The organism is Roseomonas sp. KE2513, assembly GCF_016107305.1.
In the GTDB taxonomy this organism is placed as follows: Bacteria; Pseudomonadota; Alphaproteobacteria; order Acetobacterales; family Acetobacteraceae; genus Roseomonas.
This window is the reverse complement of sequence record NZ_RCVR01000002.1, coordinates 113,354-168,473: the sequence shown is the minus strand read 5'-3', so window position 1 is coordinate 168,473 and position 55,120 is coordinate 113,354. Positions and strand designations below refer to the sequence as shown.

The 55,120-nt window shown below is 70.8% G+C and carries 55 protein-coding genes, 1 pseudogene and 1 riboswitch (2 of these 57 cut by a window edge); of the genes and pseudogenes, 33 read left to right on the top strand and 23 right to left on the bottom strand.

Going from position 1 to position 55,120, the window contains the following annotated elements; genetic code table 11:
- The 9 genes and pseudogenes from D9599_RS02980 to D9599_RS02940 form a co-directional block, all read right to left on the bottom strand.
- On the bottom strand, positions 1-439 hold the 5' portion of the coding sequence (locus tag D9599_RS02980; protein ID WP_198379740.1) for a hypothetical protein. It extends 995 nt beyond the left edge of the window; 439 of the gene's 1,434 nt are visible here — the first part of the coding sequence; it begins with the start codon at positions 437-439; the stop codon falls past the left edge of the window.
- Positions 436-891, bottom strand: coding sequence for a molybdenum cofactor biosynthesis protein MoaE (locus D9599_RS02975; protein ID WP_198379739.1), 456 nt, complete (start codon positions 889-891; stop codon positions 436-438). The genes D9599_RS02980 and D9599_RS02975 overlap by 4 nt, the downstream gene beginning before the upstream one ends.
- Positions 888-1,139 carry a molybdopterin converting factor subunit 1 gene (gene moaD, locus D9599_RS02970; RefSeq protein WP_198379738.1) on the bottom strand — a complete coding sequence of 84 codons (252 nt, stop codon included), beginning with the start codon at positions 1,137-1,139 and terminating at the stop codon, positions 888-890. The genes D9599_RS02975 and moaD overlap by 4 nt, the downstream gene beginning before the upstream one ends.
- Positions 1,139-1,840: a hypothetical protein gene (locus D9599_RS02965; protein ID WP_198379737.1), complete on the bottom strand. Its 702-nt coding sequence runs from the start codon at positions 1,838-1,840 to the stop codon at positions 1,139-1,141. Before D9599_RS02965 ends, moaD begins: the two co-directional genes overlap by 1 nt.
- Positions 1,841-1,971: 131 nt before the next feature.
- Positions 1,972-2,592: a CDP-diacylglycerol--glycerol-3-phosphate 3-phosphatidyltransferase gene (gene pgsA / locus D9599_RS02960; protein WP_198379736.1), complete on the bottom strand. Its 621-nt coding sequence runs from the start codon at positions 2,590-2,592 to the stop codon at positions 1,972-1,974.
- Between the two features lie 216 nt (positions 2,593-2,808).
- Positions 2,809-4,914: pseudogene (uvrC, locus tag D9599_RS02955) on the bottom strand (excinuclease ABC subunit UvrC); the annotation flags it as partial.
- Positions 4,915-5,239: 325 nt separating this feature from the next.
- Complete coding sequence (gene folB, locus D9599_RS02950) at positions 5,240-5,635, bottom strand: dihydroneopterin aldolase (protein WP_198379734.1); 396 nt, start codon at positions 5,633-5,635, stop codon at positions 5,240-5,242.
- Positions 5,632-6,408 (bottom strand): SDR family oxidoreductase, encoded by a 777-nt coding sequence (locus D9599_RS02945; RefSeq protein ID WP_198379733.1) that lies wholly within the window; start codon positions 6,406-6,408, stop codon positions 5,632-5,634. Before D9599_RS02945 ends, folB begins: the two co-directional genes overlap by 4 nt.
- Before the next feature lie 49 nt (positions 6,409-6,457).
- Positions 6,458-6,937, bottom strand: coding sequence for a nucleoside deaminase (locus tag D9599_RS02940; protein ID WP_198379732.1), 480 nt, complete (start codon positions 6,935-6,937; stop codon positions 6,458-6,460).
- A gap of 73 nt (positions 6,938-7,010) precedes the next feature.
- Here D9599_RS02940 and D9599_RS02935 point away from each other — a divergent pair, with 73 nt between their 5' ends.
- The 15 genes from D9599_RS02935 (at position 7,011) to pth (ending at position 23,169) form a co-directional block, all read left to right on the top strand.
- Positions 7,011-7,766, top strand: coding sequence for an SDR family NAD(P)-dependent oxidoreductase (locus D9599_RS02935; protein ID WP_198379731.1), 756 nt, complete (start codon positions 7,011-7,013; stop codon positions 7,764-7,766).
- Positions 7,763-8,458: an SDR family NAD(P)-dependent oxidoreductase gene (locus D9599_RS02930; protein WP_198379730.1), complete on the top strand. Its 696-nt coding sequence runs from the start codon at positions 7,763-7,765 to the stop codon at positions 8,456-8,458. The genes D9599_RS02935 and D9599_RS02930 overlap by 4 nt, the downstream gene beginning before the upstream one ends.
- A gap of 36 nt (positions 8,459-8,494) precedes the next feature.
- Positions 8,495-8,626: riboswitch (TPP riboswitch) on the top strand.
- Positions 8,627-8,714: 88 nt separating this feature from the next.
- Positions 8,715-10,550 carry a phosphomethylpyrimidine synthase ThiC gene (gene thiC / locus D9599_RS02925; RefSeq protein WP_198379729.1) on the top strand — a complete coding sequence of 612 codons (1,836 nt, stop codon included), beginning with the start codon at positions 8,715-8,717 and terminating at the stop codon, positions 10,548-10,550.
- 79 nt (positions 10,551-10,629) lie between these two features.
- The gene (locus D9599_RS02920) at positions 10,630-11,598 is read left to right on the top strand and encodes a tripartite tricarboxylate transporter substrate binding protein (RefSeq protein WP_198379728.1); all 969 of its coding nucleotides are present in this window, start codon (positions 10,630-10,632) and stop codon (positions 11,596-11,598) included.
- A gap of 144 nt (positions 11,599-11,742) precedes the next feature.
- Positions 11,743-12,933 (top strand): cell division protein ZapE, encoded by a 1,191-nt coding sequence (gene zapE / locus D9599_RS02915; protein WP_198379727.1) that lies wholly within the window; start codon positions 11,743-11,745, stop codon positions 12,931-12,933.
- A gap of 92 nt (positions 12,934-13,025) precedes the next feature.
- A complete protein-coding gene (locus D9599_RS02910; protein WP_198379726.1) occupies positions 13,026-13,643 on the top strand; it encodes a hypothetical protein in 618 nt (205 codons plus the stop codon).
- Between the two features lie 153 nt (positions 13,644-13,796).
- Positions 13,797-14,750, top strand: coding sequence for a malate dehydrogenase (gene mdh / locus D9599_RS02905; RefSeq protein WP_043832274.1), 954 nt, complete (start codon positions 13,797-13,799; stop codon positions 14,748-14,750).
- A 55-nt stretch (positions 14,751-14,805) separates the two neighbouring features.
- On the top strand, positions 14,806-15,999 hold the full coding sequence (gene sucC / locus D9599_RS02900) for an ADP-forming succinate--CoA ligase subunit beta (protein ID WP_198379725.1): 1,194 nt from the start codon (positions 14,806-14,808) through the stop codon (positions 15,997-15,999).
- 4 nt (positions 16,000-16,003) lie between these two features.
- Positions 16,004-16,894 (top strand): succinate--CoA ligase subunit alpha, encoded by an 891-nt coding sequence (sucD, locus tag D9599_RS02895; protein ID WP_198379724.1) that lies wholly within the window; start codon positions 16,004-16,006, stop codon positions 16,892-16,894.
- 306 nt (positions 16,895-17,200) lie between these two features.
- Positions 17,201-17,764, top strand: coding sequence for an alkyl hydroperoxide reductase subunit C (gene ahpC / locus D9599_RS02890; RefSeq protein ID WP_198379723.1), 564 nt, complete (start codon positions 17,201-17,203; stop codon positions 17,762-17,764).
- 102 nt (positions 17,765-17,866) lie between these two features.
- Entirely contained in the window at positions 17,867-19,453 is a 1,587-nt protein-coding gene (gene ahpF / locus D9599_RS02885) for an alkyl hydroperoxide reductase subunit F (RefSeq protein WP_198379722.1), read from the top strand.
- A 49-nt stretch (positions 19,454-19,502) separates the two neighbouring features.
- A complete protein-coding gene (locus D9599_RS02880) occupies positions 19,503-20,438 on the top strand; it encodes a LysR substrate-binding domain-containing protein (RefSeq protein ID WP_198379721.1) in 936 nt (311 codons plus the stop codon).
- 136 nt (positions 20,439-20,574) lie between these two features.
- Complete coding sequence (locus tag D9599_RS02875; RefSeq protein ID WP_198379720.1) at positions 20,575-21,660, top strand: branched-chain amino acid aminotransferase; 1,086 nt, start codon at positions 20,575-20,577, stop codon at positions 21,658-21,660.
- A gap of 160 nt (positions 21,661-21,820) precedes the next feature.
- The gene (locus D9599_RS02870) at positions 21,821-22,501 is read left to right on the top strand and encodes a 50S ribosomal protein L25/general stress protein Ctc (RefSeq protein WP_198379719.1); all 681 of its coding nucleotides are present in this window, start codon (positions 21,821-21,823) and stop codon (positions 22,499-22,501) included.
- A 95-nt stretch (positions 22,502-22,596) separates the two neighbouring features.
- Complete coding sequence (gene pth / locus D9599_RS02865) at positions 22,597-23,169, top strand: aminoacyl-tRNA hydrolase (RefSeq protein WP_198379718.1); 573 nt, start codon at positions 22,597-22,599, stop codon at positions 23,167-23,169.
- 3 nt (positions 23,170-23,172) lie between these two features.
- Here pth and D9599_RS02860 read toward each other — a convergent pair whose 3' ends face one another.
- Complete coding sequence (locus tag D9599_RS02860) at positions 23,173-24,396, bottom strand: acyltransferase (protein ID WP_198379717.1); 1,224 nt, start codon at positions 24,394-24,396, stop codon at positions 23,173-23,175.
- Positions 24,397-24,556: 160 nt separating this feature from the next.
- On the opposite strand from D9599_RS02860, the gene ychF reads away from it, so the two are divergent.
- The gene (ychF, locus tag D9599_RS02855) at positions 24,557-25,651 is read left to right on the top strand and encodes a redox-regulated ATPase YchF (RefSeq protein ID WP_198379896.1); all 1,095 of its coding nucleotides are present in this window, start codon (positions 24,557-24,559) and stop codon (positions 25,649-25,651) included.
- 355 nt (positions 25,652-26,006) lie between these two features.
- On the opposite strand, the gene D9599_RS02850 is transcribed toward ychF, so the two are convergent.
- The 5 genes from D9599_RS02850 to D9599_RS02830 form a co-directional block, all read right to left on the bottom strand.
- Positions 26,007-26,195, bottom strand: a complete 189-nt coding sequence (locus D9599_RS02850) for a hypothetical protein (RefSeq protein ID WP_198379716.1) — start codon at positions 26,193-26,195, stop codon at positions 26,007-26,009.
- Positions 26,196-26,277: 82 nt separating this feature from the next.
- The gene (gene cysE, locus D9599_RS02845) at positions 26,278-27,102 is read right to left on the bottom strand and encodes a serine O-acetyltransferase (RefSeq protein ID WP_198379715.1); all 825 of its coding nucleotides are present in this window, start codon (positions 27,100-27,102) and stop codon (positions 26,278-26,280) included.
- A gap of 103 nt (positions 27,103-27,205) precedes the next feature.
- On the bottom strand, positions 27,206-28,687 hold the full coding sequence (locus D9599_RS02840) for an ATP-binding protein (RefSeq protein WP_198379714.1): 1,482 nt from the start codon (positions 28,685-28,687) through the stop codon (positions 27,206-27,208).
- A gap of 40 nt (positions 28,688-28,727) precedes the next feature.
- Positions 28,728-29,420: a response regulator gene (locus D9599_RS02835; RefSeq protein ID WP_198379713.1), complete on the bottom strand. Its 693-nt coding sequence runs from the start codon at positions 29,418-29,420 to the stop codon at positions 28,728-28,730.
- On the bottom strand, positions 29,417-30,073 hold the full coding sequence (locus tag D9599_RS02830) for a MarR family transcriptional regulator (RefSeq protein WP_198379712.1): 657 nt from the start codon (positions 30,071-30,073) through the stop codon (positions 29,417-29,419). The genes D9599_RS02835 and D9599_RS02830 overlap by 4 nt, the downstream gene beginning before the upstream one ends.
- Before the next feature lie 120 nt (positions 30,074-30,193).
- Here D9599_RS02830 and D9599_RS02825 point away from each other — a divergent pair, with 120 nt between their 5' ends.
- The 11 genes from D9599_RS02825 to D9599_RS02775 all read left to right on the top strand — a co-directional run bounded on the left by D9599_RS02825 (position 30,194) and on the right by D9599_RS02775 (position 43,031).
- A complete protein-coding gene (locus D9599_RS02825; RefSeq protein WP_198379711.1) occupies positions 30,194-31,090 on the top strand; it encodes a branched-chain amino acid aminotransferase in 897 nt (298 codons plus the stop codon).
- A 328-nt stretch (positions 31,091-31,418) separates the two neighbouring features.
- Entirely contained in the window at positions 31,419-34,310 is a 2,892-nt protein-coding gene (locus D9599_RS02820) for a 2-oxoglutarate dehydrogenase E1 component (protein WP_198379710.1), read from the top strand.
- Between the two features lie 25 nt (positions 34,311-34,335).
- A complete protein-coding gene (gene odhB, locus D9599_RS02815; RefSeq protein ID WP_198379709.1) occupies positions 34,336-35,565 on the top strand; it encodes a 2-oxoglutarate dehydrogenase complex dihydrolipoyllysine-residue succinyltransferase in 1,230 nt (409 codons plus the stop codon).
- 170 nt (positions 35,566-35,735) lie between these two features.
- Positions 35,736-36,884 (top strand): ABC transporter substrate-binding protein, encoded by a 1,149-nt coding sequence (locus D9599_RS02810; RefSeq protein WP_198379708.1) that lies wholly within the window; start codon positions 35,736-35,738, stop codon positions 36,882-36,884.
- Positions 36,885-36,891: 7 nt separating this feature from the next.
- Complete coding sequence (locus D9599_RS02805; RefSeq protein WP_198379707.1) at positions 36,892-38,010, top strand: iron ABC transporter permease; 1,119 nt, start codon at positions 36,892-36,894, stop codon at positions 38,008-38,010.
- Complete coding sequence (locus D9599_RS02800; RefSeq protein ID WP_198379706.1) at positions 38,007-38,795, top strand: ABC transporter ATP-binding protein; 789 nt, start codon at positions 38,007-38,009, stop codon at positions 38,793-38,795. Before D9599_RS02805 ends, D9599_RS02800 begins: the two co-directional genes overlap by 4 nt.
- Before the next feature lie 130 nt (positions 38,796-38,925).
- Complete coding sequence (lpdA, locus tag D9599_RS02795) at positions 38,926-40,317, top strand: dihydrolipoyl dehydrogenase (RefSeq protein ID WP_198379705.1); 1,392 nt, start codon at positions 38,926-38,928, stop codon at positions 40,315-40,317.
- Positions 40,318-40,370: 53 nt separating this feature from the next.
- Complete coding sequence (locus D9599_RS02790; RefSeq protein WP_198379704.1) at positions 40,371-40,673, top strand: PGPGW domain-containing protein; 303 nt, start codon at positions 40,371-40,373, stop codon at positions 40,671-40,673.
- Position 40,674: 1 nt separating this feature from the next.
- Positions 40,675-41,130 (top strand): GreA/GreB family elongation factor, encoded by a 456-nt coding sequence (locus D9599_RS02785; protein WP_198379703.1) that lies wholly within the window; start codon positions 40,675-40,677, stop codon positions 41,128-41,130.
- 55 nt (positions 41,131-41,185) lie between these two features.
- Complete coding sequence (locus tag D9599_RS02780) at positions 41,186-41,668, top strand: helix-turn-helix domain-containing protein (protein ID WP_198379702.1); 483 nt, start codon at positions 41,186-41,188, stop codon at positions 41,666-41,668.
- A complete protein-coding gene (locus tag D9599_RS02775; protein ID WP_198379701.1) occupies positions 41,661-43,031 on the top strand; it encodes an MATE family efflux transporter in 1,371 nt (456 codons plus the stop codon). The genes D9599_RS02780 and D9599_RS02775 overlap by 8 nt, the downstream gene beginning before the upstream one ends.
- Here the strand turns inward: D9599_RS02775 and D9599_RS02770 are convergent.
- The 5 genes from D9599_RS02770 to D9599_RS02755 all read right to left on the bottom strand — a co-directional run bounded on the left by D9599_RS02770 (position 43,021) and on the right by D9599_RS02755 (position 47,292).
- Entirely contained in the window at positions 43,021-43,992 is a 972-nt protein-coding gene (locus D9599_RS02770; protein WP_198379700.1) for a tripartite tricarboxylate transporter substrate binding protein, read from the bottom strand. The genes D9599_RS02775 and D9599_RS02770 overlap by 11 nt on opposite strands.
- 180 nt (positions 43,993-44,172) lie before the next feature.
- Entirely contained in the window at positions 44,173-44,646 is a 474-nt protein-coding gene (locus tag D9599_RS02765; RefSeq protein ID WP_232480070.1) for a GFA family protein, read from the bottom strand.
- A gap of 117 nt (positions 44,647-44,763) precedes the next feature.
- Positions 44,764-45,660 (bottom strand): tyrosine recombinase XerC, encoded by an 897-nt coding sequence (locus D9599_RS02760; protein WP_309228520.1) that lies wholly within the window; start codon positions 45,658-45,660, stop codon positions 44,764-44,766.
- On the bottom strand, positions 45,657-46,304 hold the full coding sequence (locus D9599_RS31110; RefSeq protein WP_232480069.1) for a hypothetical protein: 648 nt from the start codon (positions 46,302-46,304) through the stop codon (positions 45,657-45,659). Before D9599_RS31110 ends, D9599_RS02760 begins: the two co-directional genes overlap by 4 nt.
- Before the next feature lie 37 nt (positions 46,305-46,341).
- Positions 46,342-47,292 carry a LysR family transcriptional regulator gene (locus tag D9599_RS02755; protein WP_198379697.1) on the bottom strand — a complete coding sequence of 317 codons (951 nt, stop codon included), beginning with the start codon at positions 47,290-47,292 and terminating at the stop codon, positions 46,342-46,344.
- Between the two features lie 82 nt (positions 47,293-47,374).
- Between D9599_RS02755 and D9599_RS02750 the strand changes: the two genes are divergently transcribed.
- The 5 genes from D9599_RS02750 (at position 47,375) to D9599_RS02730 (ending at position 51,587) form a co-directional block, all read left to right on the top strand.
- Positions 47,375-48,187 carry a dihydroorotate dehydrogenase electron transfer subunit gene (locus tag D9599_RS02750; protein ID WP_309228519.1) on the top strand — a complete coding sequence of 271 codons (813 nt, stop codon included), beginning with the start codon at positions 47,375-47,377 and terminating at the stop codon, positions 48,185-48,187.
- Between the two features lie 11 nt (positions 48,188-48,198).
- On the top strand, positions 48,199-49,146 hold the full coding sequence (locus D9599_RS02745) for a dihydroorotate dehydrogenase (protein ID WP_198379695.1): 948 nt from the start codon (positions 48,199-48,201) through the stop codon (positions 49,144-49,146).
- Positions 49,143-50,414, top strand: a complete 1,272-nt coding sequence (locus tag D9599_RS02740) for a Zn-dependent hydrolase (protein ID WP_198379694.1) — start codon at positions 49,143-49,145, stop codon at positions 50,412-50,414. The genes D9599_RS02745 and D9599_RS02740 overlap by 4 nt, the downstream gene beginning before the upstream one ends.
- Positions 50,411-51,082 carry an orotate phosphoribosyltransferase gene (locus tag D9599_RS02735; protein ID WP_198379693.1) on the top strand — a complete coding sequence of 224 codons (672 nt, stop codon included), beginning with the start codon at positions 50,411-50,413 and terminating at the stop codon, positions 51,080-51,082. The genes D9599_RS02740 and D9599_RS02735 overlap by 4 nt, the downstream gene beginning before the upstream one ends.
- Positions 51,083-51,164: 82 nt before the next feature.
- Positions 51,165-51,587 (top strand): cupin domain-containing protein, encoded by a 423-nt coding sequence (locus D9599_RS02730; protein WP_198379692.1) that lies wholly within the window; start codon positions 51,165-51,167, stop codon positions 51,585-51,587.
- A 25-nt stretch (positions 51,588-51,612) separates the two neighbouring features.
- On the opposite strand, the gene fsa is transcribed toward D9599_RS02730, so the two are convergent.
- Entirely contained in the window at positions 51,613-52,269 is a 657-nt protein-coding gene (gene fsa, locus D9599_RS02725) for a fructose-6-phosphate aldolase (RefSeq protein WP_198379691.1), read from the bottom strand.
- A gap of 60 nt (positions 52,270-52,329) precedes the next feature.
- Here fsa and D9599_RS02720 point away from each other — a divergent pair, with 60 nt between their 5' ends.
- Complete coding sequence (locus D9599_RS02720; protein WP_198379690.1) at positions 52,330-54,657, top strand: primosomal protein N'; 2,328 nt, start codon at positions 52,330-52,332, stop codon at positions 54,655-54,657.
- Positions 54,658-54,721: 64 nt separating this feature from the next.
- Here D9599_RS02720 and D9599_RS02715 read toward each other — a convergent pair whose 3' ends face one another.
- Positions 54,722-54,982: a hypothetical protein gene (locus tag D9599_RS02715; protein WP_198379689.1), complete on the bottom strand. Its 261-nt coding sequence runs from the start codon at positions 54,980-54,982 to the stop codon at positions 54,722-54,724.
- 17 nt (positions 54,983-54,999) lie between these two features.
- On the bottom strand, positions 55,000-55,120 hold the end of the coding sequence (locus D9599_RS02710; protein ID WP_198379688.1) for a hypothetical protein. Its footprint extends 122 nt past the window's final position; 121 of the gene's 243 nt are visible here — the last part of the coding sequence; its start codon lies beyond the right edge, outside the window — the gene reads right to left on this strand; it ends in the stop codon at positions 55,000-55,002.

The window sequence follows — 55,120 nt, the reverse complement described above, 5'->3', positions numbered from 1 at the left end:
CCGAGAGCCAGGCGGTCTCCCCGCGCGAGAGCGCCGCCCGCCCGAAGCTGAGCAGCAGGGCGGAGAGCACCACCACCGGCGTCATCACGTCCGGCATGACGGTGGCCGCGGTGAAAGGCGCCGCCGTCAGCGCAGCGAGGACGGCGCAGAGCAGCAGGTGCCGCCCCGGCGAGGCCCCGCCACCGAAGGCGCGCACGAGCAGCCAGAGGAGATGAGACAGCACCAGCCCCTGAGCGATCGGCACCGGCGAGAGGCTCCGGTGCAGGTGCAGCGGCAGGATGAGCGGCCCGTAGATCCAGGGCTTGTCCCAGATCATCAGCGGCCCGAGCGTCTGGTGGAGGAAGGCGCCGCTGTCGCTGAACACGAGCGGGTAGCCGTTGAGGAAGGCTGGCCAGACGAGCATCAGCCCGCCGAAGAGAGTCGCGCCGAGGCTTCTCACCCCCAGCCCTTGGCGCGCGCCTCGTCCTCCTGCCGGGAGGCCACCCAGCGCTCGGCGCCGTCGGCGAATTCCTCGCGCTTCCAGAAGGGGGCGCCGGTTTTCAGCCAGTCGATGAGGAAGGCGCAGGCCTCCAGCGCCGCCGTCCGATGGCGGCTGGCGGTGAGCACCAGCACGATGCCCTCGCCCGGCAGGATGCGGCCGACGCGGTGGATCACGGTGCAGCCCGTCAGTGGCCAGCGCGCCGCCGCCTGGGCCGCGATCCCCGCGATGGCGCGCTCGGTCATGCCCGGATAATGCTCGAGGATCAGGGCCTGGAGCCCGTCATCGGCGCGGCAGAGGCCGACGAAGCTCGCGATCCCCCCGACATCCGTGCGCCCGGCCGAGAGCGCCGCCGTCGCCCGCGCGAGGTCGAAGCCGGCCTCCTGCACGCGAATGGTGGGCTCCACGGTCATCCCCCCGTCACCGGTGGGAAGAACGCCACCTCGTCGCCGTCGGAAACTGGGTGGTCGGGGCCGCAGAACTCCTGGTTCACGGCGCAGCGCACCTGCGCCGGGTCCGCGAAGGCGGAGGCGTGCCCGGCGGACCGGGCGGCGAGCCAGCGCATCAGCCCGCCGACATCGGTGACCTCGGCCGGGGGAGAGACCTCCTCCTCCCCGATGCCGGCCCGCTGGCGCAGCCAGGCGAAGTAGAGGACGCGCATCAGGGCGTCGGTACCACCTGCACGCCGCCCGTGGGCCCGAACAGGGTGGTGGAGCCTGGCTGCTGGATGGCCGTGCCGCTGCTGCCGCCCGGCTGCGTGTAGGTGGTGATCCCACCGGTGGGGCCGGTGATGATGGCGGGCGGGCCGCCCGGCACCGGCACGATGCGGTTTCCGCCCACCCGGGAGGGCGGGGTCGGCGGCTCGCCGCGCGGCACGCCTTCGCGCGGGACGGGCACCGGGTCGAGCGGTGGCAGCGCCTCGGCCGAGCTGCCGCGGCGGCGCGTGCCGGGCGCCGGGGCGCGCGGGTTGGGCGCGGCCTCTGGCGGGGCGCCGTTGCCGGGCTGCTCGCTCTGCAGACGGGGTGGCGGCGGCGGCGCCCCGCGCTCGCGCGCCCGCTCCAGCACGGGGGAGGGCTGCTGGCCCTGGTCCGAGACAGCGTCGGGGTTCTGCAACGTGGCGCGCGGGGCCTCCTGCGCCGGCCAGACGTCGCCGCCCTCGGCGAGCAGTGGCGGCACGTTCTCCGGTGCGCCCATCACGCGGCGCACTGTCAGGCTGTCCGGCGCGCCGATCGGGTCGGTGCGGCCGAAGGGCGCCCAGTCGATCTCCGGTGCGCAGGCGGCCAGCACGAGCGCGGGCAGGAGCGCGAGCGGCAGGCCGGCGCGGCGGAAGGGCCCAGCGGCCGTCGGGCGGTGGCGATGCATGCTAGATCCTCTTCCGATCCGCCCGTCGTGCCGGGTCGTCCTGATTCGCAACGAGTATAGTGCAGGCCAGGTTAGTAGAGCTTGCCGCGCAGGATGCGCGCCACGGCGCCTCCCCGCCACCTGCCCGAATGTTACCGAGTGGTTCCACCGGGCCGCGCGCCTCCGGTGGCCTGGGCCAGGTCCTCGGCGGCCGCGTGGCGCATGCCGGCGGTCATGTAGTCCCACCCCGTCCAGAGCGTGAGCCCGGCCGCGACCCAGAGTCCCGCCTCGCCCAGCCAGGAGACCGGCAGGAACCCGAGGCCAATTGCCGAGGCACCGCTGTCTCCCGCCACGATGGTGCCGATGGAGCCCATCTGGAAGCCGGTCTTCCACTTCGCCAGCCGCGTGACCGGCAGCCCGACCCGCAGCCCCGCGAGGTATTCCCGGAGGCCCGAGACAAGGATCTCGCGCAGCATGATGACGATGGCGGGCAGGAGGCCCAGCAGGGAGAGGCGGCCGAGGCCCGCCAGCAGCATCAGCGCCGCGCCCACCAGCAGCTTGTCCGCGATGGGGTCCAGCATGCGGCCGAAGGCGCTGAAGGTCTTTCTCTCCCTCGCGATCTTGCCGTCGAAATAGTCCGTCACCGCCGCCGCCGAGAAAACGGCGCAGGAGAGGATGTCGCCGAGCGGGGTGCCCAGGAACATCAATGCCACCAGAAGCGGGATGGCCGCGATGCGGGACAGCGTCAGCAGGTTCGGCAGGTCGGTGGGCATACGCGACTCCTTGCCGGCACCCCTAGCCCAGAAAGGCGCCGCGGGGAACGCGGGGCGGGCTCATCCTTCCGCCTCATGCCCTAGCGCGTCCGATGACAGGGGAGGGGGCGCCTCCGCCCCTTCCTCCGCCGCGGCCGCTTCGGGCGCCTCGGCGAGGACCGCCACGGACGCAGCCTTCCTCGCCCGCCCGCGCGGCTTCTGCGCCTCCACTGGGCCAGTGGTGCCGGGGTGGAAGTGCTCGTAGATCCGCTTCGCCACGGCTGGGCCGATCCCCGGGCTGTTTTGCAGATCTTCCAACGCCGCGTTCCGGACGCCCCGCGCCGAGCCGAAATGGTTCAGCAGCGCCCGTTTGATGGCCGTGCCGACGCCCGGTATCTCGTCCAACTCGCTTTTTACGAGGGACTTCGACCGGCCGGCGCGGTGGGTGGTGATGGCGAAGCGGTGCGCCTCGTCTCTCAGGCGCTGGAGGTAGTAGAGGACGGGGTCACGCGGAGGGAGCTGGATGGGCTCCGCCCCCGTGCGGTGGAACCATTCCCGTCCCGCATCCCGGTCCGGCCCCTTGGCGACGGCCACGAGGGGGATGTCGTGCACCCCCATCTCCGTCAGGATGTCGCGGGCAGCGCTGAGCTGGCCGATGCCGCCGTCGATCAGCACCAGGTCCGGCCAGGTGCCGCTCTCGCGCTCGGGGTCCTCCTTCAGGGCGCGGCCGAAGCGGCGCTCGAAGACCTCCCGCATCATCGCGAAGTCATCCCCCCCGCGGGGGGCGCCAGCCCCTCCGCCGCGGGGGGCACTGGCTCCTCCGCCCCGGGGAGCATTGGCTAGGCGGGCGGGGTCGGTGGTGGCGGGCCCGGCGCGGCCGGCGGCGTCATGCGCGAGCAGCTCCACATCCTCCCCGGCAAGTGGTTCAACGCCGGAGGCATCGGCGGGCGCGGGGCCGCGATCCGTGGCATCGGTCTTGCCGCGCCTGGCCTTGGGCGCCCCGGCGCCATCGCCCCGGATAGAGAACTTGCGGTAGGCGTTCTTCAGGAAGCCCGCCGGTCCCGCCACGACCATCACGCCATAGGCGTTGGTGCCCTGGATGTGGCTGTTGTCGTAGATCTCGATCCGCTCGGGCGTGGACGGCAGGTCGAAGACCTTCGCGACCCCCTCCAGCAGCTCGCCCTGGGCCGCGCCCTCCGCAAGCTTGCGCTCCAGGGCTTCCCGCGCGTTCGTCTGGGCGTGCTCCACCGCCGAGCGCTTGTCGCCGCGCTTGGGGTGGTGGACCTCCACCTTGCGGTCAGCGCGCAGTGCCAGGGCCTCAGCGATCAGTGCTGCCTCGGGCAGTTCGTGGGAAACGAGGACGAGAGGTGGCGGCGGCAGGTCGTCGTAGAGCTGGCCGAGGAAGGCGGTGATCACCTCTGCCGGCTCCGCATCTGCTCGCATGCCGGAGAGAAAGAAGGGCCGGTTCCCGTTGTTGCGCCCGCCGCGGAAGAAGAAGACCTGCACGCAGGCCTGGCCGGCCGCCATGTGCAGGGCGATGACGTCGGCGTCGCCCACGTTCTCCATATTGATGCGGTCGCGCCCCTGGACATGGGTCAGGCCCCGGATGCGGTCCCGGATGGCCGCCGCGCGCTCGAACTCCAGCCGCTCGGCCGCCTCCTCCATCTCCTTCGCCAGGCGCTTCTGGATGGAGGGCGTCTCGCCCGAGAGGAACTGCACGGCCTCCCGCACCAGCTCTCCGTACTCCTCCTTCGAGACACGCTCGACGCAGGGGGCGGAGCAGCGGCGGATCTGGTGCAGCAGGCAGGGACGCGAGCGGCTGTCGAAGACCGTGTCCCGGCAGGAGCGGAGGAGGAACACGCGCTGGAGGGCAGTGAGGGTCTGGTTCACCGCCCAGGCGCTGGCGAAGGGCCCCCAGTAGGAGGCGCCCTTCCGGCGCTCGCCGCGGTGCTTGGTGATCTGCGGGTAAGGATGATCTTCCGTGATCACGAGCCACGGGTACGACTTATCGTCTCGCAGCACGATGTTATAGCGCGGCCGTAGCCGCTTGATCAGGTTCGCCTCCAGCAGCAGCGCCTCGGCCTCGGAGGCGGTGGTGATCACCTCCAGGTGCCGGGTCTCGAAGACCATGCGCTTGAGGCGGTCCGGCAGCTTATGGACCTGGGTATAGGCATAGACGCGCTTCTTCAGGCTGCGCGCCTTCCCGACATAGAGGGCGTCCCCCTTCGCATCGAGCATCCGGTAGACGCCCGGCGAGAAGGGAAGGGTCGCGAGCGCCGTCTCGATCACCGCTCGCCCCTCCATGGGGGCGAGGGGGGTGGTCTGCTCGTTGGAGAAGGCCATCAGGCTTGTTTCCGTTGGGTTTCCGCGGCGTGTCTGCCGGTTGTCCCCCGAAGCTGTGGATAAGCTTGTGGAGAGATACGCCCGACAGCGCGCCGAAGGCCCGTCCACAAGGGCTTGCAACGCGCCTGCCTATTTCTTGGGCAGCAAGCTAAGTGTTTGTTTTGGCGCCGTTTAGCATCATCTTGCGCATTCATGCTTCGTTCACATTAGCCTTCGGTCGCCGACAAGCCAGGACTGCGTCCTGTTCTCGTCAGCGGGGGATTATTTTTCTCAAATCGCGAAGAGGGCGTTGACAAGGTGGTGATGTGGCGCGGGGAGGGAAGGGTCAGCTCCGCCGCCGCTCAACGCTCACGCCGACCGCCCCGACATGGGGCAGAATGTCCGGCTTCTCCACCGTCACGCGGGCGGATTCCACCCTCGTATCCTCCAGGCAGGCCACCGCGATCCGCTCCGCCAGCGTCTCGGCGAGCCGCGTGTGGCCGCTCGTCGCCACGGCGCGGGCGCGCTCGGTGACGGCCGCATAGTCCACCACGCGATCCAGCCGGTCAGGCCCGATGCCGGCCGGCGCGGCATCGTCAGCGACGAGAAGCTCAATTCCGATAACCACCCGCTGCGGGGCCGCCTCCTCCCGCGGATAGACGCCGAGCCGCGCCTGCACCGTCAGGTCGCGCACGAAGACGCGGCGCAGCCGGGCGTTGGCATCGGGCAGATAGGAGATCATTCTTCGATCCCTTCCTTCGACCGGGCCGGCGACCATTGCAGGTGCTGGCCGCCGTCCAGGGCGATCATCCCTCCCGTCATGGAGGTAAGAGAGAGCAGCGCGACCACGGCCCGCCCCATCTCCTCCGGGCTCGAGCCGCGCTGCAGGGGCGTGCTCTCGCACTGCGCCTGGAACTGCTCCGGCGTCTGCCGGCTGCTGGCAATGGTGGGGCCGGGGCCGATGCCGTTCACCCGCACGCGCGGCGCGAGGGCGAGGGCCATCGACTGCGTCAGCGCCCAGAGCGCGGCTTTGGAAACGGTGTAGCTGACGAAATGAGGGGTGAGGGAGAGCACGCGCTGGTCGAGCATGTTCACCACCGCTCCCTCGGCCCCCTCCGGCAGGGCGAGGGCCATGGCCTGGGTCAGCACGAAGGGCGCACGCAGGTTCGGCTCGAGATGGGTGTCCCAGCTCTCGCGGGTTGCGGTATCCCACTCGTCCCGCTCGAAGCGCGAGGCGTTGTTCACCAGCACCCCGATGGGGCCGAGGCCGGCGGTGGCGTCGGGGATGAGGGATTCCACCTCCGCCTCCCGTCCCAGCTCGGCCCGCAGGGTCACTGCCCGGCGGCCGAACGCCCGGATGGCGGCCGCCGTCTCCTCGGCCTCCGCAGCGCTGTTCGCGTGATGGACTGCCACGTCGAAGCCGGCCTCGGCGAGGGCGAGGGCGATCGCGCGACCGATCCGCTTCGCCCCCCCGGTGACGAGGGCGGCGCGGGGGATGCTGGGGGGAATGGCCATGAGGCGCCCAAGATGGGCCTGGATCGCGGCGCGCGCGAGAGGGGACGCCCTATCCCCAATCGAAGGCGGCCATGCTCCTCAGTGCCTGCTCCCGCAGGAGGTCGCCGCGCAGCTCGATCGGGGTCCAGGCTGGATTGGCGTTCACCCAGGGCGCGGCCTGGGAGAGGTCGGCGTCCAGCAGGCGCTTCGCCCCCGGCACGTCCGTCCCGCGCGCGGCATAGACCACCCGGCGGATGCCGAGTTGCGCGACGACCACCGCGCACATAAGGCACGGCTCGCAGCTCGTGTAGAGCGTCGTCCCCGGCGGCAGCTTCCCGCTCTCCAGCCGGCGGAGCGCGTCGCGGATGGCCACGACTTCCCCATGGGCGGCGGGGTCGCGGTCGGCCCGGACCGTGTTGTGCCCCTCGCCCAGCACCTCGCCGGCCGCGTCGACGATCACGGCGCCGAAGGGCGCCTGTCCCTTCGTCAGGGCGGCCTCGGCTTGCGCTAGCGCCCGGCGCATGAGGCTTTCATCACGCTGATTGTCCATGCCGTGCTCCTCTCCCGCTCCGGTAGCAGGAAACACCCTTGCCCCGGCGGGGATGCGGTGTCATCGAACCGGTATGGAAAAGACTGCCTCCGCGGATCCCGCCCCGAATGACCTCCGCCAGACGGGGTTAGCGGGCAAGCGCGCCCTCGTGACCGGGCACCGGGGCGGGATCGGCCGCGCCATCGTCGCCGCGCTGGAGGCCTCCGGCGTCGTGGTGGAAGGGCTGGACCGGCCGGAGCACGACCTGCACGACATCGCCGCCATCGCCCCAGCGGTGGAAGCCGCCGCGGCGCGGATGGGTGGGATCGACCTGCTGGTGAACAACGCCGGCGACACGATGATCGGCACGCTCATCGACACCCCGCTGGCCGAGGCGGAGCGGATCATGCGGGTGAACTGGCTGGCCCCCTTCGCCGTGATGCAGGCCGCGCTGCCGCACCTGCTGAAGGGCGGCGGCGCGGTGGTGAACATCGCCTCCGACCAGGCGCTGATCGGCAAGCCGGCCTCGGCAGCCTACGGCGCCTCCAAGGCGGCGCTGGCGCAGATGACGCGCTCGGCGGCGCTCGACTTCGCGACACAGGGCGTTCGCTTCAACGCCATCGCGCCCGGCAGCACGGACACGCCGATGCTGCGCGCGGTCATCGCCGACCTCGCCGCCCGCAACCGGTCGGGCCCCGCCAGCGACGCCGTCTATACCGAGGCAGTGCCGCAGCGCCGCTTCGCCCACCCGCGGGAGATCGCGGCCGTCGTCGCCTTCCTCCTCTCCGACCACGCGAGCTTCGTCACCGGCATTGTCATGCCCGTGGACGGCGGGACGACCGCGGCATGAGTGCCGTCCTCGTCACCGGCGGCACGCGGGGCATCGGCCTCGCTTGCGCGCGGCTGCTCGCTTCCCAGGGGCGGAGCGTCATCGCCGCCGCCCGCCGCCCCGCCGACGGGCCGCTGCCCGAGGGCGTCCGCTACCTGCCCTGCGACGTGACCGACGCCGCCTCCGTGCGGGGCACCTTCGCCGCCGCCGGGCCGCTCGGCGCCGTGATCCTGGCGGCTGGCGCTGCCGGCGGCGACCCACCCGCGCCGGACGAGGAGCACTGGCGCCGCATCGTCTCCTCCAACCTCGACGGCGCCTGGCGCTGCGCCGAGGCCGCGGCGCCCGGGTTGCCGGACGGGGAGGGGCGGATCGTCTTCCTCTCCTCCGTCCTCGGCCTGCGCGCCGTGCCGGACCAGGTGGCCTATTCCGCCGCCAAGCACGGGGTGATTGGGCTGATGAAGGCACTCGCGCTGCGGCTGGCGCCGCGCGGAATCACGGTGAACGCCCTCTGCCCGGGCTGGGTGGACACCGAGATGGCGCGCGCCCGCTGGGGCGAACTCGGCATGACCGCTGCCGAGGCCGCCGCCGGCACTCCCACCCGCCGCATCACGGCGGCGGAGGAGGTGGCGGAGATGGCCGCCTATCTCCTCTCCCCCGCCGCGAAGAACGTCACGGGGCAGGCCATTGCGCTGGATGGCGGCGCGGGCCTCTGATCGCTTGACAATGCGGACCCCGCGGGCGGAGGCTTCGCGCCTCACCAGGGGTGTCCCGACAAGGGGCTGAGATACTGCTGGCCGGTCCCGTTCGCGGGGGGGCAGCGCAGTGACCCGTCGAACCTGATCCAGTTCATGCTGGCGTAGGGACGGTGCGGATGCCTGCGGCCCCCTCGGCGATTCCTGTCGCCCGTGACCGTCGATCCTCCAATCCCCCTTGGCAGCGCTGGATCCCTTCCGAAGGGGGCCTGCCTGCATGTCCATCGAGACCACCGCGCGTCCGGCGATAGCCGGCGTGCCGAGCGTCACCACCGGCCCGCTGCCGGCTTCCACCAAGGTCTTCAAGCCCGGCATCCTCCACCCCGCGCTGCGCGTGCCGATGCGCGAGATCGCGCTGCACCCGAGCGCGGGCGAGCCGCCGGTGACGGTCTACGATGCCTCCGGCCCCTATACCGACCCCTCCGCCGAGATCGCGATCGAGCGCGGACTGCCCCGCCACCGCCGCGCCTGGACCGAGTCGCGCGGCGAGGTAGAGACATATGACGGGCGCGACCTGAAGCCCGAGGACAACGGCTTCGTCTCCGGCGACCGCCTCACCCCCGCTTTCCCGGTCCGCCACCGCCCGCTGCGGGCGAAGGATGGCCGCGCGGTCACACAACTCGCCTATGCCCGCGCCGGCATCATCACGCCGGAGATGGAATACGTCGCCGTCCGCGAGAATCTCGGCCGCGCCAGGGCCCGCGCGGCGCTGGAGCGCGACGGGGAGGATTTCGGCGCCGCCATCCCCGACCACGTGACGCCCGAATTCGTGCGGGACGAGATCGCGCGTGGCCGCGCCATCATCCCCGCTAACATCAACCACCCGGAACTGGAGCCGATGATTATCGGCCGCAACTTCCTGGTGAAGATCAACGCCAATATCGGCAACTCCGCCGTCACCTCCTCCATGGCGAAGGAGGTGGAGAAGATGGTCTGGGCGATCCGCTGGGGCGCGGACACGGTCATGGATCTCTCGACCGGCCGCAACATCCACAACATCCGCGACTGGATTCTGCGCAACGCGCCGATCCCCATCGGCACCGTGCCGCTCTACCAGGCGCTGGAGAAGGTCGGCGGCATCGCGGAAGACCTCACCTGGGAGGTCTTCCGCGACACGCTGATCGAGCAGGCCGAGCAGGGCGTGGACTACTTCACCATCCATGCCGGCGTGCGCTTGGCCCATGTGCCGCTGAGCGCGAGCCGCGTGACAGGCATCGTCTCCCGCGGCGGCTCCATCATGGCGAAGTGGTGCCTGCACCATCATCGCGAGAGCTTCCTCTACGAGCACTTCGAGGAGATCTGCGACATCATGCGTGCCTATGACGTCTCCTTCTCCCTCGGCGACGGCCTGCGCCCTGGCTCCATCGCCGATGCCAATGACGCCGCGCAATTTGCGGAGTTGGAGACGCTGGGTGAACTCACGCAGATCGCCTGGGCGAAGGACTGCCAAGTGATGATCGAGGGCCCGGGCCACGTGCCCATGCACAAGATCAAGGCCAACATGGACAAGCAGCTGGCCACTTGCGGGGAGGCGCCCTTCTACACCCTCGGGCCGCTGACGACCGACATCGCCCCGGGCTACGACCACATCACCTCCGGTATCGGCGCCGCCATGATCGGCTGGTTCGGCTGCGCCATGCTCTGCTACGTCACGCCGAAGGAGCATCTCGGCCTGCCCGATCGGGACGACGTGAAGACGGGCGTCATCACCTACCGCATCGCGGCCCATGCGGCGGATCTCGCCAAGGGGCACCCGGCCGCCCGCCTGCGCGACGACGCCCTCTCCCGCGCCCGCTTCGAGTTCCGCTGGGAGGACCAGTTCAACCTCTCGCTCGACCCTGACACCGCGCGCTCCTTCCACGACGAGACCCTGCCGCGGGAGGCGCACAAGACCGCGCATTTCTGCTCCATGTGCGGCCCGAAGTTCTGCTCCATGCGCATCTCCCACGACATCCGGGCGGAGGCACAGAAGGAGGGGATGGAAGCCATGGCCGCCAAGTTCCGGGAGGGTGGCAACCTCTACGTGCCCTTGGGGGAGGGTGGCGCGGACTGAGCGGCGCGGCGGCGGGTTGCATCGCCCGCCGCCTTCCGCTTCGTTCGCCGGCCGCAGGAAACGTCCCGGAGGCCGGTCCATGCCCATCAAACGCCGCGCGCTGCTCGCCGCTCCGGCCCTCATGCCCCTCGCGGCACGGGCGCAGGGCGGCTGGCCGGACCGCCCTCTGCGGCTGATCCTTCCCTATACGCCGGGCGGCGGCACCGATGCCGTGGCCCGCGCCCTCGGCACCCGCCTGAACGCCACCCTTGGCCAGCCCGTGGTGGTGGAGAACCGTCCCGGCGCCGGCGGCAACCTGGCGACGGAACTGGTCGCGGGCTCCCGGCCGGACGGCTACACGCTGCTGATGGGGAACCAGGGCCCGATCTCGGTGAACCCGACCCTCTTCGGCCGAAACCTGAAGGTGAACCCGCAAACTGCGCTCGATCCGGTGGCGATGGTGGCGGAGACGCCGCTGGTGCTCGTCGCGGGACCGGCCACGGCCGCCACGACGCTGCCCGCGCTGATCGCCGAAGCCCGGGAGAAGCGGGGCGGGATGAACTACGCCTCCCCCGGCAACGGTGCGGCCGGGCACCTCGCCATGGCCCTGCTGCTCCAGCAGGCTGGGGTGGAGGCGACCCATGTGCCCTTCCGCGGCGCCGCCCCGGGCCTGACGGACGTGGCGGCCGGCACGGTCGCTGCCATGATCAGCACGCTTCCCTCCGTCGCGGGCCTTGTCCAGGGCGGGGTCCTGCGGGCGCTGGCCGTCACCGATGACAAGCGGCTCCCGTCCATGCCGGATGTGCAGACCGTGGCCGAAACCATCCCCGGCTACCGCGCCACCGCCTGGTACGGGATCCTCGTTCCCCACGGCACGCCCGAACCCATCCGCGCCCGGCTGGAGGCCGCCATCCTTGGCAGCCTGGACTCGCCGGAGCTGGCCTCCAGCCTCGGGCGGGAAGGGGCGGTGCCCTATCCCATGGCGGGCGAGGCCTTCGGGCGCTTCATCGCGGCCGAGCGCGCGCGCTGGGCGCCGGTGATCCAGGCTGCCGGCATCACCGCCGACTAGTAGCGGGCGACTTCCGAGCTCCGCCAGGGACTTGCTGCCCGTTCCTCACGGCACCCTTTCAGCGGGGATGCGGGGCCGGAATGGTTTATGTAACGGCGCACGCGAAGTTGCGAGCGGCCTGCGACCGGGTTAGACCGACCGCCGATGGACGGCACCACGACCGCGCCAGCCCTCCCAGACAGTGCCGTTTCGGCGGATGTCGCGAAGGGCCCGCTCCCCCTCTACCGCGCCCGGGTGGCGTCCGGCGCCCTTCGTGCGGACCCTGCCCAGGCGCGCGCGGCCGAGACGCTGCAGGACCTCTGGCGGCGCCTGCGCGGCTACGACCCGCGCCCGGAAGCGAAGGAGGAGCCGGGCCTGCTCGCCCGCTTCTTCCGCCGCAAGCCCGTGGAGGACCAGCCGGACGGTCCGCCCCTCGGCCTCTACCTCGTCGGCGAAGTCGGGCGCGGCAAGTCCATGCTCATGGACCTCTTCTTCGAGACGGCGGACGTGCCGCGGAAGAAGCGCGAGCACTTCCACGCCTTCATGCAGGCCTCCCACCGGCGCATCCACGAGTGGCGCCGGGCCCATGGCGACGCCGCCGATCCGATCCCGCCGCTGGCCGACCGGATCGTGGCCGAGGCCGCGCTGCTCTGCTTCGACGAGTTCCAGGTCCACGACATCGTGGACGCCATGCTTCTCGGCCGCCTGTTCGAGGCGCTCTTCGCCCGCGGCGTGGTGGTGGTCGCCACCTCCAACACCGCGCCCGCCGACCTGTTCAAGGGCAAGCCGGGGCGCGACGCCTTCCTGCCCTTCATCGCCCTCATCCAGAAGCGGCTGGAGGTGCTGCACCTCTCGGCCCTTCAGGATTACCGGCGCGACCGCATCCGGGGCCTGCCCACCTGGCACACCCCGCTTGACGGCCGCGCCGAGCGCGCGCTCGACGCGGCCTTCCGCGAGCTGAGCGGCGAGGCCCATGGCCAGCCCTGTTCGCTGACCGTGCTGGGCCGAAAGCTCGAAGTACCGCAAGCCCACCGGGGAGTGGCGCGCGCGGACTTCGAGACCCTCTGCGGCGCCTATCTTGGCGCCGCGGACTACCTGGCGATCGCCACCCACTTCCACACGCTCGTGCTGGACGGCGTGCCGCGGCTGGGCCCGGAGAACTTCGACCGGGCCCGCCGCTTCGTGACGCTCATCGACACGCTCTATGAGCACCGCTGCAAGCTGGTCGCCTCGGCCGAGGCCGTGCCCGACCAGCTCTACGAGAAAGGGGAGGGGGCGGCGATGTTCCAGCGCACCGCCTCTCGCCTCATGGAAATGCAGAGCCAGGACTACCTGGCCCTGCCACATCTGACGTAGCCGCCCGGCCCGGGATTTGCTCGGCGCGTGCCTGAGGGGGCAGGGCGCCGGGTGGCGATCCGGGGTTGGGCCCAATAGGGGGAAAGATCAACATGCTGCGTTCCTTTGCCATCGCGTTCGGCACCGTCGTCGCGCTCGCGGCGGTCCATCCGGCGGAAGCCCGTCAGGAGGCGCGTTCCTCGGGCAAGGCGGCCCGCGCGACAGCGGCCCGCCCGACTGCCGCACCGACCCTTCGGCCCGCCTTCGCGCCCCGCCCGGCCGCGGCCCCGGCCACCTCGCGCCGGATGGTCGCCGTCGCCCCCCGCGGGCGCGCCGCGGGCTCCGTTCGTGGCCAGCGCAGCGCGGAAGTCCGGTCCTCGCGCCGGCCGGTCTTCGCCGTGCGGGGCGCCACCCGCCGGGAGGCCCTGCGCTACACCGACCTGCGCCCGGCCTCGATGCACGGCCAGCGCAACGGCCTGCGCTTCGTGAGCCTCTTCTCCGCCGCCCCTGCCGCGGCCTCCACCCTGCCGGCGCGCGGCGGCAAGTACGCCAAGGCCGCCTATACCAATACCCGCGACGAAGGTGCCGAGGAGAGCCGTGGCTACGGCCGCATGGGCGTGTGGCACGCCGGCCTGCCCGCCGCCGACGGCGAGCAGATGGATTGCCCGGCCGGCACCATGGCCGTGCTCGCCCGCGGCCATACTGACACCTTCCGCTGCATGCCGATGTGATCCCGGAGGGCGTCCTTCGGGCGGGGAGGGGCGGGGTGCCGAGGGGTGCCCCGCCCCTTTCCATTGCGGGCCCGCCTTGCCCGACCGGGCATCCGGGTCTAATGCCTGCCCGCCTTTCTCGCCCTCGCGAGACTCCTCCTCGAAGGACACCCCATGGCCCGCAAGAAGATCGCCCTCATCGGCGCCGGCAACATCGGCGGCACGCTCGCCCACCTGATCGGCCTGAAGGAGCTCGGCGACGTCGTGCTCTTCGACGTGTTCGGGGGGGTCGCGGCCGGCAAGGCGCTGGACATCATGCAGTCCAGCCCCGTCGATGACTTCGACAGCGCCATGACCGGCGGCTCGGACTACGCGGCCATCGAGGGCGCCGACGTCATCATCGTCACCGCCGGCTTCCCCCGCATGCCCGGGATGAGCCGCGATGACCTGCTGACGAAGAACGCGGGCGTGATGGGCCAGGTGGCCGAGGGCATCAAGCAGTACGCCCCGAACGCCTTCGTCATCTGCATCACCAACCCGCTGGACGTCATGGTCTGGGCGCTCCAGCAGAAGTCCGGCCTGCCCGCGCACATGGTGGTCGGCATGGCCGGCGTGCTCGACAGCGCGCGCTTCCGCCTCTTCCTCGCGCAGGAGTTCAACGTCTCGGTCGAGGACGTGACGGCCTTCGTGCTTGGCGGCCACGGCGACACGATGGTGCCGCTGACCCGCTACTCCACCGTCGCTGGCATCCCGGTCCCGGACCTCATCAAGATGGGCTGGACCACGCAGGAGAAGATCGACGCGATCGTCGCCCGCACCGCCAACGGCGGCGGCGAGATCGTGAAGCTGCTCGAGAAGGGCTCCGCCTTCTACGCCCCGGCTGCCTCCGCCATCGCGATGGCCGAGAGCTACCTGAAGGACAAGAAGCGCGTCCTGCCCTGCGCGGTGATGCTGAACGGCGAGTACGGCCTGAACGACTTCTACGTGGGCGTGCCCGTGGTGATCGGCGCCGGCGGCGTGGAGCGGATCGTCGAGGTGCAGTTCTCCCCCGAGGAGAAGGCCGCCTTCGACAAGTCCTGCGACGCGGTGAAGAAGCTGGTCGAGGACTTCAAGGCGCTCGGCGTCTGAGAATGCGGGCCGGGGGCAGCCCCGGCCCTTTCTGTATCAGGAAGGCGGGACCCGCATGAACATCCATGAATACCAGGGCAAGGAGCTGCTGAAGCGCTACGGCGTTGCGGTGCTCGACGGCTACGTGGCCCGCACGCCCGAGGAGGCCGAGGCGGCGGCGAAGAAGCTGCCGGGCCCCGTGGTCGTGGTGAAGAGCCAGATCCATGCCGGCGGCCGCGGCGCCGGGCGCTTCACGGACGACCCGAACGGCAAGGGCGGCGTGCGCGTCGTCAAGCCCGAGGCCGCGAAGGAAGCCGCCGCCGCGATGATCGGCCACACGCTGGTCACCAAGCAGACCGGGCCCGAGGGCAAGGTGGTGAACCAGGTCTATGTGGAGGCCGGCTGCGACATCAAGCGCGAGCTGTACCTCTCCATCCTGCTCGACCGCGAGACGAGCCGCGTGACCGTCATGGCCTCCACCGAGGGCGGCATGGAGATCGAGGAGGTGGCCGAGCACCACCCCGAGAAGATCCTGAAGGTCGCCATCGACCCGGCCTCCGGTCTCTATCCCTGGGCCGCGCGCAAGCTCGCCTTCGGCCTCGGCCTTGAGGGCAAGCAGGTCGGCACCTTCACGAAGTTCGTCACCGCGATGTACGAGGCCTACACGGCGCTCGACATGGCGATCGTCGAGATCAACCCGCTCGTCGTGACCGGCGCGGGCGAGATCGTGGCGCTCGACGCCAAGGTGTCCTTCGACGACAACGCGCTGTTCCGCCACAAGGACCTCGAGGCCCTTCGCGACGACAGCGAGATGGACCCGAAGGAGCTGGACGCGGTCAAGAACGACCTCAACTACGTCGCGCTCGACGGCGAGATCGGCTGCATGGTGAACGGCGCCGGCCTCGCGATGGCCACGATGGACATCATCAAGCTCTACGGCTCCTCACCCGCGAACTTCCTCGATGTCGGCGGCACCGCCAACGCGGCGCGCGTGACCGAGGCCTTCCGGATCATCACCTCCGATAGCAACGTCAAGGCGATCCTCGTCAACATCTTCGGCGGCATCGCCAAGTGCGACATGATCGCCGAGGGCATCGTGGCGGCGAGCAAGAACCTCTCGCTCGCCGTGCCGCTGGTGGTGCGCCTCGAGGGCACCAATGTCGATCTCGGCAAGAAGATCCTGGCCGAGTCCGGCCTGGCGATCATTCCCGCCGACAACCTTGCCGACGCCGCCCAGAAGGTGGTGGACGCCGTGAAGAAGGCGGCCTGACGCCATGTCCATTCTCGTCGACAAGCACACGAAGGTCATGACCCAGGGCTTCACGGGAAGCCAGGGCACCTTCCACGCCGAGCAGGGCATCGCCTACGGCACGAACTACGTGGGCGGCGTGACGCCGGGCAAGGGCGGGCAGACCCATATCGGCCTGCCCGTGTTCGACACGGTGGCCGAGTGCGTCGAGGCCACCGGGGCCGACGCCTCCGTCATCTACGTGCCGCCGCCGTTCGCCGCGGACTCCATCCTGGAGGCGATCGCCGCCGAGATCCCGCTGGTGATCTGCATCACCGAGGGCATCCCGGTGCTGGATATGGTGAAGGTCAAGCGCGCCCTCTCCGGCAGCAAGTCCCGCCTCATCGGGCCGAACTGCCCGGGCGTGATCACGCCGGAAGCCTGCAAGATCGGCATCATGCCGGGCCACATCCACAAGCGCGGCTCGGTCGGCATCGTGTCCCGTTCGGGCACGCTGACCTATGAGGCAGTGGCGCAGACCACGGCGGCCGGCCTCGGCCAGTCCACCTGCGTCGGCATCGGCGGCGACCCGGTGAAGGGCACGGACTTCCAGGAAGTGCTGGAGATGTTCCTTGCCGACCCTGAGACGAAGCAGATCGTCATGATCGGCGAGATCGGCGGCCAGTCCGAGATCATCGCGGCCGAGTTCCTGGGCCGCGAGAACAAGCCGGGCTCGGCCAACTACAAGCCCGTCGTCGGCTTCATCGCCGGCGCCACGGCCCCTCCGGGCCGCCGCATGGGTCATGCCGGCGCCGTCATCTCCGGCGGTAAGGACACGGCGGAAGCCAAGATGGATGCCATGCGCGCCGCCGGCATCTTCGTGGCCGACAGCCCGGCCGCGCTGGGATCGACCATGGTGAAGGCCATCGCCGCCTGAACTAGCGGTGAATCGCCGAGGTTTGGAAGCGCCGCCAGGGGGCACCCCGGCGGCGTTTTTGCGTTCATGGGCCAGCGTGCTCACGCTCGTCTGAGTGATGCCGAGCGGCAGTTGGGAAGGGGGCAGGTGCCACAGGGCACCGCCAAGGCCCATTTGCTGGGCGCCCGGCACGGATCCAGGCACTCGATAGATGTCATCTATCGAACCTGGAATTCTTATCTATTTGGCATATCTCTTGTGCAAGCCTACCTTCCGTTTCGGCGAAGCGGCACGGCCGCGCCGCGGCACACCGCAACAGGAGATTGCATGTCCCTCATCAACACTAAGATTAAGTCGTTCAAGGCCCAGGCCTACAAGCAGGGCAAGTTCATTGAGGTGACCGAGAACGACGTGCTCGGTAGCTGGGCAGTGTTCTTCTTCTACCCCGCCGACTTCACATTCGTCTGCCCGACCGAGCTGGGCGACGTGGCCGACCACTACGAAGAGCTGCGCAAGATGGACGTGGAGGTCTACTCCGTCTCCACCGACACGCATTTCGTGCACAAGGCGTGGCACGACACCTCCGACACGATCGCCAAGATCCAGTACACGATGCTGGCCGACCCCACGCACGAGATCAGCACGAACTTCCAGGTGCTGCGCGAGGGCCAGGGCCTTGCCGACCGTGGCACCTTCATCGTGGACCCCGAGGGCATCATCCAGGCCGTCGAGATCACCGCCGAGGGCATCGGCCGCAACGCCGAGGACCTGATCCGCAAGATCAAGGCCGCCCAGTACGTCGCCGCCCACCCGGGCGAGGTCTGCCCGGCCAAGTGGCAGGAGGGGGCTGAGACCCTCGCCCCGTCGCTCGACCTCGTCGGCAAGATCTGATCCGCGTCTCCTGAGGTGCCGGCCTTCCGCCGGCCCCGAACGGCCGGGCCCCACGCGGGCCCGGCTGCCCTTTCCTGAATGCCCCGTCCCGGAGTTGCCCCCGTGCTGGATGCCAACCTTAAGACTCAGCTCAAGGCCTATCTGGAGCGCGTGGTCCGTCCCATCCAGATCACGGCCTCCGTCAACGACAGCCCCAAGTCCCGCGAGATGGTGGAGCTGCTGCGTGACCTTCAGGCCGCTTCCCCCAAGATCTCCGTCGAGGAGCACCGGAACGATGGCGAGCGCGCGCCCTCCTTCGCGCTGACCAGCCCGGGCCAGGACATCTCGCTGCGCTTCGCCGGCCTGCCCATGGGGCATGAGTTCACCTCGCTCGTCCTCGCGCTGCTGCAGGTCGGCGGCCATCCGCCTAAGCTGGAGCAGGCGGTGATCGACCAGATCAAGGACCTGGACGGCGAGTTCACCTTCGAGACCTATTTCTCTCAGTCCTGCCAGAACTGCCCCGAGGTGGTGCAGGCTCTGAACCTGATGGCCGTGTTGAATCCCGCCATCAAGCACGTTGCGGTCGACGGCGCGGTGTTCCAGGCGGAGGTCGAGGAGCGGCAGGTGATGTCCGTTCCGACCATCTACCTCAACGGCCAAGTCTTCGGTCAGGGCCGGATGGGCGTCGAGGAGATCGTCGTCAAGCTCGACACGGGCGCTGCCGCGCGCGAGGCGAAGAAGCTGAACGCCGAGGCCCCCTTCGATATGCTGATCGTCGGCGGCGGCCCTGCCGGCGCGGCGGCGGCGGTCTATGCGGCGCGCAAGGGCATCCGCACCGGCGTCGCGGCCGAGCGCTTCGGCGGTCAGGTGCTCGACACCATGGGCATCGAAAACTTCATCTCCGTCCCGCACACGGAGGGCCCGAAGCTCGCCCAGGCGCTCGAGACCCATGTGCGCGATAACGAGGTTCGCATCATGAACCTTCAGCGCGCCGAGGAGCTGAACTTCGAGCACGGCGTGTTCTCCGTGCGCATGGCCGGCGGCGCCACGCTGCACGCGAAGAGCATCATTCTCTCCACCGGCGCCCGCTGGCGCCAGATGGATGTGCCCGGCGAGGACACCTATAAGAACAAGGGCGTGGCCTACTGCCCGCACTGCGACGGCCCGCTGTTCAAGGGCAAGGACGTGGCGGTGATCGGCGGCGGCAACTCCGGCGTCGAGGCGGCGATCGATCTGGCCGGCATCGTGAAGCACGTCACGCTGCTCGAATTCGACACCAAGCTGCGTGCGGACGAGGTGCTGCAGCGCAAGCTCCGCAGCCTGCCCAACGTGACCGTGCTCGTCTCCGCCCGCACCACCGAGGTCGAGGGCGACGGCCAGAAGGTCACGGGCCTCGTCTATGAGGACCGCATCTCCGGCGAGCTGAACACGATCAAGCTTGAGGGCATCTTCGTGCAGATCGGCCTGCTGCCGAACACGGAATGGCTGCGCGGCACGCTCGACCTCTCCCCGCGGGGCGAGATTATCGTGGACGCGCACGGCCAGACCTCGCTGCCCGGCGTCTTCGCGGCCGGCGACTGCACCACCACGCCGTTCAAGCAGATCATCATCGCCGCCGGGGAGGGCGCGAAGGCCTCGCTCGCGGCCTTCGACTACCTCATCCGCAGCTCCGCCCCCGAGGCGGCGCCGCAGCAGGCGAAGGCGGCCTGATCCCGCCCGCGCCTGCCCCATCCCGGGGCGGGCGCGGAACGGCACCCGCATGAACCTTCGTGAACTTCAGTACCTCGTCGCCCTGGCGGACCACCGGAACTTTCGGCGGGCCGCCGATGCCTGCCTCGTCGCCCAGCCCACGCTGTCCACCCAGATCCGCAAGCTGGAGGACGAGTTGGGCGTCGCGCTGTTCGAGCGCTCCCCGCGCAAGGTGATGCTCACCCCCGCCGGGCAGGACGCCGTCGGGCGGGCGCGCCGGATCCTGGCGGAGATGGAGGGAATGCGGGAGGCCGCGCGCCGCCTCTCCCGCCCTGAAGCCGGCACGGCCCGGCTGGGTGTCTTCCCGACCCTGGGCCCCTACCTGTTGCCCGAGGTGATGCCGGGTGTTCGCGCCCGCTTCCCCCAGCTCCAGCTCCTGCTGACGGAGGAGAAGAGCGACCAGCTCCTCGCCCGCCTTCGGGAAGGGCGGCTGGATGCGGCGATCCTCGCCCTGCCGGTGCACGACGCCAGCCTCCACTGCGAGCCGCTTTTCGAGGAACCCTTCTTCCTCGCCGTGCCGCGGAACCACGAGCTGGCCAACCGCGAGAGCCTGCGGATGGAGGAACTCTCCCGCTACAATCTCATGCTGCTGGAGGACGGGCACTGCCTGCGCGACCAGGCGCTGGAGGTCTGCCACCTCTCCGGCGCCCAGGAAGGGTCTGAGTTCCGCGCCACCAGCCTTGAGACGCTCCGCCAGATGGTGCTGGCCGGGCTGGGCGTGACGCTGATGCCCGCCCTGGCCGCCACCGGCATGGCCGCCTACTCGGATCGGCTGCACCTGCTGCGCTTCGAGAATGGCAATCCCAGCCGCCAGATCGGCCTTTTCTGGCGCCGGACCTCGGCGCTGGGCCCACTTCTGAAGGAACTGGCGGTCGTGCTGCGCGATCTTCCGCCGAAGCTGCTGGACCCGCGAAACGACCCCTCAACCTCCCTCGCTGCCCGTTGAGCCGGAGGCGCGCTTGCCGCTTGGGTCAGGGAACCTGACGCAGACACATGGGTGCGATGCGCGCCCACGATTTCCGCCGGGCGGCCCGTTGCGCTAAGATAGCTCCAGAAGAAACAATATTGCGGACATCGGCGCCATGACCATGGACATTCCCTTCACCCGCACCCGGACGCCGCTGTCGCGCCCCGACGACACCTCGCTCTCCTTCGGCAAGGTCCTGACGGACCATATGTTCATGATGAACTACGAGGCAGGCCGCGGCTGGCATGATCCGCGCGTGGTGCCCTACGCGTCGCTCGTCATGGATCCCGCCACTTCGGTCCTGCACTACGGGCAGGCGGTGTTCGACGGGCTGAAGGCGTTCCGCCAAGCCGACGGCAGCATCAAGCTCTTCCGGGCCGAGCGCCACGCGCGCCGCCTCAACAAGTCCTGCCGCGCCCTCTGCATCCCGGAGATGGACGAGGACCTGATCCGCCGCTCCTTCGAGGCAATCGTCGCGGCCGACCATGGATGGGTGCCCCGCGCACCCGGCACCTCCCTCTATATCCGCCCAACCGTGGTCGCGACCGAGGTGATGCTCGGCGTGCACCCCGCCAGCCGCTACACCTATTTCGTCATCTGCTCGCCCGTCGGCTCCTACTACAAGGAGGGGGTGAAGCCGGTGCGGATCCTCGCCACCGACACCCATGTCCGCGCCGTGCAGGGCGGGCTGGGCGAGGCGAAGACGGCCGCGAACTACGCCGCTTCCCTCTCCGCCCAGCAGGAGGCCGAGGCCGCCGGCTACACCCAGGTCCTCTGGCTTGACGGCGTCGAGCGGCGCTGGATCGACGAGGTCGGCACCATGAACATCATGATGCGGATCGGCGACGAGGTGATCACGCCCCCGCTCGCCGGCACCATCCTCGACGGGGTGACGCGCAACTCCATCCTCACCCTTCTGCGGGACTGGGATGTGGCGGTGAACGAGCGCCGCATCTCCATCGAGGAGGTGATGGCCGCTGGCCGCGACGGCACCCTGAAGGAGATGTGGGGCACCGGCACCGCGGCCGTCGTCTCCCCGGTGGGAGAACTCGGCTACAAGGGCGAGAAGATCACCATCGGCGGTGGCCAGACGGGCGAGCTGACCCAGAAGCTCTACGACGCCATCGTCGCCATCCAGTACGGCCGGGCGCCCGACCCGCATGGCTGGATGACCGAGGTGAAGACGCCCGTCGAGGCGTGAAGGTGGGCAGGGCCGGGGGATGCCTCCTCCGGCCTTGCTCTTTTCCCGGCCCCCCGCTAGATCCCCCGGCGCGCCGGCACCCCTGGAGGCTGGCGCCCGTTCGCGCGCCCTGATGGCAGCGCGGATCGTTCAAACCCAACGTGCGAAGGAATTTGTGGCAATGGTCCAGACCATTCGGATCGAGGCCGCGGCGCGCGAGCGGGCCGGTAAGGGGGCGGCGCGCGCGACCCGGCGTGGGGGCTCTGTCCCCGCAGTGATCTATGGCGCGAAGCAGGAGGCGACCCTCCTCGCCCTCGACCCGCGCGACGTGATGAAGGAGCTGCAGAAGGGCGGCTGGCAGTCTCACCTCTATGAGGTGGCCGTGGCCGGCGGCGCGACCGAGCGCTGCCTCATGCGCGACGTGCAGTTCCACCCAGTCTCCGACCAGCCGATCCATGTGGACTTCCAGCGGCTTGCCGCTGGCCAGAAGATCCGCGTGCGCGTGCCCGTGGCCCTGCTGGGCGAAGACGTCTCCCCCGGCATCAAGGCCGGCGGCGTCGCCAACCTCGTTCGCCGCGACCTCGAGGTGATGGCCGACCCCGACAACGTGCCCGAGCGCTTCGAGGTGGACCTCTCCACCGCGGAGATCGGCGACACCATCCGCTGGTCCGCCGTGAAGGACCAGCAGGGCGCCGTGCCGACGCTGGACCGCGACTTCGTGGTGCTGACCGTCGCCCCGCCGACGGTGGCCGAGGCCGAGGTCGTGATCGCCGCCCCGGCGCCCGCGCCGGATGCCGGCAAGGGTGGCAAGGGCGCCAAGGGCGCCGCGAAGCCCGCCGCCCCGGCCGCGAAGAAGAAGTAAGGAAAGCGGGCCGGGTATTCCCGGCCCCTTTTCGCTCGGATTGTCTGGGGCGCGCCCGCGCGAGCGGGGCGCCTCTTTCATTTGGGGAACGAGGGATGCTGCTCTGGGTCGGCCTGGGCAATCCGGGGGCGGAGCACGCCCGCCAGCGTCACAACATCGGCTTCATGGCGGTGGAGCGCATCGCCTTCCGCCACCGCTTCGCCCCCTGGCGCAGCCGCTTCAAGGGCGAGGTGTCGGAAGGCCAGATCGCTGGCCAGCGGATCATCCTCCTCAAGCCGCAGACCTACATGAACGACAGCGGCAACTCGGTTCAGCCCGCGGCCGCCTTCCACAAGATCCCGCTGCCGGACATCACCGCCTTCCACGACGAGCTGGACCTCGCACCCGGCAAGGTGCGCGTGAAGCGGGGCGGGGGCGCGGCCGGGCATAACGGGCTGCGCGACATGCAGCGCGCCTTCGGCAGCCCGGATTTCGGGCGCGTGCGCCTCGGCATCGGCCATCCCGGCCACAAGGACCGGGTGCACGGCCACGTCCTCGGCAACTTCGCCAAAGTGGACGCCGAGTGGCTCGACCGCCTGCTCGACGCCGTCTCGGACGCTGCCCCCCTGCTGGCCGAGGGCCGGGCGGAGGAGTTCATGACGAAGGTCGCCCTTCTCACCCAATCCTGAGCGTCAGGGCCGGACCAGTTCGGCCCTCCGGCCAGTGAGGCGGGTGAGCCAGCCGGGCGCGGCGGGCCGCCGGGCGAGGCGCTTCCCCGCTTCGATCGACCAGCGCTCCACCCCGAAATGGAGGAGGGCCGCGACCGCCATCACGGCCGGCACGGTGATCGCCAGCGCCGGGTAGTAGCCGAGCCCGCCCGCAATCATCAGCAGCTTGAGCAGCGAGTACCCGATCAGCGAGTGGATGAGGTAGAGCGGGAAACTGATCGCGGCCAGCGCGTCCAGCGGCCGGAAGGGCCGGAGATGCCCGCGGATGAGGAAGAGCCCGCCGAAGAGCGCGAGGGCGTAGGCATAGTTCACCAGCACATGCGGGTAGCCCTCCGGAAAGGGTCCCCCGCGCCAGCAGGCGACGAAGAGGGCCCCCAGTCCCACGATCCCCGCCAGCAGCCCCGGCGCCGAGAGCAGCCCGCGCAGCCGGTAGTTGAACAGCACCCCGATGAGCATGAAGACGAGATAGGGGGTGGAGAAGAGGACCCCGTTGAACGGCGCCTGCCAGGGCGCCACGGCCGCCGCGAAGAGGGGCGCGCCGAGCGCCAGATTCGCCGCCAGCGCCCCGAAGCCGATGGCGAAGAGGGCCGAGACGCTGCCCCGCCGGATTGCCGGCGCCAGCAGCGCCATCAGCAGGTAGAACTTCAGCTCTACCACCAGCGACCAGTTCACGAGGTCCACCGTCGGCTTCACCAGGATGTCCTGGAGGAGCAGCGCATTGGCCAGGATCGTCGAGCCCGCGTGCGCGAAGGGCAGATCCCAGTAGCGGGAGGCCAGCCAGACCCCCCCCAGGTTCACTGCGAGCGCCGCGAGATAGGTGGGATAGATCCGCAGTAGCCGGGCGAGGATGAAGGTGGCCCGCGAATGCGCCCCGAGCGAGATCGGGATGACGAGCCCGCTGATGAGGAAGAAGACTGCGACGCCGAAGGGCCCGAAATTAAACCAGGGCTGGCTGACCAGCGTGAAGATTCCCGGGAGCTCGCCCGGCTGCGGCGGGGAGGAGGTGGTGATCCCCACCACTTCGCGGCTGCCCCAGAACACGCCGATGAGATGCGCGACCATAACCGCCAGCGCCGCCAGACCGCGAAGCTGGTTGGCGAAGACCAGCCGGTGGCCGTCGCGCGAGGGGGCGGCGCTTGCCCCGCCCTCGGACGGGCGCGGCTGGTTTTGCTGAGAGGGGGTCGTCATCACTCGTCCAACGGGGCGCTGCGGCGCAGGGGCGGGGGATCGCCGCCTCCGCTTATAAGGCAGACGCATGGCTCGGCCACCGGCGCTCTGCTGGCGCCGCGGCACGGGGCGGCGTAAGGGGCAGGGCTGTATCCCCAAACGCACGGAACACCCCGCCACCATGGGCTTCAACTGCGGCATCGTGGGCCTGCCCAACGTCGGCAAGTCCACCCTCTTCAACGCGCTGACCCAGACGGCCGCCGCCCAGGCCGCCAACTACCCCTTCTGCACGATCGAGCCGAATGTCGGCCGCGTCGGCGTGCCCGACCCGCGGCTCGACGAGTTGGCCCGCATCGGCAAGTCGATCAAGAAGGTCCCGACGAGCCTTGAGTTCGTGGACATCGCCGGCCTCGTTCGCGGCGCCTCGCGCGGGGAAGGGCTGGGCAACCAGTTCCTGGCCAATATCCGCGAGGTGGACGCCATCGTCCACGTCCTCCGCTGCTTCGAGGACGGCGATATCACGCATGTCGAGGGCAGCGTGGACCCCGTGCGCGACGCCGAGACGGTCGAGACGGAGCTGATGCTCGCCGACCTCGAGAGCCTCGAGAAGCGCCTCGTCCCCGCCCAGAAGAAGGCGAAGAACGGCGATAAGGAGAGCGCGGCTTTCGTGGCGCTGGCCGAGCCGATCGTCGCCGCCCTGACCGAAGGCAAGCCGGCCCGCACCGCCGTGCCGAAGGGCGAGGAGGCCACGGCCGCCCGCCTGCAGCTCATGACCACCAAGCCCGTGCTGTACGTCTGCAACGTGGAGGAAGGCTCGGCCGCGACCGGCAACGCCCATTCCGCGGCGGTCGAGGCACGTGCGAAGGCCGAAGGGGCGCGGGCCGTCATCGTCTCCGCTGCCATCGAGGCCGAGATCAGTCAGATGGGCGAGGACGACCGGGCGGAGTTCCTGGACAGCCTCGGCCTGAAGGACAGCGGCCTCGATCGCATCATCCGCGCCGGCTACGACCTGCTGGGCCTCATCACCTATTTCACGGTGGGCCCGAAGGAATCCCGGGCCTGGACGATCACCAAGGGCACCAAGGCCCCTCAGGCCGCCGCCGTCATCCACAACGACTTCGAGCGCGGCTTCATCGCCTGCGAGACGATCGCCTACGACGACTTCGTGGCGCTCGGTGGCGAGCAGGGAGCGAAGGAGGCCGGGAAGATGCGGGTGGAAGGCAAGGAGTACGTCGTGAAGGACGGGGACGTCCTTCTCTTCCGCTTCAACGTCTAGCAAAGGAGCCTGCTGGTCTCTTGGCGAAGCCAGCCTGGATGGCATTGGAAGCGGAGAATGGTGCTGTGACGCCCAGACCAGCCGCCGCGGAATTTGCTGCGGAAGTAGCCTCGGTGAGCGCTGCGTACGGCGTCCGCAAGCGAGGCGCCCGCCTCTCTTGTCAGCACGGGCGCGGCGAGGGGCCGGGCGCGTATACGTATCGGGCGGCTCTCTCGTCCTTTAGCTCTCGCTTTCGCGATTGATGTATTTCGGGCTTCGTTCTGTAAGCAAGCCGGAAAAAGGAAAGGGCCCGGTGGTCTCCCACCGGGCCCCTCAAACCTTCCGACGGGAGGAGAATTCCCTCCCGGCATTCCCCTCAGCGCGTAATGGCGCGGCGGTGACGCACGTGGCGGCGATGACGACGGCTGGCGACGTCCTGCGTGACGGAGGCCACCTCGCGGGCAGACTCGACGGAGGTCGTCACGGCGCCCGGCGTCATCGCCTGACCCGTGCTCGCCAGGCTCGCGAGAGCGACGACAAAAAAGCTACCAAGAATCCAACGCATTGTGGCCCCTCTTTCCCCTTTAGTGGGAATAGCATGCCGTAACATGGCTTCAAGTAAACGTGAATTCTCGGTAACGTGATCACTAATTGGTCGAGGGAATACTTTGGTCCATGGCCAGTGCCGGCACCGCGTCCCGGCACCATCCGACGACCCGCGCCGGCACGCCCGCGACCGTCGCGCAGGGGGGCACGTCGGCAAGCACCACGCTGCCCGCGCCGACCTTTGCTCCTCGGCCGATGACGATGTTGCCGAGCACCTTCGCGCCCGCCGAGAGCAGCACGCCGTCCCGCACCTTCGGGTGCCGGTCCCCGCGCTGCTTGCCCGTGCCGCCCAGCGTCACGCCCTGAAGAATGGAGACGTCGTTGCCGATCGAGGCCGTCTCCCCGACCACCACGCCCGTCGCGTGGTCGATGAAGACTCCGCGCCCGACGGGCACCGCCGGGTGGATATCCACCCCGAAGACGAGCGAGCTGCGGTTCTGGAGGTAGCGCGCGAGATCCTGCCGCCCCTCATTCCAGAGGTGATGCGCCACCCGGTGCCAGGCGAGGGCGTGAAAGCCCTTGTAGTAGAGGAAAGGGGAGAGCCAGCCGCGCGCCGCCGGGTCGCGCCGCCGCGTGGCCGCGAGGTCTGCTACAGTGAAGCCGACGAGGTCCGCCCCGGCCTCTCGCACCAAGCCCTCCAGCCGCTCGGCCGGCATCAGCGGTTCCGCCAGCCGTCCCGCGAGAAGGGAGGCAAGGGCGGGCAGCAGCGCCTCATGGCGGAGGACGGCGAGTTCCAGCAGGGCGCGCAGCGCCGGCTCGCCCGCGGCCGCCGCTTCCGCCTCCTCCCGCAATGCCTCCCAGAGCGCGGGCGCAGTCGGGGTGGGCTCCGCCGCCTCGGCACCGATGTCGATCCCGGCCCTGTTCATCAACCTCTCCGTCGCTTCCGGTGCGTCGCGGTGCCGGAATGGGCCGCGGCAACGCCCGCGTCCAGCCGCAGGCCTCTCGCCAGATGGGGCAAGGCCCCGCCTCTTACATCGGCAGCCGCACCACGGCGCGCAGCCCGCCCATCGGGCTCTCCTCCAGCGCGATCTCGCCGCCATGGGCGCGGGCGATGTCGCGGGCAATGGCGAGGCCGAGGCCCGTGCCGCCGGCGGAGAAGCTGGCGAAGGGCTTGAAGGCCCCCTCCCGCGCCGGGGCGGGGATGCCCGGGCCGTTGTCGTCCACCAATACCTCCGCCCAGCCCGGCGTCGGCCGGACGGAGACGGCGACGAAGCCCGCGTGGCGCAGGGCGTTGTCGAGCAGGTTGCCCAGGCAGCGCCGCAGCGCATCCGCCCTTAGCGGCAGGGTGAGGGAGGGCGGAACCTCGTGCACCACCACCTGCGACCCCTCCGCGGGAAGGCGCGAGACCATGTCCCGCACGAGGGCGACGAGGTCGGTGCTCTCCGGCGCCTCCAGCACCTCGCCGCGCGCGAAGGCGAGGTAGGAGGCGATCATCCGCTCCATCTCCTCCACGTCCTGGGTCATGGCGGCCGCGTCCTCCTCGGCGCCGCGCGGCAACATGGCGAGGCCGAGGCGCAGGCGGGTGAGGGGGGTGCGCAGGTCGTGGCTGATGCCGGCCAGCAGCTCTGTCCGCTGGGTGACGAAGCGGCGGATATTCGCGCGCATGCCGTTGAAGGCGGCGCCGGCCTGGCGGACCTCGCTCGCGCCCTCTGGCTTGATCGGGCCGGTCTCGCGCCCCTTGCCGAAGGCTTCGGCCGCCGCGGCCAGGCGGCGCAGCGCCCGCACCTGGTTCTTCATGAACAGCGCGGCCACCCCGAAAAGCAGCAGCGAGGCGCCGACGAGCCAGATGACGAAGAGATAAAGCGTGCCGGAGAAGAGACGCTTCCTCGGCGCCTCCACGCTCAGCACGCCGTCGGGCATGCCGATCCGGATGATCACGCTGCGCGGGTCGCTCTGCCAGTCCGTGTCGAAGGGAAGACGCACGCGCTCCCGGATCGCCTGGTCCAGGTCCTCCTCCAGCGGCAGCAGGGGCAGGCTGGCCGGGCGCGAGGCCGGCGGGCCAAGCGTCGCGCCGGCCTCGAAGGCAAGGGAGAGGTCAAGGCGCCAAGCGGCCTCGCGGAAGATCCAGCCCCACTCCTCCTGGTCCGGCTGGCGGGAGAGGACCTCCGTCACCATGCCGATATCCCCCGCGACGCCCCCTGCCAGCCGGCGGGAGATCACGTCGAGATGGGTGCCGTAGAAAAGCTGCAGCGCGATGCCCTGGGTGACCACCAGCGGCACGAGGATGATGAGGAGCGCGCGCGCGAGCAGCCCGCGCGGCACGAAGGGACGCAGCGCGGCCGTGACCACCCCGCGCAGGCGCCGGCGGCGGGTCCAGGCCGGGGGCGAGCAGGGGTGTGCGCCAGCCTCGGCCTCTGCCGCCCCGTCGCCGCGGCCGATGCTGGCCCTGCCGCTCCCCGGCCTCGCGATACCCCGCTCGCCGATCTCGGCGGCGCCGATGTCCGGTGCCATGGCGGCCCTCCCCGATCCGTCCCGCGCCTGCCGATCCGGTTCAGGCGCCGGGGCGGAGGACATAGCCCTTGTGCCGCACCGTGTGCAGGAAGCGCGGCTCGCGCGGGTCGGGCTCGATCTTGCGCCGAAGCCGGGTCACGGTCACGTCCACCGCGCGCTCCCCAGCCTCGGGCGAGCCCATGGCGGTGGCGATCTCCTCGCGCGACAGCACCTCGCCCCCACGCCGGGCGAGCGCGACGAGGAGCGAGGCCTCGCCGCCGGTCAGCCGGGTCACCCCCTCGGGCCCGCGCAGCTCGCCCCGCTCGGGATCGAACCAGCGCAGGCCGAGCTGCACCGGGGGAAGGGGCACGGCGGAGGGCGGCGCGGCGCGCTTGAGGATGGTGCGGATCCGAAGCGCCAGCTCCCGCGGGTCGAAGGGCTTGGCGAGGTAGTCGTCGGCGCCGTGCTCGAAGCCGGCGATGCGGTCGTCGGGCTCGCCCGCCGCCGTCAGCATGAGGATGGGCACGTCCTGCCCCGCGCGGCGGAGGCTTTCCGTCAGGTGCAGCCCGGTCTCGCCGGGCATCATCACGTCCAGCACCATTAGGTCGAATTCCATCCCCTCCAGCGCCTGGCGCGCGGCGGCGGCATCGGCCGCGGCGGTGACGCGGAAGCCCTGCTCGGCCAGGAAGCGCTGGAGAAGGGTGCGGAGACGCGCGTCGTCATCGACCACGAGCAGGTGTGCGGCGTCGGTCACGGCGCCTTCTCCACCGCAGCTTTAGGGGCGGGGGCAGGGCTGCCGCCCTCGGGCGCCGGCCCTTTACCACCCTCCGGCCGGGCCCTCTGCGGCGCGTCGTGACTGGGAGGGGCGCCCGCCCGAGCCCCCAGGCGATCCAGCCCGCGTCGGGCTTCCGGGCCCATCAGCCCGCGCATGACGTGGCGGAAGCCCTCCACCGCCGCGGGCCCGGCCTCGCGATAGGCGCGCGTTACCGTCTCCCGCTGCCGTTCGAAGAGGCGGCGCTCCAGCGCCTCCCCCATCGGGGTGAGGGAGAGGTGCCGCTGGCGCCGGTCCGCCCGGCCCGGGCTCTGGGCGACATAGCCCTGAGCGACGAGCGGCGTGAGCACGCGCGCGAGGGACTGCTTCGTGATCGCGAGGATGCCGAGCAGCTCCCCCACCGTCAGCCCTGGCCGCCGGCCGAGGAAGTGCAGCACCCGGTGGTGCGCCCGGCCCATGCCCAGCTCCGCTAAGATGGCGTCCGGCCCCGCCGTAAAGTCGCGGTAGCCGAAGAAGAGAAGGTCCTGGGCCAGCCGCAGCTCCTCCTCCCGCAAGAAGAGGAGGTTTCGCCCGGCCGCGCCCTGCGTGCCGGCAGGGGAACTGGGCACACCACGGGGATCCGGCCGTTCGGACATGGCAGCTCCGCCCCCTGGTTCTGGCAGTATTGTTGACGTAATCATGAGTTTTCTTCTAAAAATTCTTGGCGAGAAGAAATAAACTTACTCTCAATGGTGCCTTCAGGAAGGAAAACACTCATGTCTCCCGCTCCCTTCGATGACCGCGACGGATGGATCTGGCTCGATGGCGACTTCGTGCCCTGGCGCGACGCGAAGCTGCATGTGCTGACCCATGGGCTGCATTATGCCAGCGGCGTCTTCGAGGGGGAGCGGGCCTATGGCGGCCGCGTGTTCAAGTTGCGCGAACATACCGAACGCCTCTTCCGCTCCGCCCGCCTTCTCGGCTTCGAAATCCCTTACGGCATGGGCGCGATCGAGGCGGCCTGCACCGAGGCCCTCGTCCGCAACGGTCTGACCGACGGGTATCTCCGCCCCATCGCCTGGCGCGGCTCGGAGAAGCTGGCGGTGGCAGCGCGGGGCACAAGCATCCATGTCGCAATCGCCGCCTGGGCCTGGCCGAACCTCTTCGGCGCGGACCGGATGGCCGGCATCTCGCTGGCCATGGCGAAGTGGCGCCGCCCCTCGCCCGAGACCGCACCGACGGAGTCGAAAGCGAGCGGTCTCTACGTCATCGGCACCCTGGCCAAGCAAACGGCGGAGGATGAGGGCTTCGACGACGCCCTCATGCTCGACTTCAAGGGCGACGTGGCGGAGGCGACCGGGGCGAACATCTTTTTTGTTTTCGACGGGGAACTGCACAGCCCGGCCCCGTTCGGCTTCCTCGACGGTATCACCCGCCGCACCGTAATGGATCTCGCCCGCCAGGCTGGGATGAAGGTGGTAGAGCGGACCATCGCGCCTACGGAAATCGCCGGGGCGAGCGAGGTGTTCCTGGCGGGCACGGCGGCGGAGGTGACGCCGGTGCGGCGGATTGGGGAGCTCCGCTTCACCCCGGGCCGGATCACGGAGCGGCTGGTCGCCGACTACGCCAGCCTGGTGCGGGGCGGCCAAGCCGGTCTCGTCGCGGCGGCCTGAGCGGTTGATGGGGAGGGGCGGGCGGGTCCGCCCCTCCCTCTTTGCCATTTCCCAGGACTTATGAGTTGCCCGTGTCTTGCGCCGACCTGTCATGACGGTAAGACGGGTGACAAGCGGTGCGTCGCGGACCAATTGGTGCGTGGGAGACCCGGCCAGCGCCGGGAGAGCAACGAGATGATAACGGAAGCAGGTCCAGAAATTGCGCGCCGGCCGCTTTGGGCCCCGACGAGCCCGCGGCTCCGGGGGCCCCGCCGGACCTTAAATTGCCACAACCCTGCCCCGTTCGCCGTCTAAACCCCTCATCAGCCCAGAGCCGAAGCGGAAGATCATGCCCGGAGTGGACATCCTAGCCAGTGCGATGACGGGGGCGAACGCCGCCTTCCTCGCCGACCTCTACGCCCGCTGGGTCCAGGCCCCGGACAGCGTCGATCCCTCCTTCCAGGAGCTGTTCGCCGCGCTGAACGACGATGCCCGCGCGGTGCTCGGCGACGCCGCCGGCGCGTCCTGGGCGCCCCGCCCCCGCGGCGGCTTCGCGCCCGAGCCTGAGGCCCCCGCCCCGGCGAAGGGTGGCAAGGGTGCGGCGCCCGCCGCCCCGGCCGCAAAGGCCGCGGACTCTGCCGTCTCGCGCCAGCAGGTGGTCGACTCGCTCCGCGCGCTGATGCTCATCCGCGCCTATCGCGTGCGCGGTCACCTTGAGGCCGACCTCGACCCGCTGGGCCTGCAGAAGAAGAAGCCGCACCCGGAGCTGGACCCCGCCACCTACGGCTTCACCGAGGCCGACCTCGACCGGCCGATCTTCATCGACAAGGTGCTCGGCCGCGAGACGGCGACGCTGCGCGAGATCCTCTCGATCGTGAAGGCGAGCTACTGCGGCTCGATCGGCGTCGAGTTCATGCACATCCAGGACCCCGAGCAGAAGTCTTGGATCCAGCAGCGCATCGAGGGTGCGCCCTGGAAGGCCGCCTTCGACAAGGACGGCAAGCGCACCATCCTGCAGCAGCTGACCGAGGCCGAGGGCTTCGAGGCCTATTGCGCCCGCAAGTTCGTGGGCACGAAGCGCTTCGGCCTTGAGGGCGGCGAGTCCACCATCCCCGCCCTGCAGGAGATCATCGCCCAGGGCGCCCGGGACGGCGTGAACGAGATCGCGATCGGCATGGCCCATCGCGGCCGCCTCTCCACGCTCGTGAACGTGGTGAAGAAGTCGTTCACCCAGGTCTTCGCCGAGTTCAAGGGCGCCGGCCACGCCGAGGACGTGCAGGGCTCGGGCGACGTGAAGTACCACCTGGGCACCTCGACCGACGTGGAGATCGAGGGCCGGCAGGTTCACCTCTCCCTCCAGCCCAACCCCTCCCACCTGGAAGCGGTGGACCCGGTGGTCATCGGCAAGGTGCGCGCCCGCCAGGACATGGCCGGCGACACCAAGGCGCGGAAGAGCGTCATGGGCATCCTGCTTCACGGCGACGCCGCCTTCGCCGGCCAGGGCGTGGTCTATGAGACGATGGCGATGAGCCAGCTCATCGGCTACCGCGTCGGCGGCACGATCCATGTCGTGACGAACAACCAGATCGGCTTCACCACCACGCCGGCGCACGCCTATTCGGGCCTCTACTGCACGGACGTCGCGAAGTCCGTCCAGGCGCCGATCCTGCACGTCAACGGCGACGACCCGGAGGCGGTGGTTTTCTGTGCCCGCATCTGCGCCGAGTTCCGCCAGCGCTTCTCCACGGACATCGTGCTCGACATCGTCTGCTATCGTCGCCACGGCCATAACGAGAGCGACGAGCCGGCCTTCACCCAGCCCCTGATGTATGCCCGCATCAAGGAGACGCCGACGACGCGCACGAAGTACGCGGGGAAGCTGGCGGCCGAGGGTGCGGTGCCGGAGGCCGAGTCCAAGGCCATCCAGGACGCCTTCTTCGCGAAGATGGACGAGGCCTTCCAGGCCAGCCAGACCTTCAAGCCGAACAAGGCCGACTGGCTGGAGGGCCATTGGTCCGGCCTGAAGGCCGCCGGCAACGACGAGCCGGAGGCCGAGACCGACACGGCGGCGGAGCCGGACCTGCTGCGCGAGGTGGGCGCCGCCCTCTCCCGCGTGCCGGAGGGCTTCGGCGCCAATCCGAAGATCCTGCGCCAGCTCGAGGCCAAGCGCCAGGCGATCGACACCGGCGAGGGCATCGACTGGGCGACCGGCGAGGCGCTGGCCATTGGCACGCTGCTGGTTGACGGCCACCGCGTCCGCATCTCCGGCGAGGACGTGCAGCGCGGCACATTCTCTCAGCGCCACGCCTACCTCATCGACCAGCAGACGCAGGCCGAGTACGTCCCGCTGAACAACATCCGCGACGGGCAGAAGCGGTTGGAGGCCTTCAACTCCCTTCTCTCGGAGTTCGGGGTGCTGGGCTTCGACTATGGCTACTCGCTGGCCGACCCGAACACGCTGGTGATGTGGGAGGGGCAGTTCGGCGACTTCGCCAACGGCGCGCAGGTCATCATCGACCAGTTCATCGCCTCCGCCGAGACGAAGTGGCTGCGCATGTCTGGCCTCGTGATGCTTCTGCCGCATGGCTACGAGGGGCAGGGGCCGGAGCACTCCTCCGCCCGCCTCGAGCGCTACCTTCAGCTTTGCGCCGAGCGGAACATGCGGGTGGCCAACATCACCACGCCCGCGAACTACTTCCACGCGCTGCGCCGCCAGATGAAGGCGAACTACCGCAAGCCGCTCATCCTGATGACGCCGAAGTCGCTGCTGCGCCACAAGCTGGCCACCTCCTCCCTCGCGGAGTTCGGGCCGGGCAGCCGCTTCCAAGTGGTGATCCCCGAGACCGACGAGCTGGTTGCGCCCGAGAAGGTGCGGCGCGTCGTGATCTGCACCGGCAAGGTCTATTACGACCTGTTGCAGGAGCGCCGCGACAAGGGCGTGAAGGACGTCGCCATCATCCGGATGGAGCAGCTTTACCCCTTCCCGCGCATCTCCCTGCCGAAGGTGCTGGCCCCCTACAGCAAGGCCGAGGTGGTCTGGTGCCAGGAGGAGCCGGAGAACATGGGCGGCTGGAACTTCGTCGACCGCAAGATCGAGGAAGTGCTGGTCGCGGCGGGCGGTAAGGCGCGCCGGCCGGGCTATGTCGGCCGCCCCGCGGCCGCCAGCCCCGCAACGGGGCTTGCCAAGGTGCACGCGCAGCAGCAGGAAGCGCTCGTTCGCCAGGCGCTCGGGTTGAGCTGAGCCGGACCTTGGCAGAGGAAAGACGATGACCGAGATCCTGGTGCCCACCCTGGGCGAGAGCGTAACGACGGCCACCGTGGCACGCTGGCTGAAGAAGGCCGGCGAATCGGTGGCCGCCGACGAGCCGTTGGTCGAGCTGGAGACCGATAAGGTGACGGTGGAGGTGAACGCCCCCTCCGCCGGCACCATCGAGAGCATCGCGGCCGACGAGGGCGCCGAGGTCGAGGTCGGCGGCCTTCTCGGCACGCTGGGCGCCGGTTCCGGTGCGTCCCCCGCGCCGAAGGCGCCCGCCCCCGCCGCCCCGAAGGTGGAGGAGCCGCGCTCTGTCGCCGGCCCCGTTGCCCGCCCCGGCGGCGCGGAGCCCACGAGCGCCACCTCCCATGCTCCGCTGCCCGCGGCCGCCAAGATGATGGCGGATAACGGTATCTCGGCCGGGCAGATCGGCCAGGGCAGTGCCAAGGACGGCCGCATCGCCAAGGGCGACGTGCTGGAATTCCTCTCCCGCCCGGCCCCCGCTGCCACCGCGCCCGCCGCCAAGGCGCCGCGCGCCACCGGCGAGGGCGAGGAGCGCGTGAAGATGACGCGCCTGCGCATCACCATCGCGCGCCGCCTGAAGGAGGCGCAGAACACCGCCGCCATGCTCACCACCTTCAACGAGGTGGACATGACGAATGCGATGGCCCTGCGCGCCGAGTACAAGGACGCCTTCGAGAAGAAGCACGGCGTGAAGCTCGGCTTCATGTCCTTCTTCGTGAAGGCCTGCGTGGCCGCGCTGCAGGAGTTCCCGGCCGTCAACGCCGAGATCGATGGTGACGAGGTCGTCTACAAGCACTTCGTCAACATGGGCATCGCGGTCGGCGGCCCCTCGGGCCTCGTGGTGCCGGTGCTGCGCAATGCCCAGGACCTGTCCTTCGCCGGCATCGAGAAGGCGATCGGCGACTTCGGCAAGCGCGTGCGCGACGGCCAGCTGAAGCTCGAGGAGATGGCGGGCGGCAGCTTCACCATCACCAATGGAGGCATCTACGGCAGCCTGATGTCCACTCCGATCCTCAACCCGCCCCAGTCCGGCATCCTCGGGATGCACGCGATCAAGGAGCGGGCGATGGTCGTGGGCGGCAAGATCGAGGTGCGCCCGATGATGTACATCGCGCTCTCCTACGACCACCGGATCGTGGACGGGAAGGAAGCGGTGTCCTTCCTCGTGCGCGTGAAGGAGGGCGTGGAGGACGCGCGGCGCCTGCTGCTCGGGCTCTGATCCCACCCTGCTGAGTTGTTGGAGCGCGCCGGAGGGGAGACCCTCCGGCGCGCTTCGCTTTTGTGGGCCGAGGTTGCCATGTCCGGCGCATGGCCCTGGCATGACGGGAATTTACATTGCAAGTCATTCTCAATGAGCCTGAAACGGCCCCTGGCCGACAGGATCATCCAATGACGCTGCCATCTCTTCGCCGCCTCGCGGCGGCCGCCGTGCTGCCGCTCCTCGCCCTGGCTTCTCCCGCCCAGGCCACGCAGTACCCTCTGACGGTCACGGACCTTGCCGGCCGGCAGGTCACCATTCCCCGCAAGCCCGAGCGCATCGTCCTGCAGGACGGCCGCAACATCTCCATCCTCGCCATGCTGGATCGGGACGACCCCTTTGGCCGCGTGGTGCTCTGGAACAACATTCCCAGCCGGGCTGACGAGGGTTTCTGGAACATCCTCCGCAGCGCCTGGCCCAAGGCTGCCGCCATTCCCGACATGGGCTTCGGCGATAACGGCCAGGTGAACGCCGAGCAGGTGATGACCTCCCGCCCGCAGCTGGTGGTGGCCGAGGCCCGCGCCCTGGGGGCACTCAAGGAGGCGGGGGTGGACCAGCGGCTGGCACAGCTCAACATCCCGCTGCTCCTCGTGGACAGCTTCGACGACCCTGTGCCCAACGCCGTCCGCTCCGTCGAGCTCCTCGGCCAAGTGTTGGACCGGGAGGCCGAGGCCGCCGAATTTGCCGGCTTCGCCCGCGAGCGCTTCGCTCGTGTCCAAGCCGGGATCGCCGCCGCCGGCACGCGCCCGAACGTCTTCATCGAGACCCGCGCCGGCTTCTCCGGCCCGGAGGCCTGCTGCTTCACCCAGGGCCGCGTCGGCTGGGGCCCGTTGGTCGAGGCCGCCGGCGGCCACAACATTGGCGCCGACCTCGTCCCCGGCGCCTCCGGGGAGGTGACGATGGAGACCGTCATCGCCCGCCGCCCGGATATCTACGTGATGACCGGTGCCAACTGGCGCGGCCGCGGCGCCGTGACCCTGCCCTTCGGCTATGGCGGCGACCAGGGGGCCGTCGCCAAGTCCCTCGCCCGGCTCGAGGCGCGCCCCGGCTTTGCCCAGGTCGAGGCCGCGCGGGAAGGCCAGGTCTTCGGCGTCTGGCACGGCTTCTACAACCATGTCCTGAACATCGTGGGGCTGGAGGCGCTGGCGAAGGCCTTCCATCCCCAGCAGTTCGCCGACCTGAACCCGGACGAGACCTACCGCACCATCCTCGCCCGCTTCACCCATATCCCGGCCCAGCCCTTCCTTATCTCGGCCACCGCGCCGCGGGTCGGCGGGTAGGGCAGCGGTGTCGCAGAGGCTGGGCCTCGCCGGCGCCGTCATAGCCGCGCCGGAGCTGGAGGGCGGGGAGGGCGTCGCGGTTCGCGACTACCGGCGCTCCGTCACTTGGCGCGCGCTGCTCCTGGCCGCCCTACTCCTGGCGGGCAGCGCGGCCCTGCTGGCGGATCTTGTCGTCGGCTCCGGAACCCTCTCCCCGCAGGAGGTGATGGAGGGGTTGCTCTCCCCCGGCACCGCCGACCCCACCGTGCGCGTAGTGCTCTGGGAACTCCGGATGCCCATCACCTTCACGGCAGCGCTGGCCGGCATCGCCCTCGCGCTCGCGGGCACGCTGATGCAGACGGTGCTGAACAACCCGCTGGCCGAGCCCTTCACCCTCGGCATCTCCTCCGCCGCCGGCTTCGGGGCGGCCATGGCGATCGTCTTCGGCTCCTCCGTCCTCGGCGCCGCCGCGGACTGGATCCCGGCGGAATTGTTCATCTCCGCCAACGCCTTCCTTTTTGCGCTGGCCACCGTGGTGCTCGTCACCCTCCTCGCCCGGCGGACGGGAATGGGGGTGGAGACGGTCACGCTGCTCGGCATCGCTGTCCACTTCGCCTTCTCCGCGCTTCTCGCGGTCGCGCAGTACATGGCGGACGTGAACCAGCTTCAGTCCCTCGTCTTCTGGCTGCTGGGATCGCTGCTGAAGGCCACATGGACGAAGGTGGCGATCAACGCGGCCATCCTCGCCCTCGTGCTGCCGCTGCTGCTCGCCCGCGCCTGGGCGCTGACGGCGCTGCGCGGGTTCGGGGACGGCGCCGTGGTGCTGGGCATCCGGGTGGAGCGGCTGCGCTTCATGATGCTGGTGGCGGCCGCCCTCCTCGCGGCCTCGGCCACCGCGACCATCGGCGTGGTCGGCTTCGTCGGGCTGGTCGCGCCCCACATGGCGCGGATGCTAGTGGGGGAGGACCAGCGCTTCTCCCTCGTGGTCACCGCGGCCTGCGGGCTGCTGGTGCTGACGCTGGCCTCGCTGGCCAGCAAGCTCATCCTGCCGGGGGCGGTGCTGCCGATCGGGATGATCACCTCCCTGCTTGGGCTGCCGGTCTTCCTCGCGCAGATCCTCCACAGCCGGCGGCGGGCGGTGCGATGAGCCTTCTCGGGATCGAAGACCTCGGCGTCCGCATCGGGCGCCACCAGGCGGTGCGCGGGGTCTCCTGCGCGGTGGAAGCGGGAGAATGCCTGGCGGTGCTCGGCCGCAACGGGGCGGGCAAGACCTCCCTCGTGCGCGGCTTGGCGGGCCTGCTGCCGGTCAGCGGCACCATCCGGCTGGAGGGGCAGGACCTGACGACCCTCGGCCCCGCGGAGCGCAGCCGGCGGATCGGCTACGTGGCCCAGGGGGTGGCGCAGCTCTCGGCGCAGCTCACCGTCTTCGACCTGCTGCTGTTAGCGCAGAACGGCGGCCAGTTCTCCTGGGCCGCCCCGCGCGAGAGCCTGCGCCGGGCCGAGGCGATGCTGGACATGCTCGGCCTTCAGCCGCTCGCCCGCCGCACGCCCGGGGAGATGTCGGGCGGCCAGCGCCAGATGGTGGCGCTAGCCCTCGCCCTGGTGCGCCGGCCGCGCGTGCTACTGCTGGACGAGCCGACCTCGGCGTTGGACCTCGCCAACCAGCTCCACCTGCTGGAACTGGTCCGCGCCCACACGCGGCGCTCGGGCATGGCGACGGTCATGGTCCTGCACGACCTCAACCTCGCCACCCGCTACGCCGATTCCGCCCTCATGCTGGAGGAGGGCGCACCGGTGCATGCCGGCCCGGTGGCGGAGGTGCTGACCCGCGAAAGGCTCGCCCGCATCTACGGGGTGGACTGCCACATCATGGCCGTGGAGGGCGGGCACCGCGCCATCTACCCGCTGGCGAGGCTGGACGGCGCGGCCTGACCGCGCTCGTCGGCCGGGGTTGCGGTCGGAACAACCCTGCCAGAACACCACTTGAAGGCGCCTCCGCCCTTCAAGCCGGGCCCCGGGCCTGCTACCTGCCCCTTCAAGATCATTGCAGGACCCGCCCGCCATGCCCGACTCCTTCGACCTCATCGTCATCGGCTCCGGCCCCGGCGGCTATGTCTGCGCCATCCGGGCGGCCCAGCTCGGCATGAAGGTGGCCTGCGTGGAGAAGCGGGAGACGCTGGGCGGCACCTGCCTCAACATTGGCTGCATCCCCTCCAAGGCGCTGCTCCAGTCCTCCGAGAACTTCGAGGAGATCGCCCACAAGTTCGCCGACCACGGCATCAACGTGGAGGGCGTGAAGCTCGACCTCGCCCGGATGCAGGCGCGGAAGGGCGAGGTGGTCTCGGCCAACGTGAAGGGGGTCGAGTTCCTCTTCCGCAAGAACAAGGTCACCTGGCTGAAGGGCTCGGGGGAGATTACCGCCCCCGGCAAGGTCGAGGTGGCCGGCACGACCTACGAGACGAAGAACATCGTCATCGCGACGGGCAGCGAGAGCGTGCCGCTCAAGGGCGTCGAGATCGATGAGAAGCGCGTCGTCACCTCCACTGGCGCGCTGGAGTTCGAGAGTGTGCCGAAGCACCTCGTCGTCATCGGCGGCGGCGTGATCGGGCTCGAGCTGGGAAGCGTCTGGCGGCGCCTCGGCGCCGAGGTGACGGTGATCGAGTTCTTCGACCGCCTGCTGCCCGGCATGGACAACGAGATCGCGAAGAACTTCGAGCGCGTGCTCGGCAAGCAGGGCTTCAAGTTCAAGCTCGGCCACAAGGTGACCGGCGCGACGAAGACCGATGCCGGCGTCACCCTGACAGTGGAGCCCGCCAAGGGCGGCGAGGCCCAGACGATCGAGGCCGACGCCGTCCTCGTCGCCATCGGCCGCCGCCCCTACACGGCGGATCTCGGCCTCGAGACGGTCGGCGTCGCGCTGGACGAGCGCGGCCGGGTGAAGACCGACGCGCACTTCGCGACCAACGTGCCCGGCATCTACGCCATCGGCGACGTGATCGCGGGCGCCATGCTCGCCCACAAGGCCGAGGACGAGGGCGTCGCGGTCGCCGAGATCCTCGCCGGCCAGCACGGCCACGTGAACTACGGCGCCATCCCCGGCATCGTCTACACCTGGCCCGAGGTGGCGGCCGTGGGCGCGACGGAGGAGGAACTGAAGGCCGCCGGCACCGCCTACAAGTCCGGCAAGTTCCCCTTCACCGCCAATGGCCGTGCCCGCGCCATGGGCGATACGGACGGCTTCGTGAAGATCCTTGCGGACAAGACGACCGACCGCGTGCTCGGCGCCCATATTCTGGGCCCGGATGCCGGCCACCTGATCGCGGAGATGGTGACGGCCATCGAGTTCGGCGCCAGCGCCGAGGACGTGGCCCGCATCTGCCACGCCCACCCGACGCTGAGCGAATCGGTGAAGGAAGCGGCCCTGGCCGTGGACGGGCGCCCCATCCACATCTGACGAAGCCGCGCGCCGCGCTTGATCCGCGCGGCGCCTGGGCCATCTGGCGGGCGATGGAAAACGCCCGCCCCCCTTACATCGCCCTGAAGCCGGACCGGAGCCGCAAGCGCCTCGGCTGGGGCTTCATCGTGCTCGGCGTGCTCGGCTGCATCCTGCCCTTCCTGCAGGGCTTCCTCTTCCTCGCGCTGGGCGTCTTCGTCCTGCGGGACCAGTATCTCTGGGCCGCCAACCGCTGGTCCTGGGTGCAGGGCCGCTGGCCCGGGGCGGTCTCGAAGATCGAGGCGCTGGAGGTCTCCATGTCCGCGCGCGTCGCCGGCTGGAGCGCGGGGTTGCGGCGGGCGATCGGCCGCGGCTGAGATGAGCCGCGCCTTCGTCCGTGAGCCGGATGGCAGCGAGCCGCCGGAGCCGCCGCCCGAGCGCCCCGTTCCGCCTGGCCCCAATCCGGTGACGGCCAGCGGCCTCGTCCGCATGGAGGCCGAACTCGCCCGCCTGTTGGCCCTGTCCTCGCCCGATCCCATGGAGCAGCGGAACCTGCACTACTGGCGGCAGCGCCGTGCCAGTGCGCAACTCACCGCGCCGCCGAAGGGAAGGGCGGCCGGCTTCGGCTCCTGGCTGACCGTCGCGGATGGAGGCGCCGCGCCCTGTCGCCTCCGGATCGTGGGCGAGGATGAGGCAAACCCGTCGGCCGGTCTCATCGGCTGGCGCGCCCCACTCGCCCTGGCCCTGGAGGGCGCGGAACCCGGCAACGAGGTGGAAGGTCCCGGCGGCCGCATCTTCACCGTCCTGGCCGTGGAGAACGACGCCGTGGATTAGCTTGCATGATGCAAGCGAATAGGCTTGCATCATGCAAGTTACCCAGAGGCGCCCCATGCCCCGCACCGATTTCTCGCGAATGCGCTGCCCGATTGCGCGCTCCATGGAGGTCCTCGGGGAGCGCTGGGCGATCCTCGTCCTCCGGGAGGCCTTCTACGGCACCACCCGCTTCGACGACTTCGAGCGCCACCTCGGCATCGCCTCCAACATCCTCAGCGCGCGGCTGGCGAAGCTGGTGGAGCACGGGATGCTCGAGCGGGTGCCGGAGGGCGCCCGCCACGCCTACCGTCTGACCGAGAAGGGCCGCGACTTCTTCCCCGCCTTCCTCGCCCTCAAGGCCTGGAGCGACCGCTGGATGGCTCCAGACGGCCCCGTCGTTCAGCTCGTGAATGCCGAGACTGGGGAGGAAGTGACGGCCGAGCCCCCTCGCGGGGCCGATGGCGCCCCGCTGCGCCCCGAATCGGTCCGCCTGCTGCCCGGCCCCGGGGCGGGCGAAGTCATGCGCCGCCGCCTGGCGCCGGAGGTGGCCCATGGCTGAAAGCCTCGCCGCTTCGCTGCCCACCGTCTCCCCCGCGCGGCGGATCCTGGCGCTGGCGGCGCCCACCGCGCTCAGCTCCATCCTGCAGGTTGTGTCCCAGGTGGCCGAAACCTGGCTCGCGGCCCGCCAGGGCACGGCGGCGCTCGCGGGGTGGTCGGTGGTGCTGCCCTTCAGCCTTTTAATGAGCCAGATGTCCGGCGGCGCTATGGGCGGCGGCGTCGCCTCGGCCACCGCGCGGGCGCTCGGCGCGGGCAGGCGGGACGAGGCCTCGGACCTCGTGCTGCATGCCGTGCTGATCGCGGTCGTCGCCGGCCTGGTCTTCGTCCTGCCGCTTGCGATGTTCCCGCGGGCGGTGCTGGGCGCGATCGGGGGGCCGACGGCCGCGGAAGCTGCGGCACCCTATGCCATGTGGCTCTTCGGCCTCGGCGCCGTGCCGCTCTGGCTGGCCAATACCCTCGCCTCGGTCCTCCGCGGCGGCGGGCAGCACGCGCTGGCGGCGCGGGTGCTGCTGCTCACCTGGGGCGCCCATCCGCCGCTCGCCTGGGTACTCGCGGAGCCGCTGGGCATGGGGCTGCCGGGGATCGGCGCCGCGTTGGGGATCGTGTTCCTCGTCTCCACGCTCGTGATGGGCGCCGCGGTGCTGCGGGGGCGGGCGGGGTTCCGCCCGGCGCTGCGGGTGCGGCCCTCCTGGGAGATGTTCCGCCGCATCCTCTCGGTCGGATTGGCCGCGAGCCTGCTGGCGGGGGTGGCGAACCTCACGACCATGCTCGTCACGGCGCGGGTGGCCTCGCACGGAGCGGCAGCGGTCGCGGCCTACGGCATCTCCGCACGGCTGGAATTCGTGATGATCCCCATCGCTTTCGGGGTGGGTTCCGCCCTCACGGCGCTGGTGGGCCGCACCGTCGGGGCGGGGCGGTGGGACGAGGGGCTGCGCCTGGCCTGGACAGGCGGCGTGATGGCGCTGGCGATCACCGGCGTGATCGGCCTCGTGATCGCCATGGCGCCGGTGGCCTTCGCGGGCTTCTTCACCGCCGATCCCGCGGTGATCGCCATCGCCTCGCGGGCGCTCTCCTACACCGGCTTCGCCTTCGGGGGCTTCGGCCTGGGAATGGCGCTCTACTTCGCCTCGCAGGGGGCGGGGCGGATGGGCTGGCCGGTGGCGGCGGGCCTCTCGCGCATCGGGGTCGCGGTCGGCGGCGGCTGGCTCCTGGGGGATGTGCTGGGCATGGGGCTCGACGGGCAGTTCCTGGCCGTCGCCCTCGGCATCACCGCCTATGGGCTGGTGACGGCCGCCGGTGTACGCCCGGGCGTCTGGGCGGCGCGGCCCGGTGCCACCAGCCCCTCCGCCGCGCCTAAAGCCTGAGCCCCATTCGCCGGATCATCGCGGACTCCTCCTCCACCTGACGGCGCACGAAGGCAGTATAATCCTCTGGTCCCATGGCCATCGCGGGCATGTCGAACTTGTCCAGCACCGCCATGTGCGCGGGATCGGCGACGGCGCCCCGGAAGGCGGTGTCGATCACCCGCACCACCGCGGGATCCATCCCCTTCGGCCCCGCAATCCCGTAGGGGGAGGTGGAGACGATATCCATGCCGAGTTCCTTCAGCGTTGGCACCGCCGGGAAGCGCTTCGCCCGCTCCGGGCCCCAGGTGACCAGCAGGCGCAGCCGGCCCTCCTCGACCAGCGGGGCCCAGCCGGAGCTATCGGCCGTCGCGTGGATCTGGCCGCCGAGCAGGGCCTGCATGTTCTCGGCGACGCCCCGGAAGGGCACGTGGACCCAGTTGACGTCCCGCTCCGTCGCGATCCGCTCCATGGTGATATGCAGCGAGGTGCCGACGCCCGGCGTGCCGTAGTTGAACCGGCCCGGATTGGCCTTCGCCTCCGCCAGGAAGGCGTTGAAGTCAGGCCAGGGCGCGTCCGCCCGCACCACCACGCCGAAGAGGTAGCCGGTGAGGTGGGAGATGTAGGTGAAGTCGGCCAGCGGGTCGAAGGGCGGGCGCTGGCTCATGAAGGGCACGCGGAAGACGCTGATCGGCATCTGGGAGAGGGTGTAGCCGTCCGGCCGCTCGTTCAGCAGCGCCTGTGCGCCGAGGATGCCGCCCGCGCCGGCCTTGTTCTCAACCACCACCGGCTGGCCGAGGCGCTTGCCCGCTTGCTCGCAGACCGCGCGCATCTGCACGTCGGTGGTGCCGCCGGGCGCCCAGGGCACGAGCATGCGAATCGGTTTGTCGGGGAAGCCGCGCTGGGCGAGGACGGGCTTTGGAAGCAGGGGCGTAGCGAGCGCGGCGGCGCCCAGGCCGAGCGTGCGGCGGGTGACGTTCATGGCGTTTCTTCCCGGTTCGTTTCCTCTGCCGGGAGTATTGAGGAATGGCGGGGGGTGGTGGAAGCAGGAAGCGAGGGGCACCGGGACGGAACAACGCCTCTGCGGCCATGCTGACGGCGCCATGTGCCCCCGAGATTGACCGCGCGTCGGCATTGAGGCGTGGCATACGGCGGGAAGCTGTCAGCTTTCCGGTGGGAACCCTGCCGTGCGGCTGCCGTCCGGCGGCGGCTCGTCAGCGGGGATGAAGCGGAGCGTGCCTGCCCGCCGCGTCGGCTTGCCAGTGTCGTTCGTGTGGTTGATGCCGTCCATGACCGGCACCTCGAGGAAGTCGAACGGGCTTACCCCGTCCAGGCAGGCGACGTTCACGGCGTAGAGCGCTGTGTTCGATCGGCGCTGATGATGCGTGTAGATGCCGCAGCGCGAACAGAAGAAGTGCTGCGCCGCGCCGGTATGGAAGCGATAGTTCGTCAGCGCCTCCTCGCCCCGGAGGATCCTGATCCCGCCCGTCTCCGCCATGGCGACGACGGCGCCGCGCATCCGGCAGTAGGAGCACGTGCAGCGGCGGATGGAATCGAAGCCGTCGCTGAGCGTCACCTCGAGCCGCACCGCGCCGCAATGGCAGCCGCCAGTCCGGAGGTTCGTGTCGTCCGCCATGTTGCCCATGCCTTCCTGGTTAGGACTACTTCGACGCCCTTTCCGCTGGGCGGAGGAGGACGCCTTAGGCCCCTGCGGGCCGGAAACGGAACCCGCCTTGCCCCGGCGGTCCGACCCCTAGTCCGCCCGCGGATGCGCCCGCCGCCAGGTCTCCAGCAGCCCCGCCTGGTCCACCGCCGTGTAGCGCTGCGTGGTAGAAAGGCTGGCATGCCCCAGCAATTCCTGAATCGCGCGCAGGTCCGCCCCGCCACCGAGAAGGTGCGTGGCGAAGGAGTGGCGCAGGGCGTGCGGGGTGGTGTGCTCCGGCAGGCCCGTCGCCCTCCGCAGGTCGCGCAGGGCCTTCTGGGCGACCGCCGGGTCCAGCCGCCCGCCCTTGGCCCCCGTGAAGAGCGGGGCATCGGGGGTGGCGGGGCCGCGGTGGCGCAGCCACTCGGCCATCGCAGCCTCCACCGCCGGCAGCACGGGCACGATCCGCTCCTTCCGGCCCTTGCCGAGCACGCGAAGGCCGGTTCCGGCGCGCGGGGCGTCGCGCATGTCGAGCGCCAGCGCCTCCGAGATGCGCAGCCCGCAGCCGTAGAGAAGGGTGAAGAGCGCCCTGTCCCGCGCGGCCATGGCAGGGGTGTCGGCCGCGCTGTCGGAGGTCGCGGTGCGGGCCTGCGGCTCGGTCAGGGCGCGGGGCACCGGCGGCTTGCGGCGAGGGCCGCTCAGCCCGCCTAGCGGCAGTGGCGCCAGCCCGTGCCGCCGGACGAGGAAGCGCAGGAAGGTCTTGATCGCCGAGAGCTGCCGCGCGCGGGAGGAGGCGCCGATCCCCGCCATGGCCCGCTGCGCGAGAAACGCCCGTAGGTCGGCCAGGCCGAGCGTGGCCAAGTCCGGCTCCCCGCCCTGATGGGTGGAGAGGAAGCCCAGGAGGTCCGCGATGTCGCGCCCGTAGGCCTCGACCGTTTCCGGGCTCGCGCGCCGCTCGCGCGAGAGCCAGTCGATGAATTCCTCGCGGGCGGCGAGCGCCGGGCTCACGGCTCGCCCACCGCGCCGTCCAGCGCGCGGGCCAGGGCGTGGGCAAGGAGGCGAAGCGGCGCGGTCGCGCCGCGCAGGGGCAGGCGCCCGGCCTCCCGCGCGCCCAGCGCCAGCAGGCGCGGCCGGGCGCCGGGGAGGACCACCAGGGCGTCGCGGCTGATCAGCGCATGGGCCTCGCCGTGGAAAAGGGCGGCCTCGGCGGGGTGGTCGCGGACCAGGATCTCGCGCCCCTGCATCATCCGCGCGACCGTGCCGGCCGGAAGATCGCGCAGGCCGGGGGAGGGGGCGCCCTCCGCCACAAGGGACGCGCATTCGAGGCCGAGCAGCGCCGGCCATTCGGCGGAGACCGCGCCAAGCACGTCCGCGGCCCCGATCAGCGCCGCGATGGCCGTCGCCACCCGGATCGTCAGGTCCAGGCCACCGCGCGCGGCATCGGCCACCAGCCCCGTTTCCGCCCGCGCCGCGACGAGAAGGGCGGCCATGTGGTCCGCCAGCGTCTCGCCATGCACGCGCTTGGGGGGATGCAGCGCGCGGTAGAGGGCGGGGCGCTCCGCCAGGAAGCCGGGATGGGCGGAGAGATAGGCCGCCACCCGGGCCGCCTCGGCCTCGCGGCCATCCTCCGTCTGCGGTGCAGGAAAGGTCATCCCTGCCAGTTTGCCAGGGCCTCGCGCGAAGCGCGAATCACCCGCCCGGCCCATGCAACCGGCCGAGAGCATCGCCCATGTGCTGGGCGAAGGCGGCCGCCGCTGCGGGAAGCGCGGTTTCCGCCCGGGCGTAGAGGCCGAGCTCGCTGAGGATCGGCGCGCGCCCCTTGTGCAGCGGCACATGGACGAGCCGCCCGGCTTCCAGCTCCGCCTCCAGCCCCGCGCGGGTCATGAAGGCGATGCCGAGGCCGAGCAGCACCATCCGCTTCATCAGCTCCACCGAGCCGGCCTCGTACCCCACCCGCATCCCCTCGGCCCGGCCGGCGCCTTGCAGCAGGGCGTCGATCTGGTCGCGATTGGCGAAATTGGCGCTCGGCAGGATGAGCGAAGGGCCCGCGCAATCGGCCATGGTGATGGCGGCGCGATCGGCCAGCGGGGAGTCCGGCGGCACCACCGCGCCGAGCGGCAGCCGGGCGACCGCGAGCTGCCGCAGCCCCGGGTGTCGCCGCACCTCGAAGGCGAGGCCGAGATGCGCGTCGCCGGAGAGGATGGCGCCGGGGATGTCGCCGCTGCCGAGGATGCACGTGCTGACCGTGATCCGCGGTTGCCGCCCTTGCAGCGCCGCTACGGCCTCCGGCACCACGCGGTGGCAGAGGCCTTCCAGCGTCACGAGTTCCACATGGCCGGTCCGCAGCCCCGCCAGCGCGTCGAGTTCCGAGCGCGCCCGCTCCGCGTCCCGCAGCACGGTGATGACGTGCTGGGCGAGGATTTCGCCGGCCGCCGTCAGCCGCAGCCGGCCGGGCAGGCGGTCGAAGAGCTTCGCGCCGAGCTCCGCCTCCATGTTGAGGATCTGCCGGTTCACCGCGGAGGAGGCGACGTTCAGCCGCCGCGCCGCCTCCCGGATGGAGCCGGCCCGGCGCACCGCGTCGAAGTAACCGATACCCGGCGCGTGGATGCGGAGGGCGCGAGTGGGAGAGGGTGCTGCCATTTCGGCATCATCTCGCACGAAATTCTGCTCTTTTGCGAGCGGGCGTGACCGGCTTCTATTCTCCTTTAGCGGAGAAGACCCCGTGCACGGTCCAGCCCCGACGAGCGTCGCCACGCAGCAGGCGGAGGTGCTGTCGCACGACGCCCTGAACGCCGAGTACCGCCACCTCGTCCTGCGCGCGGGGGCGCCGGCCTCCGGCGCGCTTCCGGGGCAGTTCTTCCAGCTTCTCTGCCCCGCGCCGCCCGGGGAGGCGCCCTTCCTGCGGCGGCCGATGAGCCTTTATGGCGCCGACCCGGCCTCGGGGACGGTGGAATTCCTCTACAAGGTGACGGGGGCGGGCACGCGGGGCCTCGCCACCCTGTCGGCGGGCGACACGCTCGACATCATGGGGCCGCTGGGCCGCGGCTTCGCCCTCTATCCCGCCTGGCGCGGGGTGGTGGCGATCGGGCGCGGCGCGGGGCTCGCGACGCTCGCGCCCATCGCGAAAGCGGCGCGGGCGGCAGGCATCGGCGTCACCGCCGTCCTCAGCGCCCGGCGGCCGGAGCTGGTGGTTTCCGAAAGCCTGTTCCGTGAGCAGGGTGCCCGCGTCATCACCGTGACCGACCAGGAGGGCACGAGCGGCCCCGCCCATGTGGAGCGCCTACTGCGGGGGTTGATCGCGGAAGGGGGCGTGGACGCCTTTCTCACCTGCGGTTCCGCCCGGCTGCTGCGGGTGCAGCAGAGGCTGGGGCGCGAGTTCGGCATTCCCGGACAGGTAGCGCTGGAGCAGCAGATGGCCTGCGGGCTGGGCATGTGTTTCTGCTGCGTGCGCGACTTCAACGAAGGGGGCGAAATCGTTCACAAGCGGGTCTGCTGGGACGGGCCTGTCTTCGACATGCTGGAGGCAGTGGCATGAAGGAGGGCGACATGACGGATATGAGTGTACGGATCGGCGGCCTGACGCTCGCCAATCCGGTGATGCCGGCCTCCGGCACCTTTTCCGAAGGGCTGGCGCTGGCCGCCGACCTCAACGCGCTCGGCGCGCTGGTGACGAAGACGATCACGCGGGAGCTGCGCGCCGGCAACCCGCTGCCGCGCGTGGCAGAGACGATGGGCGGGATGCTGAACGCCATCGGCATCCCCTCCAAGGGCGTGCCCTATTTCCTGGAGCACACGCTGCCGGCGATGCGGGCCTTCGCGCCGCCGCTGGTGGTCAGCATCTCCGCCCCCACGGCCGAAGGCTTCGCGACGCTGGCCGCCGAGGTATCGGTGGAGGGGGTGGCCGCCATCGAAGCGAATATCTCCTGCCCCAATATCGAGGAGGACGGGCGCGCCTTCGCCATGCGCGCGGAATCGACGGAGGCGGTGATCCGCCGCCTCCGCGCCGCGACCTCGCTTCCGCTCTGGGCGAAGCTGACGCCCAATACCGGCGACGTGCCGGAAGTGGCGCGGGCAGCGGAGGCGGCCGGGGCGGACGCGCTGGTGGTGGCCAACACCATCCTCGCCATGTCCGTGGACCTGAACACCTTCAAGCCGCGCCTGGGCAACGTGATGGGCGGGCTCTCCGGCCCCGCGATCAAGCCGATCGTGCTGCGGCAGGTCTATCAATGCGCCCGCGCCGTCCGCATCCCCGTGATCGGCTGCGGCGGCATCTCCACGGCGGAGGACGCGGCGGAGTACATGATCGCGGGGGCAACGGCCGTGCAGGTGGGCACCGCGACCTTCCTCCATCCCGGCGCGATGGAGGCGGTGATCGGGGGCCTTTCCCGCTTCTGCGCCGGCCGCGGCATCGCGCGCGTCGCCGACCTCACCGGCGCCCTGCACCGCGAGGAAACGGACGAGGCGGAACTCGAATGGGCGGAGCCCGCGCCATGAGCGCGACCCTCGCACCAAGCCTCGGCCGCGACCTCGCCGAGCGGCTCTTCGACCGGCTGCGGGAAACCACGAGCGACGGCGTCGGCATCACGCGGGAGAGCTACGGGCCCGGCGAATCGCTGGCCCTCGACATGGTGGAAGCCGAGGCCCGTGCGCAGGGGCTAGAGACCCTGCGCGACGCCGGCGCGAACCTTGTCGTCACCCTGCCGGGGCGCGACCCGTCGCTGCCGGTGATCGCCTGCGGCTCGCACCTCGACTCCGTGCCTCAGGGCGGGAACTACGACGGCGCGGCGGGGGTGATCGCGGGGCTGATGGCGCTCTCCCGCTTCAAGTCGGAAGGATTCGTGCCGAACCGCGGCATCGCCCTCTACGCCCTGCGCGGGGAGGAGAGCGCTTGGTTCGGGCGCGCCTATATGGGCTCCGCCGCACTCTTCGGCCGCCTCTCCACCGAGGATCTGGCGACGCCGCACGTGGTCAACGGCCGCCCGCTGATCGACTGCATGCGGGAGGCGGGCGTTGAGGTGGAGCGCGTGGCGCGGGGCGAGAAGCTGCTCGACCCCGCCAGCATCGCGGCCTGGCTCGAGATCCATATCGAGCAGGGGCCGGTGCTCGTCGCGCGCAACCTGCCCGTTGCCATCGTCACCGGCATTCGCGGCAACATCCGCCACCGCGCCATCGAGTGCATCGGCGAGGCCGGCCATTCCGGCACCATCCCGCGCTGGCTGCGCCACGACGCCGTTTTTGCCACCGCCGAGCTGATCACGCGCCTCGACCGCCACTGGCGCACCCTGCTGGAGCGCGGGCGGGACCTGGTGGTGACATCGGGCATCATCGGCACCGATCCGGCCGAGCACGCCCTGGCCCGCATCCCCGGCCGCCTCCGCTTCTCCATGGAGGCGCGCAGCCAGAGTATCGAGACGCTGGAGGCCTTCTACGACCTCTTTCTCTCGGAATGCGCGGGGATCGGGGAGGAGAGGGGGGTGGAGTTCCGCCTTGATCGCCGTCTGGACTCCGCGCCCGCCCGGATGGATGAGGGATGGATCGAGCGGCTGCGCGCCGGCCTCCGCGCCATGGGCCTGCCGGACGAGCCGATCCCGAGCGGCGCCGGCCACGACGCCGCGGTCTTCGCACAGGCGGGCATCCCGAGCGCCATGATCTTCATCCGCAACCAGCACGGCTCCCACAACCCGGCGGAGGCCATGGAGATGGAGGACTTCATGCTCGGCGCCGAGTTGCTGGAGCGCAGCCTCCGGGACGCCGCGGCATGAGCGGCGCCTCTATGGCCCGGCTGCTGCTGGAGGGTAACGCCGTGCAGGTCAGCCACGGCCAGCCCTTCATTCTCGCGGCTGGCTGGGCGAGCCCTGCCTATATCGACTGCCGCCTGCTGATCGGCGAGCCGCGCCTGCGCCGGGCAGCCGTGGCGCTGGCGGCCGAGGCCATCCGCGCGAACTTCGCAGGGGCACCGCCCGAAGCGATCGCAGGTGCCGAGACCGCCGGCATCCCCTGGGCCGCCTGGCTGGCCGAGGCGCTGGACCTGCCGCTGCGCTACGTCCGCAAGCGCCCCCTCGGCATCGGCCGCAACGCCCAGGTGGAGGGCGGCTCGGTCGAGGGGATGCGCGTCCTGCTGGTGGACGACCTGATGACGGATGGCGGCAGCAAGGTCGCCTTCACGCGAGGGCTGCGCTCGGCCGGGGCGGTGGTGGACCAGGCGCTCTGCCTCTTCCAGCACGGCACCTTTCCGGGTGGCGCGGAGCGGATGGAGAAGCTCGGCCTCTCCCTCGTCGCGCTCGCGAACTGGCGGGACGTGCTGGACGCGGGCGGCGCCTCGGCCCTGCCGGAGGCCGACCGCACGGTGCTGGAGCGCTTCCTGGCCGATCCTATTGGCTGGTCCGCGGCGCATGGCGGCCGGGCCACGCTGCTGAAGCCGGCGCTGTAGCGCGGGCCGGCGCGGGGAAGGTTGTTGCGCCGCCGGGCCGCGCCCGTCATCGTGCGGGCCTAACTCGGGAGGAGAGCCTGGCATGGAGACCATCCGCCTCGGTGGTCTTGAGCTGCGGTTCAAGCAGACCGGAGAGGGGACGGGCGGCGCGCTCGACCTCTTCGAGATGACGGTGCTGCCGAACGCCCGGATGCCCGTGCCGCACTATCACGAGAGCTGGGAAGAGACGATCCTCGGCCTCTCCGGCACAACCAGCTGGAAGGTGGCGGGGCGCGACGTGGAGCTGCCCGCCGGCGAATCCTTGTTCATCCCGCGCGGCGTGGTGCACGGCTTCCGGAACGACACCCAGGAGGCCGCGACCTGCCTCTGCATCCTCACCCCTGGCGTCCTCGGGCCGGGTTATTTCCGCGAATTGGCAGCGCTGGTGGCGGGGGGCGCGCCGGACCCTGCCCGGATGCGGGAGGTGATGCTGCGGCACGGATTGGTGCCCGCCCCGGCCGGATAGGGTCCGCGCCGGGGCAGGCCGGTCCTCAGAGGATGGACTGGCCCGTCTTCTTCCAGTCCGCCAGGAAGCTCTCCAGCCCACGGTCGGTCAGCGGGTGCTTGTAGAGCGACTTGATCACCGCCGGCGGCAAGGTGGCCACATGGGCGCCCATCTTCGCGGCCTGGATGAGATGGATCGGGTGGCGGATGGAGGCGACCAGCACCTCGGTCTGGATGGCGTCGTAGTTCTTGTAGATCTGAACGGTGTCGGCGATCAGCGTCATGCCGTCCTGGCCGATGTCGTCCAGCCGCCCGACGAAGGGGGAGATGTAGGTGGCCCCGGCCTTCGCCGCGAGCAGCGCCTGGGCCGCGGAGAAGCACAGCGTCACGTTGACCATGACCCCGTTGTTCACCATATGTTTGCATGCGCGCAGCCCCGGCTCGGTCAGCGGCAGCTTGATGACGACATTGGGTGCGATGCGCCCGAGGTGCTCGCCCTCGCGCATCATGCCGTCGTAATCGGTGGCGGTGACCTCGGCGGAGACGGGGCCGGGGGTGATGTCGCAGATCTCCTTGATCACCTCGGCCATCGGGCGGCCGGACTTGGCGATCAGGGAGGGGTTGGTGGTGACGCCGTCGAGCAGCCCGCTCTCGGCGAGGGCGCGGATCTCGGAGACTTCGGCGGTGTCGACGAAGAATTTCATGAATATGGTCCTGGGGCCCGAGTTAGGCGTTCAGATCGCCTCGGGGGTGGATCAATAGCCATGGCAGGGGTGGAGTCCAGCGACAAAGCCGCATCATTTGACGGCGGGCTGTTCGGGGACGGGCTGGTCTCCGCGCCGCCGGCAACGGCCAAGGGGAAGCGCCGCGCCGCGCCCGCCGGGCCGCCGTCGCGCCGCGTCCGCGTGCTGCTTCCCATCCCTCTCGATAGCCCCAATGGCGGCGCCTACGACTACCGCGTGCCCAACGGCACGCCCCTGCCGGAGCCGGGCAGCTTCGTCGCCGTGCCGCTGGGCGGGCGGGAGGTGCTGGGCGTGGTCTGGGACGGCGAGCCCGACGCGGAGCTTGCCGAGGGCCGGTTGCGCGACATCCTCGGCGTGCTGCCCGCGCCGCCGATGAAGGAGAGCCTGCGCCGCTTCGTTGAGTGGGTCGCCGCTTACACGCTGGCGCCGCCCGGGGCCGTGCTGCGGATGGCCATGTCCGTGCCCTCCGCGTTGGAGCCGGCGGGGCAGCAGGCCGGGTGGAAGCTCTCCGCGGCGGGCGAGCTGGCCCAGGGCGGCGCCCCCGGCTACCGCCTGACCCCCCAGCGCCGCCGCGTGCTGGACGTGATGGAGCCCGGCGAGCCCCGTGCGGGCGCCGACATCGCGGACGAGGCGGAGGTCTCCACGGGCGTGCTGCGCGGCATGGCCGACCAGGGGCTGATCGAGCCTGCTCTTCTGCCGCGCCCCCGCAGCTTCGCCCGCCCTGATCCCGAACACCCCGGCCCGTCCTTGGCCGAGGAGCAGGAAGAGGCGGCGGCAGGGCTGCGCGCCTCCGTCGCCACGCGCGCCTTCGGCGTCACGCTGCTGGCGGGGGTCACGGGCTCGGGCAAGACCGAGGTCTATCTCGACGCCGTGGCGGAGTGCTTGCGCCAAGGGCGGCAGGCGCTGGTGCTGCTGCCAGAAATCGCGCTCTCCTCCCAGTGGCTGGACCGGTTCAAGGAGCGCTTCGGCTGCGCCCCCGCCATCTGGCACTCCGAGCTATCCGGCCGCCTGCGCCGCGCCACCTGGCGGGCCGTTGCCGACGGGGAGGCGCCGGTGCTGGTCGGCGCCCGCAGCGCCCTTTTCCTGCCCTTCCCGGACCTCGGCCTCATCATCGTGGACGAGGAGCACGAGACCGCCTTCAAGCAGGAGGACGGAGTCATCTACCACGCGCGCGACATGGCCGTGGTGCGCGCTCGGATGGCCGGCGCCACCTGTGTCCTCGTCTCCGCGACGCCGAGTCTCGAAACGCTGACCAATGCCGAGCAGGGCCGCTATTCCGCGCAGAACCTGCCCCGCCGCCACGGCAGCGCGGGCCTGCCGGAGGTCACGGTGCTGGACCTGCGCAAGATTCCGCCCGAGCGCGGCCGCTTCATCTCCCCCCCGCTGATCGAGGCTATCAACGAGACGCTGGCGCGCGGGGAGCAGGCGATGCTCTTCCTCAACCGCCGCGGCTACGCGCCGATGACGCTCTGCCGCGCCTGCGGCCACAGGATCCGCTGCCCTAACTGTACGGCCTGGCTGGTCGAGCATCGCGCCCAGCGGCGCCTCCAGTGCCACCATTGCGGCCACGCCGAACCCATCCCCCAGCACTGCCCCGAATGCGGCGCGGAGGGCAGCCTGACCGCGATCGGCCCCGGGGTGGAGCGGGTGCAGGAGGAGGCGGCGCAGCTCTTTCCCGACGCGCGTCGCCTCGTCATGGCGTCCGACACCATCCCGGGCCCGGCCGCCGCCGCCGAAGCGGCGCGGATGATTCAGGACCGCGAGGTGGACCTGCTGATCGGCACCCAGATCGTCGCCAAGGGCTGGCACTTCGCGCACCTGACCCTGGTGGGGGTGGTGGACGCCGATCTCGGCCTTGCCGGTGGCGACCTGCGGGCGGCGGAGCGGACGGTGCAGCTTCTCCACCAGGTGGCCGGCCGCGCCGGGCGCGCGGAGAGCCCGGGGCGCGTGATGCTGCAGTCCTGGAACCCTGACCACCCGGTGATGCAGGCCCTCGTTTCCGGCAACCTCGAGTCCTTCATGGCCGAGGAAGCGGAGGCGCGGCGCCCGGGCGGCTGGCCGCCCTTTGGCCGTCTCGCGGCGCTGATCGTCAGTTCGGAGGACGAGCGCGCGGCTGACCGCGTGGCGCGCGACCTCGGCCTCGCGGCACCGGGCGGGGAAGGGGTGCAGGTGCTCGGCCCGGCCCCGGCGCCGCTCTCGATGCTGCGTGGGCGGCACCGGCGGCGCCTGCTGCTGAAGGCACGGCGGGACGTCGCGGTGCAGCCGCTGCTGCGGGAATGGCTCTCCCGCGTGGAGGTGCCGAACGCCGTGCGAGTACAGGTGGACGTGGACCCCGTCAGCTTCCTCTAAGCAAGTCCTTTAGGCACACGCGAACCCGCCCCGGGCCGTGCGCCGGGGCGGGTTCATAGACGCATCAACCCTGGCGGGGCAGGTCCTCGACGGCGTTGCGCGCCTCCGCGACTCCGGCGCCCTCGATCGCCTGCTCCACCGGGTCAGCCTGGTCCACGAAGCCGGGGATGGGGGATTGGACGGCCGGGTCGGCGTTCACGCCGCTCTCCAGCCCTTTATCCAGCTCTGCCCCGCGGCCGGTGCCGGGCTGAAGGCCCGGCTTCCAGCCGCCCGTCTCGCGCAGGCCCTTCTCTTCCGGCCGCTCCGGCCCGACGCGCCCGCCCATGGGTCAGTCCCCCGCGATCAGGGCTTGCCGCCGGCAGTGGTGCCCGGCTGGCCCTGGCCCTGATCTGTGGACGCCGCCGTGTCCTCGCCGGCGGGGGTAATGAAGCCCGTGGCGCCGCTTTTCGGGGCCGGGTCGGAC

Bases quoted from the DNA above. Each gene is read 5' to 3' on its own strand.
- D9599_RS02945 (WP_198379733.1), bottom strand. From the start codon at position 6,408: ATGGCCATTCCCCCCAGCATCCCCCGCGCCGCCCTCGTCACCGGGGGG.
- D9599_RS02975 (WP_198379739.1), bottom strand. From the start codon at position 891: ATGACCGTGGAGCCCACCATTCGCGTGCAGGAGGCCGGCTTCGACCTC.
- D9599_RS02780 (WP_198379702.1), top strand. From the start codon at position 41,186: ATGCCCCGCACCGATTTCTCGCGAATGCGCTGCCCGATTGCGCGCTCC.
- ychF (WP_198379896.1), top strand. From the start codon at position 24,557: ATGGGCTTCAACTGCGGCATCGTGGGCCTGCCCAACGTCGGCAAGTCC.
- D9599_RS02860 (WP_198379717.1), bottom strand. From the start codon at position 24,396: ATGACGACCCCCTCTCAGCAAAACCAGCCGCGCCCGTCCGAGGGCGGG.
- D9599_RS02935 (WP_198379731.1), top strand. From the start codon at position 7,011: ATGGAAAAGACTGCCTCCGCGGATCCCGCCCCGAATGACCTCCGCCAG.
- D9599_RS02800 (WP_198379706.1), top strand. From the start codon at position 38,007: ATGAGCCTTCTCGGGATCGAAGACCTCGGCGTCCGCATCGGGCGCCAC.
- zapE (WP_198379727.1), top strand. From the start codon at position 11,743: ATGGACGGCACCACGACCGCGCCAGCCCTCCCAGACAGTGCCGTTTCG.
- D9599_RS02850 (WP_198379716.1), bottom strand. From the start codon at position 26,195: ATGCGTTGGATTCTTGGTAGCTTTTTTGTCGTCGCTCTCGCGAGCCTG.
- D9599_RS02965 (WP_198379737.1), bottom strand. From the start codon at position 1,840: ATGCATCGCCACCGCCCGACGGCCGCTGGGCCCTTCCGCCGCGCCGGC.
- D9599_RS02715 (WP_198379689.1), bottom strand. From the start codon at position 54,982: ATGGGCGGGCGCGTCGGGCCGGAGCGGCCGGAAGAGAAGGGCCTGCGC.
- D9599_RS02875 (WP_198379720.1), top strand. From the start codon at position 20,575: ATGACCATGGACATTCCCTTCACCCGCACCCGGACGCCGCTGTCGCGC.
- D9599_RS02820 (WP_198379710.1), top strand. From the start codon at position 31,419: ATGCCCGGAGTGGACATCCTAGCCAGTGCGATGACGGGGGCGAACGCC.
- mdh (WP_043832274.1), top strand. From the start codon at position 13,797: ATGGCCCGCAAGAAGATCGCCCTCATCGGCGCCGGCAACATCGGCGGC.
- D9599_RS02810 (WP_198379708.1), top strand. From the start codon at position 35,736: ATGACGCTGCCATCTCTTCGCCGCCTCGCGGCGGCCGCCGTGCTGCCG.
- D9599_RS02870 (WP_198379719.1), top strand. From the start codon at position 21,821: ATGGTCCAGACCATTCGGATCGAGGCCGCGGCGCGCGAGCGGGCCGGT.
- D9599_RS02930 (WP_198379730.1), top strand. From the start codon at position 7,763: ATGAGTGCCGTCCTCGTCACCGGCGGCACGCGGGGCATCGGCCTCGCT.
- D9599_RS02765 (WP_232480070.1), bottom strand. From the start codon at position 44,646: ATGGCGGACGACACGAACCTCCGGACTGGCGGCTGCCATTGCGGCGCG.
- sucC (WP_198379725.1), top strand. From the start codon at position 14,806: ATGAACATCCATGAATACCAGGGCAAGGAGCTGCTGAAGCGCTACGGC.
- lpdA (WP_198379705.1), top strand. From the start codon at position 38,926: ATGCCCGACTCCTTCGACCTCATCGTCATCGGCTCCGGCCCCGGCGGC.
- sucD (WP_198379724.1), top strand. From the start codon at position 16,004: ATGTCCATTCTCGTCGACAAGCACACGAAGGTCATGACCCAGGGCTTC.
- pth (WP_198379718.1), top strand. From the start codon at position 22,597: ATGCTGCTCTGGGTCGGCCTGGGCAATCCGGGGGCGGAGCACGCCCGC.
- cysE (WP_198379715.1), bottom strand. From the start codon at position 27,102: ATGAACAGGGCCGGGATCGACATCGGTGCCGAGGCGGCGGAGCCCACC.
- odhB (WP_198379709.1), top strand. From the start codon at position 34,336: ATGACCGAGATCCTGGTGCCCACCCTGGGCGAGAGCGTAACGACGGCC.
- folB (WP_198379734.1), bottom strand. From the start codon at position 5,635: ATGATCTCCTATCTGCCCGATGCCAACGCCCGGCTGCGCCGCGTCTTC.
- D9599_RS02730 (WP_198379692.1), top strand. From the start codon at position 51,165: ATGGAGACCATCCGCCTCGGTGGTCTTGAGCTGCGGTTCAAGCAGACC.
- D9599_RS02770 (WP_198379700.1), bottom strand. From the start codon at position 43,992: ATGAACGTCACCCGCCGCACGCTCGGCCTGGGCGCCGCCGCGCTCGCT.
- D9599_RS02830 (WP_198379712.1), bottom strand. From the start codon at position 30,073: ATGTCCGAACGGCCGGATCCCCGTGGTGTGCCCAGTTCCCCTGCCGGC.
- thiC (WP_198379729.1), top strand. From the start codon at position 8,715: ATGTCCATCGAGACCACCGCGCGTCCGGCGATAGCCGGCGTGCCGAGC.
- D9599_RS02755 (WP_198379697.1), bottom strand. From the start codon at position 47,292: ATGGCAGCACCCTCTCCCACTCGCGCCCTCCGCATCCACGCGCCGGGT.
- D9599_RS02880 (WP_198379721.1), top strand. From the start codon at position 19,503: ATGAACCTTCGTGAACTTCAGTACCTCGTCGCCCTGGCGGACCACCGG.
- D9599_RS02940 (WP_198379732.1), bottom strand. From the start codon at position 6,937: ATGGACAATCAGCGTGATGAAAGCCTCATGCGCCGGGCGCTAGCGCAA.
- D9599_RS02790 (WP_198379704.1), top strand. From the start codon at position 40,371: ATGGAAAACGCCCGCCCCCCTTACATCGCCCTGAAGCCGGACCGGAGC.
- D9599_RS02910 (WP_198379726.1), top strand. From the start codon at position 13,026: ATGCTGCGTTCCTTTGCCATCGCGTTCGGCACCGTCGTCGCGCTCGCG.
- D9599_RS02745 (WP_198379695.1), top strand. From the start codon at position 48,199: ATGACGGATATGAGTGTACGGATCGGCGGCCTGACGCTCGCCAATCCG.
- D9599_RS31110 (WP_232480069.1), bottom strand. From the start codon at position 46,304: ATGACCTTTCCTGCACCGCAGACGGAGGATGGCCGCGAGGCCGAGGCG.
- D9599_RS02920 (WP_198379728.1), top strand. From the start codon at position 10,630: ATGCCCATCAAACGCCGCGCGCTGCTCGCCGCTCCGGCCCTCATGCCC.
- fsa (WP_198379691.1), bottom strand. From the start codon at position 52,269: ATGAAATTCTTCGTCGACACCGCCGAAGTCTCCGAGATCCGCGCCCTC.
- ahpC (WP_198379723.1), top strand. From the start codon at position 17,201: ATGTCCCTCATCAACACTAAGATTAAGTCGTTCAAGGCCCAGGCCTAC.
- D9599_RS02720 (WP_198379690.1), top strand. From the start codon at position 52,330: ATGGCAGGGGTGGAGTCCAGCGACAAAGCCGCATCATTTGACGGCGGG.
- D9599_RS02840 (WP_198379714.1), bottom strand. From the start codon at position 28,687: ATGGCACCGGACATCGGCGCCGCCGAGATCGGCGAGCGGGGTATCGCG.
- moaD (WP_198379738.1), bottom strand. From the start codon at position 1,139: ATGCGCGTCCTCTACTTCGCCTGGCTGCGCCAGCGGGCCGGCATCGGG.
- D9599_RS02740 (WP_198379694.1), top strand. From the start codon at position 49,143: ATGAGCGCGACCCTCGCACCAAGCCTCGGCCGCGACCTCGCCGAGCGG.
- D9599_RS02735 (WP_198379693.1), top strand. From the start codon at position 50,411: ATGAGCGGCGCCTCTATGGCCCGGCTGCTGCTGGAGGGTAACGCCGTG.
- D9599_RS02785 (WP_198379703.1), top strand. From the start codon at position 40,675: ATGAGCCGCGCCTTCGTCCGTGAGCCGGATGGCAGCGAGCCGCCGGAG.
- pgsA (WP_198379736.1), bottom strand. From the start codon at position 2,592: ATGCCCACCGACCTGCCGAACCTGCTGACGCTGTCCCGCATCGCGGCC.
- D9599_RS02775 (WP_198379701.1), top strand. From the start codon at position 41,661: ATGGCTGAAAGCCTCGCCGCTTCGCTGCCCACCGTCTCCCCCGCGCGG.
- D9599_RS02825 (WP_198379711.1), top strand. From the start codon at position 30,194: ATGTCTCCCGCTCCCTTCGATGACCGCGACGGATGGATCTGGCTCGAT.